We start from the raw sequence: 57671 nt of genomic DNA, 5'->3' as shown, positions 1-57671 counted from the left end.
TTTTCCTGTTACATGACAGTTAATTATTCTTGAACTTGCATATATAAAAGACCTTTGTCCTGGCGTCAATCCAGCCCAATCATGATACGCACTTGTTCCAGAAGCTGTACATTCTAAATCTATATCTTCAAGTGTGATATTCTCTAATTTTCCCGATAAATAACCAAATAATGCAAAGTAATTTTCTGTTCCTACATGTCTAAATCCTGTTATCTTTTTATTGTTTCCTTTATAGATGCCTGTAAAATGTGTACCACTTGCATTTGCAATTGGTTGCCAATTTAGATAACTTGATAAATTAATATCTCGTGTTTGTAAAAAATAGTGGTCTCCTGATTTATTACTTATAGCAATTAAATCTTCAGCATCTTCTACTAAAAAAGGATTGTTTATAGTGCCATTCCCGCCACCGAATAAACCATTAGCCATCTACCTCACTCTCCTCGTCATCAAGACCCATTTGACACACTGCTTGTACACTGATGCTAACCTCTCCAGACAGTAGACCTTTTACATCCACTAGCACTCCTGTAACTCCTTCTTCATTTTCTACAAGTGACCATTCTCCTGTAACAAGCTCTGTTTGTTCAGTTTTACCAACACCTAATGCTACACTAATAACTTTTGTATAGGTTTCTGTAAAATCAAAACGAGCACCCCCTGAGGATGCTTTTACTGTTTCTGATTCTAGAAATAATTGAGGTCCAAGTTGATCGATAACTTCGCTATTTTGCTCTGTAAATTTAATCGCATACCAAGCTTGCCTATGTTTACTTGGGTCAAATACACTTGGTGGTTTCTCCATAATACTAATGACCATATGCATCACGCTTTTTCGAGGAAAAGTCCAGTCAGTAATACTTGTATATTCCCTATCAGTTGCTTTACCTTTACTATCATATGTCCGAATGCCAATATAATAGGATCTATATTCACGTAGCAAAGTTATTCGCAGGCCTTCATATTCATCAAGTTCCTTATAAAAAACTTCAGCTTGTATAGTATTTAATGCTGGTGAAGGTGATACTGCCACGCCATTTAGTTGTAAACAATTAAGTTGTCCTATACGAAACTCATATAACGGCTCAAATGGTACTTTTTCAAACTTTATACCATAGTTCACACTTATTTGACTTGTTACATCACTTATAGACACTAATAAATATTCAGCATCCTCACGTGGTAGCCTCCATGTTGAGAGCTGATCTTTTACAGTAGCGTAATCGTAAATAGTTGGCACTCCATCAGCATCCATAGTAATTATTAACACTTTGTAACGCTCAAACTCGCGACGTAATAACAACAAAGACTTATTGGTTCTATCTTTCCTACCGCAACATTAGATGTTTCTAATGATTTATTAATTATGCACGCTAGGTTGCCACAACAAGTCACACTGGACATTCGCATCGATATTGAAACAATGGAAGTTGTTAAAGAAAGAGAAATGTATGCGGCTGCCAAAGAAAAATATCATGCCATTCAAACATACCTAAACCAAAATAAGGATGCTTCGCTTGAGCATTTGCAGAAACATTTCCACAGTAATTACAGCACACTTATTAAGTATCAAGAATGGTTTGGCCCATTTAAGCATTTAGCGCCTAATAGATTGGGACCCGAAATGCGACAGAAAAGAATAAAAACAATAAAAAAAGCCCTACAATCACATCCAAATGCAACAGGGCGTCAACTCGAAAAAATCACAGAAATAAACAGAAAAATGATATACAAGCTTATACGCGAAGAAAAATTGCGTTGAAGGCGTACCCTCAACGCTCCTTTTCATTATTTAGTTGGGACACTAAATAGCTTAACAATTTTATAACATACCCTTTTGATTCATTCAAGCTGTCTTGAACGCCAATGCAAGATGGGCAACCTGCTTCACATGGACAACTTGATACATGTTGTAGCGTTTTTTCCAAAAGTTGCTCCCATAAATCGTATACTTTTTCACTTAGACCAATACCACCAGGATACTTGTCATAAACAAAAAATGTTGGTAGCTCATTATGCGTTGCCTTTATTTGTGGCACGACAGCAACATCACTACTATCACATCGAATGAAAATCGGAATAAAAGCATTAATGGCATAAGCAGCACCAACCATAGCTCCATCTAACTCTGCCTCTGACCATTTCGATGGTGCTTCAAATGATAGCCAAGATGAGCTAGTATGCATTTCATCAGGTGGTAAATGAATTGTTCCCGACCCGATATTGTCCTGTTTTCCACCGAACTTTATTTTCTTAAAAATTGTTGCTTGTGCGACTAAGCCAACATCGCCAAAGCAAATCGTACCGCCCACATATGAACGGCTGCGATCCTCCTCCAATACTTTCATTTCAACTGCTAGATTGGCATCTGTATAGTAATCTACATCTACTTCCCGTACAAAGGCTTTCTTTTCTTCCCAATCAAGCTTCTCCACTTGGAATTGAATGCCTTGGTGTAAGTAAATGGCTTCTTCATGCAAGAGTGTCATGGCACTATGACGATCCATTTCACCAATGACCTTTGTCTGTGCAGGGATGGACAGATCAATAATAACCACATTTTCCTGTGACGCAGAGCGCAAGCTAATATCATGCGCAGGGAAACGCTCACTCATCCAATGCCATTTATCACTCGTCTTAAAGACAACCCCTTCCTCTGCTAAATATTCCAACAATTCCTGTATGTCATATTCCCCATACGAATCTCCTGTTGAAAAGGGTAGCTCGAAGGCGGCACATTTCAAATGATCCATTAAAATCAGCATATTCTCTGGATAGATACGTGCTTCCTCTGGTGTACTGCCTAGTAAAAATAGTGGATGATTGACCACATATTGATCCAATGCGGAAGATTGCGCAACATAAATAATCAATGCCTCATCCTGACGTCTCCCCGCACGTCCTGCTTGCTGCCAAGCACTCGCAATATTTCCCGGGTAACCTGTCATAATACATGCTTGTAATTGACCGATATCGACACCTAATTCTAATGCATTGGTGCTAACTACTGTTTGAATCGTCCCATCACGCAAGCCTTTTTCGATGACGCGTCGCTCAGATGGCAAATACCCACCGCGATAGCCACGAACAGATTCATCAAGCAGCTTATTACGTGTTAGTTCCTTTAAATAGGTCACAATCATCTCTACTCGTACCCGACTCTTAGCAAAAATAATCGATTGAATGCCAGCTGTGTACAGCCTTTTGGCTAAATCACTAACCTCTAAAACAGCACTTCTACGCACGCCAAATGTTTTATGAATAATCGGCGGATTGTAAAAAAGAAAGGTTTTCTTGCCAACTGGTGCACCCGAATCAGCAATGAGCATATGTGATTCATTCGTTAGCAGCTCAGCAAGCTCTTTAGGATTTTTAATGGTAGCTGATGTACAAATAAACACAGGCTTACTCCCATAAAATTCACAAATTCTTTTTAATCTCCGAATAACATGAGCCACATGGGAACCAAACACACCTTTGTATGTATGCAATTCATCAATAACGATATATTGAAGATTTTCAAAAAGTGAAACCCATTTTGTATGATGCGGTAAAATTCCCGAATGAAGCATATCAGGATTTGTCATCACGATATGCCCAGCCTTACGAACCTTTTGGCGAATGCCTGGAGCCGTATCTCCATCATACGTATAGCTTAAAATCTCCTCACCACTTTGCTCGATTAGTTCATTCAAATCATTTTTTTGGTCCTGTGCCAATGCCTTTGTTGGAAATAAATAAATGGCACGTGCATTTTTATCTTCCATTATTTTTTGTAGCACTGGCAGATGATAGCAATAAGATTTACCTGAAGCAGTTGGCGTAACTGCTGTAAAAGACGTACCACTCTGTGCCAAATCAAAAGCCTCTCGCTGATGTGTATAAAGCTGCTCGATACCTCTTGCCTGCAAGGCTTTCACTAAAGACGGATGTAAATTTCCCGGAAAAGGTGCATAGTTGGCTGGGCGTCCTTCTAATGTTTGCCAATGCAAGATACGCTCTTTTAGTTCTTCATCATATCTCCACTCATGTAAAAGCTCACTAATCGTTCGTTTCTTCGATAGCACCCGCTTCTACCTCCTTTACTAATCGTTCAAAGATTTTCAATGTATAGGAGGTAGAGTGAATCGCATCTAAAAAACGTTTTTTACTTGTTTCTTTATAAAAAGACTGCACAACAAATTGCTCCATCGATTCTGCCGCTGAAGCAATTTGTTGTGTATGCATATATTTCGGTCGATTTTTTTGAATCCATTTATTGGCTTCTTGCTGCCATTCCTTCAACAGTTGATGAATTTCATCTGCATGTGGCTTTACTTCTTGAAAAAAATCGGGTGTTCGATCTTCCTCACGCATTTGCCAAAAACGTGAAACACATCGATCACATTCATCTATTAATTTGGATGTTTGCTGGATAACTAACAATTTTGCACCTCATCTCTCATCAATTACACATAGCAAATATATTTCGTAGTGACTGCATATACATGGTGAATATGTCTTGTCCAGCATGTCCACTATGGAAATATCACTATTCTTGACACCTATTTACCTCACCCTTATGGAAAATATTGTATCAATTTTCATGCTATTGCGTTAGTTCAATTGCTTATGAGATAAGTGTACCAAAGTCTATCATTTTTCACTACTAATAGGCGAACAAGCATTCTTTACTTGCCAGTTCTTTTCTGCTAAGCTTACTTTTTGGCTAACCGCTTTGAGCTGCATAAAAAGATGCAACCCATGAGCATTGTTTTCCAGTGACACTCTCGTGAAAAGTAATTGATTGACCAGATCTAACTGCGCAACTAATTGTTCTAACTTGTTCAAAATAACGCCTCCTTTGCTTTACTTTAGTATTCCTCGCATGTATAGAATTACCTTCATGCGTGACAAAATAAGCGTAAGTTAGCTGAAAGAAGAAGATTTTCGATAAAATTTTAATAATGAACCTTCCATCTGAAAAATCGTCATGAATGAAAGGTCTCGATGTGAGCATATTTTCATCCTAATGGCCTATTTAAATTTATCAGTTATTTTGACGATTCGAGTAATAAGGAAGCTGGCGATTTTTCGACGCAAATTATTCATACTTACCATCGGTTTTCTACTATTCTAGTAACAATTACATGACTGATGGAGGTAGAGAATAGCCACTAAAACATGGTAAACTAGTGGATAGAAAAGCAGTAAGGTAAAGGGTGAGCTTAATGACAATTCGTTATCCAAACGGGAAATTGTATACCCCAAATGCTTCTGTACAGAAAACAGAAAAAAAGAGCAAAAACAAAGATTTATCTTTTAGTAATCGTGGGAAGACGCTAGAAGATGAAATTAATGAAGCAAACGACTATTATATAAAAAGGCGACTTGCTATCATTCATAAGAAACCTGTTCCTGTGCAAATCGTCAAAGTAGAGTACCCTTCACGAAGTGCTGCTGTCATTCGTGAAGCTTATTTTCGAACACCCTCTACAACCGACTACAATGGTGTTTGGAATGGGCAATATATAGATTTTGATGCAAAGGAAACTGCTTCCAAAACAAGTTTCCCTTTAAAAAATATTCATGAACATCAAATGACGCATATGCAGCAAGTGACGGAACAAAATGGTGTGGCTTTTATTATCGTTCGCTTTTCTGCTTTTGAACGATATTTTATTGTGCCATACGAAGTTTTACAAAAGGCCTGGCAAGCAATGGACAATGGCGATCGTAAATCGATACCCTTTTCAACAATCGAAGAAGAGGCATATGAAATTCCCACAAGTTATTATCCACGTATCGATTATTTACCCATCATCCAACAATTGATCGATGCAAAATGCTACGGGTCTGAAAGTGAGGAGAAATAAGAATGACTGAACGTCGTCGAACACGTGGAGAGCATCAAAAAGCTCTCGCTGAAAAAAATAAAAAGAAAAAAACCAAACCAGCCTCATCCACTAAGTCATGGTTTAAACGCATTTTCTTAACAGTCTTAGCTATCGGTGTGGCAGGCTTAATTGGAGGAGCTGCATTATTTGCCTTCTATGCAAGCACGGCTCCAGAGCTCGATGAAGAATTATTGAAAGATCCTGTTTCTTCAGAGTTCTATGATAAAAACGGTGAATTATTTGCAACAATCGGTGCTGAAAACCGTAAATATATAAAATATGAAGATATACCTGAAGATATGATCAATGCTATTCTGGCAACAGAAGATGTACGCTTTTTTGAGCATCATGGTATGGATTTTTATCGTCTTGGTGGTGCCATTCTAGCAAACTTCCGTGATGGCTTTGGTGCACAAGGTGCATCGACTCTCACACAGCAAGTTGTCAAAAACTCATTTTTACAAAACGAGAAGAAATTAAAGCGGAAAGCACAGGAAGCATGGCTTGCCTTCCAGTTAGAACGTAAGTATACAAAAGAAGAAATTTTTGAAATGTACTTCAATAAAATGCTTATGTCAGGTCGCATCTATGGATTCGGCACAGCCGCACAATATTTCTATGGTAAAGAATTAAAAGATTTAACATTAGATGAAGAAGCTCTATTAGCTGGATTAGTGCAACGACCAAATGCGTATAATCCATTAAAAAATCCTGAGCTTGCAAAAAAACGTCGTAATACCGTTCTAGGATTAATGAATCAACATGGAAAAATTTCTAAAGCGGAAATGGAAGAAGCAAAGAAAGCAGAAGTCCAATCAGGTTTAGCGGATGATGCGACACGTCAATCATTTGCAGGTTCCAAATATGATGCCTTCCTGGATATTGTGATCAATGAATTAGAAAATAACGGTGACGGATCGGCAATGGCAGAAGGAATCAAAGTCTATACGACGCTTGATCCAAATGCTCAACAAGTTGTAGAAAACGTGATGAATGATGATAGTAATTTCCCTACTGAAGAGATTCAGTCAGGTGTGGCTGTCATCGATACCAAGACAGGTGCGGTTCAAGCCGTTGGTGGCGGTCGTAAATATGGTGCAGAACGTGGCTGGAATTATGCCGAGGACTTAACAAATAATCAACCAGGTTCCACAATGAAACCGTTAGTCGACTATGGGCCAGCAATTGAATATTTAAAATGGTCTACAGGTCAAACACTTGTCGACGAACCAATGAATTATACAGGTACAAAACAAACAATCACGAACTGGGATGGCAGATATATGGGTGCCATGACGGCTCGTAAAGCATTATATGCTTCACGTAACGTTCCAGCTGTCAAAGCATTACAAGAGGTCGGCACTGAAAAAGCCAAGGAATTTGTTGGACGTTTAGGGATTGAAACAGAAAACCTATACGAGTCAGATGCAATTGGCGGTGGTGCGATTACCATCTCCCCTATTCAAATGGCAGCTTCCTATGCTGCTTTCGGAAATAACGGGGTCTATACAGATCCACATTCGATTACAAAAATTGTTTATCGTGATGGTAAAACGTCTAAAAACTACACACCTGAGTCTAAAGTGGCGATGAACGATTATACGGCTTACATGGTAACAGATATGCTACGTGATGTAGTCGGCAATAAGCCTGATGCTTCTGGTACTGCTGCCAATGTTCCTGGCTTAGATATCGCAGGTAAAACAGGTACAACCAACTACTCAGCAGAAGATTTTAGCAAGTATAATTTACCAAATACGAGTGTGCCAGATTCCTGGTTTGCAGGTTACACAACAAATTATTCCATTGCTATATGGAGTGGCTATGAAAAACACTTTGATCCCATTACAACATGGGAAGAACGTCGATTACCACAAAACCTATTTAAGACCATTATGCAAGAAATTTCAGCGAACGTTGAAACAGCAAGCTTTAAAAAGCCAAGTACAGTTGTAGAAGCAACGGTGGAAGTTGGCTCTAAACCTTTAAGATTGGCAAGTGAGTATACACCTAGCGAACTACGTCAAACAGAGCTATTCGTTCGCGGTACGGAACCAACAGAAGTTTCTGAGGTCTATGAAGCGCCAGAGCTATCTACACCTTATAACGTATCGGCAAGCTTAGATTTAGGAGCACAGTCCATCAATATTTCTTGGGAACATGATGCCATCCTAAATCCTGAAACAGATGAACCATTACCAACTTCATTTGAAGTTTCTGCCACACGACAAGGTGGAGAAACGGTTATCCTAGGTACAGCGGACACCAATGGCTTAACTGTTGCGAACACGCTTGAAGATGGTAATTATACAATCTCTGTCGTAGCCATTGTGGATGGCACACGTAGCGAACCTGGTACAACTACCTTCCAGATCGCAAGTACCCCTGAGGAAGATTTGGAAACCGAAGATCCAGATGAGCCAGAAATTGACTTACCGATTGATCCTGGTCAAGAGGACAATAATAATAATGGTAATAACAATAATGGCAATGGTGACAACGGCAATAACAACAATAATAATGGGAATGGAAATAACGGCAATGGTGGAAACAATGGCAATAACGATGGCAATCAGCAGCCAACACCACCTACCGAACCTACCAACCCAAATGAAGAAGATCAAAGCACAGAGTAGACAAAGAAACACCGAGAAGCATTTCTGCTTCTCGGTGTTTCTTTTAGATAGTGAAGGCTGAGGAGGCTATCCGTCAATATTGACGTTCTATCCATCAGTTTTGATGCTCTATCCGCTACTTTTCAGGGTCTATCCTTCACTTTACCTGTTCTATCCACTTCTCACACTCTATCCTACATTCTGCGCGTTTTATCCGCCACTTTTCACTGTCTATCCTTCACTTTCCCTGTTCTATCCACTTCTCACACTCTATCCTACACTCTACACACGCTAGCTTTTACTAGCTTGAATCCGCAACCGTGATGTACGCTTTTTTGTTTCTTTAAATAGCTCATCTAGTTGACGATAGCATGCATATTGACCTGGCTTGGCTTTGATAAAGGCTAGGCGTTCAACACCATTAATGGGTAGCACTTCATCACCTGCTGCTTGCACAAGTTGTTCAAATAGCTCGATGGCTTCTTCCATAAGCCCTTTTGCCAGACCGTTTCTCGCATCATGGGCTGTATGGATAGCGGCTTGCAGTGTAGTCCATTGGGCAAACCAAGCATCTACTTTGTCTTTTGCAATGGCTTCGCTATTCATGCTTCCTTCACCAGGCCTTTCTTTAAACGCTTTTGACCTTCACGACAATCATCGAATAAAGGGCAAGTATGACACCCAGGATTTTGCGCCTTGCAATGATAACGTCCAAAGAAAATTAGTTGGTGATGTGTTTTTGACCATTTGTCCATTGGCGTTTTCTTCATAATCGTTTCTTCTACTTCAAGCACCGAATCTTTCCATCGACAGAGCCCTAGGCGTTTGGATACTCGCTCCACATGGGTATCCACTGCGAGTGCTGGAATATCGAAGGCAACCGAAAGCACGACATTGGCCGTTTTTCGTCCTACACCCGGTAATGTCACCAAAGCTTCACGGGTTGCAGGGATTTCGCCACCGTACTCATCTAGCAAGCGTTGACATAGAGCCTGAATGTTCTTCGCCTTATTGCGATAAAGGCCAATTGAGCGAATATCTTGTTGCAATTCCTCCAAAGAAACAGCTAAATAATCTTCTGGTGTTTTGTATTTTTGAAATAATGTTTTCGTTACTTTATTGACTAGTACATCTGTACATTGTGCAGATAATAATGTAGCAATCGTTAGCTCAAAGGCATTGTCATGTACGAGCTCACAATGTGCATCGGGAAACATTCGATCCATTTCATGTAGACAATGCTCCCACTGTTTTTTCGTTAACAAACTGGATGCCCCCTATTCTCTTTCTTCCAACCAATTATAAAAAGGTACTTTACCCGTTGATTGCGATTCTGGCTGAGCTGTTCGAGCTGGTGCTCTGTTAAATGTCTGTTTCTCACGGAACTGCTCACTTTGCTTTTGTGCGGCTTGCGGTGTTGTAATATTTTTCTTTTTCCACTCTAATAAAATGCGATCAATATAGCGTATACTCAGTTTCCCAGCAAAGACAGCCTCCTTTAGCGCCTCTTTGATGAGTGCTGGACTATGCTTGTCCTCATCAAGCCAACATCCAATTTTTTCAAGCTCTAAAGGAGATAAAAGGCGCCCCATTTCCTCTTCAAAAAGACGGAATATCTCACCTTCTTCTTGTTGAAGAGTCACTGCCGTTTGTTGTTGCTCTTTCATATCAATCATCTGCAAAATGCGCTCCCAAAGTGGGTATACGGAATACTTTTCATATAGCTTGCCTCCTGCATCAACATCACGTGTAATTTCAAGGAATCCCTTTTGCATTAATCGCTGTAAACGTGATGTGATGTCATTGTCAGCCATTGTGAGACGATTCTTTAGATCATTCGGTGTCGGAAAGTCATTTCCCTCCATATGAAAGGCTAATAAGTGCATGACAATTAGTGCCTCTTCATCCTCCATATTTAACTCCTTATAAAACTGAAAAAAAAGCTGAGGAATGGGAATCATTCTCTGCTCAGTCCATGTACGGAGTCGATGATTATTTACATTCATTATTCTCCAGACCCCTTCTTTAAGTAAGTAGAAAAGCCGCGTAGATAGTTCACTACGCGACTTTTAAATTGATTAGCTTATGGATATAAGCGGTTCAGTAAACGTGGGAATGGAATCGTTTCACGGATATGTTCTGTGCCTGAAATCCATGCGACAGTTCGCTCTAACCCTAGACCAAAGCCTGAATGTGGAACAGAACCATGTTTGCGAAGCTCTAAATACCATGCATAGGCATCTAATGATAGGTTATGTTCTTCCAGACGTGATTTTAATAAATCATAGTCATGGATACGTTCAGAACCACCAATAATTTCCCCGTAGCCCTCTGGTGCAATTAGATCAGCACATAATACAACATCATCACGATCTGGATGTGGTTGCATATAGAACGGTTTAATGCCTACTGGGTAACAAGTAATAAATACTGGTTTGTCAAATGAATTCGCAATCGCTGTTTCATGTGGCGCACCAAAATCATCGCCCCATTCAATATCGTCGAAGCCTTGTTCATGTAAAAGCTTAATCGCATCATCGTACGAAATACGAGGGAATGGCGCTTTAATGTTTTCAAGTGTCGATGTATCACGGCCAAGTCGCTCTAAATCTAATTTGCAGTTTGCAAGTACAGATTGTACGATGTGTGCTACATATTGTTCTTGTACTTCTAAATTTTCTTCAAATTCTACAAACGCCATCTCAGGCTCGATCATCCAAAACTCGATTAAATGACGACGAGTTTTAGATTTTTCAGCACGGAACGTTGGACCGAATGAGAATACTTTTCCTAAAGCCATCGCAGCCGCTTCCATGTAAAGCTGACCAGATTGAGATAGATAAGCATCTTCATCAAAATATTTTGTATGGAACAGCTCTGAAGTACCTTCAGGTGCAGAACCTGTTAAAATTGGTGGGTCCATTTTTGTAAAACCGTTGTTGTTGAAAAATTCGTATGTAGCGCGAATGATTTCATTACGAATTTTCATAGTAGCATGTTGTTTACGAGAACGTAGCCATAAATGACGGTTATCCATTAAAAATTCTGGACCATGTTCTTTTGGTGTGATTGGGAAATCAGTTGCTGCATGTAGTACCTCAATACCAGTTATAGCAAGCTCACAGCCAAAGCTTGAACGTTCGTCAGCTTTAACCTCACCTATAACATACATAGAAGTTTCTTGCGTCATTCCTTTTGCCGTAGCAAAAATTTCTTCGCCCACTTCTTCTTTCACAACAACGCCCTGTACAAAGCCAGAGCCATCACGTAGCTGTAGGAACGCGATTTTTCCGCTTGAACGTTTATTGGCTAACCAAGCGCCAATTTTGACTGTTTCACCGATATGCTGTGGCATATCTTTAATCATAATTTTTTTCATAGAAATCCTCCAAAGTCGACTAGCAGGATTAGTCTTGCCATTTTGATTTTACAAATGAATCAATACGACGGACTGCCTCTTCTAATAAGTCTAAAGATGTAGCATAAGATAATCGCATTGTAGTTGGTGTGCCGAAGCCAGAGCCTGGAATCACTGCTACGTTTGCTTCTGTTAAAATATCCGCAGCAAATGCATCTACTGAATCATAGCCAGTATGAGCCATTGCTTCTGCTACGTCTGGTAATAAGTAGAATGCACCCTGTGGCTTTAATACATGGAAGCCAGGAATAGCACTTACCTGTGGATAAATTTTTTCAAGACGAGATTCAAATGCCTGACGCATTTCCTCTACTGTATCCTGAGATCCATTATAAGCCTCCACAGTTGCATATTGTGCTGTTGTTGTCGCGTTAGATGTTGAGTGTGATGCAAGGTCAGTCATTGCATTAATAATGTCTGCGTCGCCTGCAGCATACCCAATACGCCAGCCTGTCATAGAGTGAGATTTTGCCACACCATTTACAACGATTGTACGTGCTTTCACTGCATCAGAAAGTTGTGCAATTGAAAAATGCTCAATACCATTGTATACAAGCTTCTCATAAATTTCATCTGACACGATTAAAATATCTTTTTCTTCTGCAACAGCAGCAAGTTCTGCTAGCTCTTCACGAGAATAAATCATGCCAGATGGGTTGCTAGGAGAATTGATAATCACTGCTTTTGTTTTGTCTGTCACAGCTGCTCTCAGTTGATCCGCAGTAATTTTATAGCTTTGTTCACGTGTACCTTCAACATATACTGGTACGCCACCAGCTAATTTCACTTGTTCTGGATAAGACACCCAATAAGGAATTGGAATAATAACCTCGTCGCCTTCATTTAAAATCACTTGGAATAGCGTGTATAAAATATGCTTTGCCCCTACACCCACAATGATTTCATTTGGCTGATAGGCAAGGTTATTGTCGCGTTGAAGCTTATCAATAATGGCTTTTTTCAGAACTGGAAGTCCGCCAGCAGGTGTATATTTTGTATACCCTTTTTCCATTGAATCAATGGCTGCATTTAAAATGTTTTGAGGTGTATTAAAGTCTGGTTCACCAGCCCCAAGACCAATAACATCAATACCTTGCTCTTTCAATGCTTTTGCTTTCGCAGTAATCGCTAAAGTTGAAGATGGTGTTAAAGTTTTTACACGTGTTGCTAATAAATTTTTCATTCGGGATCTACTCCTCTTATAAATTCGTAATGCGCTTCCACCAGTCGCCATCCTTAAACATAATATAGACATAGTTGAGCTGGTCATGGTCGTTCAGATACGTAATTTCCCAAACTGCGCCAGGCTCCTCATAGCCTAATTTCATGTGGAGGACTTTTTGTACATTTCCTTCATTTTTAAAAACCGATAATGCTTGCTTTTCCGTAATACCATCTTCTACTAACACTTCCTGAATGGAATCCTCGTCTAGATTCGTCGGAACAAAGACAGCTTTTTTATCACCGTATTCGTCTACCCCGAACACAGTAACATACGAATGTTTGCCATTATATGTGTAGGACTCCGATACAATTGCGAGGGCTTTGGCATCGAGTGCCAACTGTTCAGCCTGCTCTTCAATTGAACGGAACGGAGCCTCGGCTTTCCAGAGTACTAAAATACTAATGACAAGTGACAACGAAACAATAAAGACAGAAATGAAAATTAACCAGTTTTTCATCTATTCACCTTATGTTTCACATCGAGCTGTTTTGGTATAACACATAGCTGATGCATGTGTGTGTCTATAACTGTGTAACCATTCATTTTGCTTTCCATTTTGTCAACCTGCTTTCTTTCCTCATACCACAACATTATACAACAATTTTGTACTGTCGTGTTTCTTAATTTCATATATTGTACGTTGCTAGAACAACGTTTTCAAATGATGACTACAGTGAATTTCATTCCAGATAAAAAACGCTTCTTTTTAGGAATAAATATCATGGCTAAATCAAAATAAAAATTCCTATTTAACCATGTAAATAGGAACGAGTAATTATGATAATTCGTATAGAACACAGCTAGCACGGCCATTCGCTTTCGCTTGGTATAAACAGCTATCTGCTTGCTCAAATAGCTCTTTGTATTGATAGTTTTTCTGATTATTCACACAAGCCCCCATACTCACCCTTAAAGGATAGCTTTGCTGTTCTTGTTCGAGCTTTAATGAGAGCAAATAGGCATGGGTGTTATGGACCAACGCTTTGATATAATCCTTATGCGGATGCCTGAAACAAAGGATGAATTCATCTCCACCATAACGAATAACTTTCACATCTTCATCCTGTAAAAAATCCTTCAAGCCGTTAGCTAAAAGCTGTAAAATCATATCCCCAAACAAATGACCATGCGTGTCATTAAATAATTTAAAATAATCGACATCCAGTACCGTAATACATACATAGGATTGCGTCATTTTCGCTGCATTCAACCATTCCTGTAGCTCATAATCTAAAAAATGACGATTTAATACGCCTGTTAATGGATCATAATGTGCTTTTTCCTCAAGCTTCTCCTTTTGACGCTTAAATTCTAAGTTCATTACTTGTTGCAGTAAATTAGCAACACTCATTTTTTCTGAGAGATCAATATATTCACGCTGTACATCAAAAATCTCATCTCGCCAATCCAATTGATACAATACATTTAACAGTAAGCGCATCACTTTTTTTGTAATCGGCTTATCCCCATAAGATTGAGCAAGTTCTATAGCTTGTTTATAATAGGATACAGCTTCTTCAAGCTTTTGCTGCTTTTCATATAAAAAACCATAACCAAACAGTGCCGCTACTTTTTCGCGTTTATGGTGCTGAATAATGTCCGAAGATAGTGTACTGTCCAGCAATGCCTTCCCCGTCAAAAAATCTCCTTCTAAAATATACACATCTGCTAAATTATTATTAATACGAATATCATGTAATTTTGCTAAATCAGGCATTGTTCTAGATAGGGATTTATTATACGCTTTAGCTAATAGCCCTGCTTGAAGTGCTTCCTTTGTGCAGCCCTTCTCTACCTCTAGATAGCATAAATTATTATGACAACGAACAAGCATGATTGGATCTTGTAGCTCCTGTGCATAGGCGATAGATTTTTTCGTCATCTCCACCGTTTTTTCACGGATACCCACTAAATCATAGATTAAGGACATCACTAAATGATAATGCATTAAATCCTTAGTCGTACCATAATTTTGACAAATGGCTTCATAATCATGAATAAGGCTGACCATGCTTAATGTGTCACCTAAAGAATGATGAACTAATATTTTTTGATAATACAAATCCAATACATATGGATAGTTATTGCTCTCTAATGCGACTAAAAGTCCTTGATCAGCTAGCTTTAGCGCTTCTGTTAAATACCCCTTTGTGCGCATCTCCATAATCGTTTTATTTAATTCTTCTAATGTTAATTCCACCGTTTCACCACTTCTCCATGCCCTATATCATCCAATTTACTTTGTGCTTTCTCAATTATAAGACATATTTATTCACTTCGTCCGCCTTTTTCGTAAGATACCAACTATTACCTATATTACAAAACTCGCTTGTGGTGATTGTTCTAAAATCTTACATCAATTTGCTTTCAAAATGAACCATCTTATTCCAACAATAATCTGTAGCTAAAATTTTTATGTCTTTACACATTTTTCTCCATTTTTGTCCTCGTTACCTATTGTTTTTACCCATATGATGAGATAATTAGCCATTTTAAGTATTGAAAAGGGACGTGATGTTGTGAGTATGCAAATTAACCCCTCTGACCCAGCAACGATTCCAAAATTTGTAGATGAACTCCCAAAACCAATGATCGCTAAACCCAAATACAGTAGAGGGCAACAAAAGAATGATTATTACGAATTGGTTATGATGGAAGGCCAGCATCGTTTTCATAAGCATTTTCCAAACTCATTAATTTGGGGATACAATGGGCTTTATCCAGGACCAACCATTGAAGCTTCTAAAGACAAAACTATCTACGTAAAATATAAAAATCAGCTGCCCTTACAGCACTTTTTGCCAGTAGATTTTACGCTTCATGCCGCCAACGATTCACAAGAAGTGAGGACCGTCACTCACTTACATGGTGCCAATGTGGATTGGCAAAGTGATGGTCATCCAGAAGCATGGTACACAAGAGACTATCGGCATACTGGTCCAAAATTTAATAAGGAAATACATGAATATACGAATCATCAGCCGGGCACTACCATGTGGTATCATGACCATGCCATGGCTTTAACACGTTTAAATGTCTATGCAGGATTAGCAGGCTTTTATTTACTGAGGGATGCACTTGAGGAACGTTCCAATTTACCATGTGGAGACTATGAATATCCGATTTTAATACAAGATAAATCGTTTAACGAGGATGGCTCATTGTTTTATCCTGATGAACCACCATTCCCAGTTCCCGTTCACCCCTCTATCACACCAGGCTTTGTTGGCAATACGATAGTGGTTAACGGAAAACTATGGCCTTATTTAGATGTAGAGCCACGTAAATATAGATTTCGGTTTCTAAATGGCTCCAATCGCAGAGGCTATGTCATCGGCCTGTCAAATGGTCAACCAATGTTTCAAATTGGTACAGATGGGGGTTTTTTAGCAGCTCCACAACTTATCCAATCTGTCGAGTTACTGCCAGCTGAACGCACAGATGTCATTATCGATTTCTCAAGCTGTGCTGGACAGGAGATCACCTTACTTAATACTGATACTGATTTCAGTGATGAACATACAAATGTGATTATGCAGTTTCGAGTAACTCTGCCTTTAAAATGTGAAGATACAAGTGAAATTCCAGAAAGACTTGCCGTTTCTATGGATCTACATCCACACCATGCACATATCGACAGACAACTGCCACTGACAGCGACCACTGATGAGTTTGGGCGACCTATGTTACTATTAAATGATCGTATGTACCATGATCCAGCAACAGAAAAACCATCTTTAGATAGTGTGGAAATCTGGAACTTTATTAATGCGACGCCTTTTATCCATCCTATTCACCTACATCTCATTCAATTTAAAATTCTGGAACGAAGGCCCTTTGATTTAGAGATCTATCAAAATGAAGGCATCGTACAATTTACAGGACCGCCTGAAGAACCGCGAAACTATGAACGAGGTTGGAAGGATACGGTGAAAGCTGATGCTGGAAAGGTTACGAAAATTATTATGCATTGGAAAGATCATATCGGAAATTATATGTGGCATTGTCACTTCTTGGAGCATGAGGATCATGATATGATGCGACCAATTCTCGTCATGAAAGACGTCCATGCTGTCCAGCAACCGCATGCAGAAGTAGAACATTCAGCATCACATCAAGAAACAACCGCTCCCACAAATCCTACGAGCACTACAAGTACTACCCATCATAGCGAATCACCAGCACCACTATTACATGCGGCAGAACACTCAGCACATGAGGAAGAAAAGGAAGCCTCTCCTATTCAAGAGGAATCGATTGCTATCCATATAGGAGATAATACACAACATATGCCACCGCTACTGTTCCCAACCATTCCTACCAATACTCCTACTAGCAGGCATAGGCCTCGTCGTAGAACAAGAAGATTTTAACTAACGATCGCATTACAAAGAAAACTACCAATGAAAAGGTGGTTTTCTTTGTCCTAGCAAATTATTTAGCCTCCAATCGCCATAGTCTTTTCGTTACGAACGCTAATAATAATACACACACAGAGATCATAAGGACTGGTACATAGATGTTGTCTTGAAAGAACTCGAATAGCAATCCATACCCCATTTGCCCAAGCGGTGCCATACATTGTGATACGGCCATCATAATCGCCATAACCTTCCCTAATTGCTCATTCGGCGTATCCTTTTGGACAAGCGTCATCACGTAAATAGAGATGATTGTCATCATCATTGCAATGACAAGAGCACAACCAATAAATAGGATATAGGAGGGATAATAGCCAATTTGAAGTGTGTGAGGAAATACAGCCATAGCCATTGGAATTACTAAAAAGGCTGACACTAACACCCAAATGTATAGGGTGTGAATGCGCAGCTTTTGAGCAAAATAGCCCATCGTTAACGCGCCTAAAATCGTCGCAAAATCAATAATGCCCATTCCTATTCCATATAATGTATCACTACTTTTCATCGTGACACGAAGAATAATAGGTACACCGACGATAAATAGTGGTGTCAATAATAAATTCAATAAAGCAGCAAGTAGCGTACATTTTAAAATAAATGTTTGCTTCACGACATAAGTAAAACCTTCTTTCATGTCTTTGAGTAATGTCGGTACCAAATGACCATCATAGCTACGTTTTACAAATGGGATTGTCATAAACATTTCTACAATAGCCGTAAAGAAAAATAATAAACCACTCACTATGACAAGAGTTTTGAGACCCAGCATTCCATATAAAATACCTCCAAGTACAGGTGCTGTCACCCCCGCTAATGCCTGCACCCCATTGACGATTCCATTGGCCTGCTCAAGCTTCTGGTCGCTAACCAACAGCGGGATACTCGCCATTACAGCTGGCGTGTACATCACACTAATAAATGATAGTAGCACCATGACCAAGCCAATCCATAGCACTGAATGATTGTCTGTTAGTAATCCAATAAAAAACATCCACACAATGCCGCTACTGACAAAATCAAATAGGACCATTAAATTACGCCGATTAAAACGATCTGCTATAGCACCACCAAATGGCGTAAGTAAAATAGGTAGGCTTGAAATAGCAAAAAGCACGGCAAAAAGATCTGCCCGCCCCGTTATGTCTAAAACAAAAAGTGAAAGAGCAAATCTTAAAAGCGCAGAGCCCAAAATAGAAATAATCTGACCAACTACCATAATGATGAAATCTTTCGAAAAGCCCTTTTCTTTGACTAGCATTTCCATATACTGACCACTCCTTTATACAATTAGACCGACTGTCGGTCATCATTTGTGTAAAAAAAATGTAGGCACAAGTTGAGGCTTTACAAGCTTTTTTGACTTGCCCTACAAAAATAGACTGACTGTCGGTTTATAAATAGTATATGTGAACGCTCCAAAAAAAGGAACTTATTTTTATACCTCCCTTATTTTATTCGTATTAGCCTTTGAAATAATCTTTAATTTGCTCAATCATAGCTGTTGTTGCCTGACTGACATAGCGATCTACGCGGTAAATAATCGATAAGCTACGGCTTGGTGCACCATTTGAAATCCGTATACTACACAAAGTAGGATCATTCATTTGTTGGAGTAACGGATAAGGTTGCACCGTCACACCAATATTGGCTCGAACAAGATTCATGATGGACGTGACAGAGCTTGTCTCAAGAATAGAATGGAGTTGAAAACCATGCTTTTTTACAGCCTCTTCTACAACCTCTCTACCAAGAAAACCTTCTGGATACATCACCATAGGAAGGTCTTCTAATTCAGCAATTGAGATCACTGTTTGATTTGACAATGGGTGCTCCTTTGAAACAGTCAATACGTATTCCTCTCTACATAAAGGAATAATAATCAAACGATCATCTGATTCTACATTTGTCCCAATGCCGATATCCACTTCATTTTCAAGCACCTGCCGCATAATATCGATTGAAGCAAGTATCTTTAATTTCACCTTTGGGAATTTTTGATGGAAATCAATAACTAGCTGTGTGATCCGATAGTCAAGATCAGAGGGCATAATGCCAATCCGTATTTGCCCCCCTTCTAGCGCCTGTAAATCTTTAATAGAATCTTTAACATTTTGTAATGTATTCAATACCTCTGAAGTATAGCTAAATAATAGTGAGCCAGCCTCCGTCACAACAATTTTTTTGCCAATCCGATCGAACAATGGCATACCTAGCTCATCCTCAAGCACACGTATTTGCTGACTTAATGTTGGTTGAGCGATGCCTAGTTTCTCAGCAGCTTTTGTAAAATGTAGCTCCTCATAGACTGCCATAAAATAATGTAAATGCCTTATTTCCATAACGATCACACCTATCATAGTTTGTAACTATTATTGTAATAGTAATAATAGTATTGTTCAATCATTCTAGTTAGTATAGACTTCAATTTGGACTTATTATTTATTTGATATGACGGAGTGGAAAGACAATGAATATAAAACGTAAAATCGTACCAATTATCGCTATTATTTTAGCTTCTTTTAATTTACGACCTGTTATTACTTCGGTGTCCCCTTTATTAGGGACTATTCGTGAGGCTTTACATATGAGTGCGGCTACGGCCAGTTTATTCACTTCTTTAGCTGTACTTTGTATGGGCTTATTTGCACCTTTTGCAATCAAACTAGCCAATCGTTGGAGCATTGAGCGAACTATTGCTTATTCTCTTATTCTTATTGGACTAGCAACAGCTGCCAGATATTTTGCTTATACTGCCTGGGTCATGCTATTAACGGCCTTGTTATCAGGCATTGGCATTGCCATCGTGGGACCATTATTATCAGGCTATATTAAGGAGAAATTTGCGAACCCTTCTCGTGTAGTGGGTATTTACTCGCTAGCACTTGTAGTAGGAGCTGCACTTGGTTCAGGGCTTTCTATTCCCTTAAGTAATCTTTTTCATTCATGGCAAGTTTCTGCTGCCTCCTGGGCTATTCTTGCTTTAATCGCTTTATTCTTTTGGTGGAAGCCCCTCGAACAGAAAACAGTTACGGCAACAGTCGCGAAATCACCTAGTACGAGCATAACTGTGAAGCAAATGTTAATGAATCAAAGGGCTTGGCTTTTAACAGGCTTTTTTGGCTTAATGGCCTTTATGTTTTATACCATTATGGCTTGGTTACCCCCAATCGCTGAAAATTTAGGTTATAGCAAACACGAAGCTGGGCTGATGCTGACACTATTAACAGTTGCCCAAATGCCCGCTACGTTTTTAGTGCCTATATTAAATAACCGTTTTCAGCATAGAGCTGTATGGCTAGTAGGCAGTTCATCATTAGAATTAATCGGTTTATTGATGCTTCTGTTTTCTTATAATCCTTGGCTAAGCAGTATTCTGATTGGTATTGGTGCAGGTGGGCTATTCTCATTAGGGCTAACACTACCTATTGATGAGGCCAAAGATATTCACGAGGCCAGCTTCTTAGCTGCCATGACACAATCAGTTGGCTTTGTATTTGCTGCATTTGGTCCCTTCTTTGTCGGTCTTGTTCGAGATTACACAGGCAATTTTACAACTGCCATTATTGGCATGATTGTTATCGTCATCGTGATGATACTGATTCAACTAAAAATTGGGAATCAGAAGCAAATGCATCATGCACATATGAAAAAGACGACTTTCTAACAAGGAAGGTCGTCTTTTTATTATGAAATCGATTTTTGCCTTTATGAATCATTACGCTAGCAATAAACGTAGATCTTCAGATGACTAATGCAAATTAGCTAACTGAAGCATATTTTAGAACAACGGCCTCTAATACATCGATTCCTATTAATACATCTTCAAGCGCTGTATGTTCATCCGGATGGTGACTTAAACCATCCACAGAAGGAATAAAAATAAGGCCAACTGGTCCAAGCCTCGTCATATTCATAGAATCGTGACCTGCTCCACTTTGCATAAATTGATAGGAGAGTTTCTTTTCTACACAAATCGTTTCTAGATCTTGCATTAGATTTGGAGAAAGTAGGACAGGCTCCTCTGAACTAATGACATTATATTCAATCGTAAGCTGTCTCTTTTGTTGAACGTTTGCAATAACAGCATAAAAATGCTGAAGGACACGTTCTCTCGATTCCACAGAGGATGATCGGATATCTACAGTTAACTCCACTTCACCTGGAACTACGTTCATCGAGCCTGCCACAACCTCTAGTATCCCTACTGTTGCCACAGTTCCAAACTCCTGCTCTGCTATCGCTGCTTTTTCCAATTCTAATGCCAATTCGGATGCTCCTAAAAGAGCGTCCTTTCTCATATTCATTGGGGTCGTGCCTGAATGGGATGCTTTTCCGTTTAACTTCATTAATAAGCGGACTGGTGCTGCTACCCCTGTTACAATACCTATTTTCTTCTCATAGTTAATAAGCAATGGTCCCTGTTCAATATGCAATTCAAAAAAGGCATGGAATCCTTCCTCTACTCTTGTTGCTTGATCAACACTACTAAAATCAAGTCCACAATGAGCAAAAGCCTGCTCCATCGTAATACCATCTCGATCAACCAAATGGCGGTATTTTTCTTTATCGATTAGACCTGCCATTGCTTTACTGCCTACTGTCGACACACCAAATCTTGAAGACTCCTCACAGGCAAAGGCGATAATTTCAATTGGATGCTCTGTCACAATAGATCGCTCGTTTAATCGCTTAATGACCTCTAGGGCTGCGGTTACACCAACAACGCCATCATATTTACCGCCTTGATAGACAGTGTCTAAATGGGATCCCATGACAACAGGCTGCAATCCTGGCACACTGCCTTCTCTTCGAGCAATAAGATTTCCACAATGGTCAATATGAATTTGAAGATTTTCATCTTTACATAAACGAATAAAGGCATGTAAACAAGCCTGTTCTTCATTCGTATAGGCAACTCTCGTAATCCCTTTCTCGCCTGAATTATATTGATTCATTTTATCTAGTAATTGTTGATAACGTTCTTTATAGATCATGTAAACAGCTCCTTCTTAAGCATTACGAAGATGAAAATCAGACCAAATGTACTCTTTCATAGCATTTTTTTCATTGTACCAATTATTTTACACCTTTTTGGTTGAAAATTAGAAAAGGGATTCTCTATAACGAGATCCCTGCTCTAATTTGTCGGAAAGACTTAAGCAGTATATGACTGCTGCAATCTATTTACTATTCGCCATTTTGTCATTGAAATGATGGAACAATGCATCACATTCTTCAGTCGTTTCAATTTTTTCATGTTCAGCACACTTTTATCTTTACCTGTTAAGTAATCACGTAAATGCATATCAGAGAAGCCATGTACATGAGCATCTTCTGCTGTATTACAATAATGGACTTCTTTAATACCTGACCAAATGATTGCACCAACACACATTGGACATGGTTCACATGTAGCGTAGATGACACAATCCGATAAATCCATTGTGCCAAGCTTTTTAGAAGCCTCACGAATGGCTACTATTTCTGCATGTGCAGTGATGTCTGTATCACGCATCATTGTATTGCCTACAACAGCGATGATTTCATCTCCTCTTACAATCGTTGCACCAAATGGTCCACCAATATTTTGATCAATACCTTCTTTTGTTTTATCAACAGCTAGTTGAATGTAATCCATACCGTGATTCCTCCTAGTTAATAATATGAGTACCAGCCTGATTATTAATCGCTTCTTTTAGACTTTCAGGGTTTGTAATAATCACTCGATGACCACCATTTTCTAAGAAGCTTAAGCTTGCTTCGATTTTTGGTAGCATACTGCCTGGCGGGAACTGATTATCTTGAACATGCTGCTTTGTTTCTTCGACTGTAATTTCTTTAAGTGCTTGTTGCTCAGGTTTTCCAAAGTTAATAAACACACGAGGAACACCCGTCGTAATAATTAATGAGTCTGCATTTACTTGTGCAGCTAATAGACTTGTTGCAAAGTCTTTGTCAATTACTGCATCTACACCCTCATAGACATTGTTTTCTTTTTTAACAACTGGAATTCCACCACCGCCTACAGCGATCACGACATAATCATTGTCAATTAATGATTTAATTGCGTCTTTTTCCACGATATCAATTGGTTTTGGGGAAGGCACAACACGACGATAGCCACGCCCCGAATCCTCTACCATTTTCCAATCGGGATGCTCGACTAACATCTCCTCGGCTTGCTCCTTAGTAAAGAATGAACCAACTGGCTTTGTGGGGTTAATAAAGTTTGGATCATTTTCATTGATTTCAACTTGTGTAATCACACTGACTACTTTTTTATCAATTTGACGTTTAGCCAGCTCGTTAATTAATGCTTGTTGAATCAAATAGCCAATTCCACCTTGTGTGTCAGCTACACAGTTTACTAATGGAATTGCTGGCATGCCCGATACCTCATTAGCAATTTCACTTCGTTGTAAAGTGAAACCAACTTGTGGGCCATTGCCATGCGTGACAACCACTTTATAACCTTCCTGAATCATATCCGCAATATGTTCGACAGTTTGAGCAACTGCCTCTTGCTGACTTTGAATGGATTCGCTTCCACTATCTTTTACCAACGAGTTACCGCCGATTGCTACAATAACTAATTTATTCACAACTACACCCCTACTTCTTTTTCTACACTATTTTGAACATTTTGCTGATTAAATTTATATAACAACGTATATAAAATGAATGACACGATCAGTCCGCTAAAGAAAGCAAAGTTATTTAGCTGTACTAAGAACGGCACACCTTTTAGGAAAGCACCTGACATCGGTAAAAGGAAGCTGATCAAAAGGACGATACATGCTACGAAATTATAGCCAGATTTATAAGCCCCATTGCTCCCTTCTTCCACATAAATTACGGATAAATCTAAACGTCTTTTACGCTCGATAAAGAAGCTAGACAACATAATACCTGCGATGGGTCCAAACATAGAGCCTATAAAACTATAGAAGAAAAATAACGTTTCTGTACTCGATACGAGTTTCCAAGGCAAAATGATTGTGCCAATAATCGCTGTTAAAATACCTGCTGTTTTGACAGTAAATACTTTAGGGAATAAAGTTGTCATTTGTAATCCCGATGGTAATAAGTTACCGAAAACTACAAAAGCTGTTGCGCCTACATTTAAAGCTAATATTAATACAATTACAGAAAATGGATTTTGAATTTTATCAATAGCGTCTACAATATTAAAAATTGGTTGCCCGAAAGCAATTTCTGTCCCTGCTATTAAACTAATACAAGTAATCGCAAACAAGAGATACGAGCCGATCATACCAATGGATAAGCCATAGATCATTGCTTTTGGCGATTTAGCTCGATGCGTAAAGTCTGCAATATTTACAACTGGACCCGCCCAGTTTGAAACCAATGCGCTCACACAGGCAATAAAGACCAATGGACTTTCCATTGTTGTAGAAGGCTTATATTCTAAAATGGGCCCGATTCCTCCAGCAATATTAATTGCCCAAATAGCTGCGCCAATAATGAAAATATAAACAATCGGTGATGAATATTTACCGAAGACTGTTAGCATATCCATGCCGCCTAAAAATAGTAAAACTGTAATGACCCATAAAATAATATAAGAAATCATTGTCGGAACATCTAAGCCAAAAATAGTGAAGTCTCCACCAATAGACATATAGTTCGGAATGAATCTTGCAAATAATACATTAAGGGATTGAGCGCCCACAACTGTTGTCGTACCAAAGAATACAACCCCAGCAATCAATCCTCGACATAATGCTGGAATAATAGAGCCTTTCACTCCAAATGAATCTCTTAGTAATATGGCAAATGGAATACCATATTTAGAGGCAGAATATCCATTTAAGCAATAGCCTGCTGAGACGATCACTGCTGAAAGCATAATGGCTAAGAAAACTTGATTAACTGATAATCCTAAGACAAAAAATCCTGCAACCGTCATATAAGACATAATATTGTGAACTGCGCCCATCCACACGGTAATGTAGTTAAAGATTCCCCAGTCTCTTTCCTGAGGACCTTTTGGTAAAAGTTCTTCCGAATAGCCAAGTGCTCTATAGTCTTGATTGGACTGTTCAATTTTAGCGTGTTCCATATAAAGCTCCTCCTACTTATAGGAAGTGGGCTTAAGCCCACTTCTCACTAATTGTGATTAATGCTTTTTCAAAAGCTTCCATTGGAGGATTCGTAATACCAGCACCAATCATACCAATTCCAGCCTCTTTATGTGCGATAGCTGTATTAATAATTGGAAGAATACCTGATTGGATGACTTTACGAATATCAATACCTGTAGGAATTCCCATGAAGTTTAATAATGGAATGGTAATATTTTGGTTTTCTGTCGTTGTAATTTCTTTCATTTTACGAGAATAACCAATTGCTTCATCTACTGTTCCACCTACTAAAGCAACGATTGCTGGTGCAGTAGCCATTGCGAAACCACCGATACCGTATGTTTCTGTAATAGCACTATCCCCAATATCAAGACCTGAATCCTCTGGTTTGTAGCCAGCAAACATCGGTCCGATTACTTTTTGTGCAGGGCCAGTAAACCATGTATTACCTGCCATGCCACTAATACGAACACCAAATTCTACACCGTTACGTGCCATTGTTGTCACGACTGTACTATATTCGATCCCATGTGCAGCATCTAATGCACATTTACAGCAGGCCATCCATGTAGGACCTGAGAAATAATCACTACTTGCCACGAAATCGAATACTGCTCGCTTCTGTTCAACAGGGTAATCTGTTTCTAAGATATATGGTGTCAGTGCTTGAATTAATAAGCTTGTACCTGCATTATTACGGTTATGACATTCGTCGCCCATGTGAAGTGCTTGTGCAAGCATTAATCGTAGATCGATGCCGTCTTGATTTAATTTCATTGCATCACGTAAAATTGGCCCTAACACATCACGCATCCATATTAATCGTTCAACAACGCTGTCATCGTTGGCACCCATACGTAAGATTTTTGCCATTTGCTCACTTAAGTTTGTATAGGCGATATTGCCATACGTTTTATTTTCAACGATGTGCATGAACATCGAAGCAGATGTTACGCCAGCCATTGAACCAACGGCATTATGCTCATGACAAGGTGAGAATGTGATTTCTCCCGAAGCCGCTACCACTGCTGCTTCTTCTAAGTCTTTCGCTAATCCTTCGAATACAAGTGCACCCATAACAGCGCCCTGCATTGGGCCATTCATGTTTTCCCACGTAATCGGTGGTCCTGCGTGTAAAATTGTTTTTTTCGTCATGCCAGGCACAACATTGATGGCTTGATCAAAACCAATCAGCACGGGTTGAGAGTTCACAATTTTTTCAACTGCAAGACGGTTTGCTGCTTCAATTTTTTCAGCAAGTTCTGCTTTATCGATTCTGTTTAATGCTGCAATAATTTCTGGCTTACCTCCACCTGGTGGTGACCACTCTAGGTGTGTAGCACTTGCATTTTGTGCTAAAATATCATCTTTAAAAAGTTCAATACCTACGTTAATTACGTTAATTTTACTTGTAAAAAGTTCATTAATCTTACTCATGATTTTCTCCTTTCAGCACCATTTCTCTAGCAAGTAATCCAGCATTTGTACTACTACTTGCATGTGTAACACCGGCATCGATTAATTTTTTCACTTGCTCATCTATGTTTGGCGTATCTAAATCAGTTCCAAGGACATACCCAATGATTTCTAAATGTCTGCCTTCTTTTTCAGCTAATTGTTTTGCTTCAATCATGGCAGGAAGCATAACGCCAACTGGGTCTTCATGAGAGCCAAAGCCTAATACGAAGTCCATCACAATGACACCAACTGACGGATCTTTTGCTTCTTGTAAGAAACGCTCAATACGAGAAGATGGATCGATCATTGGATGTGGTTTACCATTTGTAAAATCATCATCACCGAAGTCAATGAAAGTATGTTCTTGACTCACATTGATATCTTTCAATAAGAAATCAGGATTTTTCTGAATGTTACTGTAAACGTTATCGAATTTTTCCATCGCTAGATACATAGATTCATCACAAAGCGTACCGCCACAGAATAACCCACGAATGTATTTTTGTTCTGGTGCTAATTTTGCACGAACCTCTTCAACTAATGGAATGTTAAGTGCACGTTTGTTAATGCCTGCTTCATCAATACCTGCTAGTAAGACTGCTTTTAATGCTGCTTCTTTCGATGTTTTAGCAAATTGTCCACCAGCTGCCACTACCGCCTCTTCATTACCACCGATAAAGTAAACCACTACTGGTTTGCTGCATTCTTTGATTTGTGCGAGCACCTTTTTCTCAACACTTGCTTCAGGTGGCTTCGATACTAGAACGATCACTTTTGTCGCTTCATCCGCATCAAGGGCTTTAATACCATCAAGCATCATAATGCCGCCAACTTCTTTACTTAAATCTCTTCCGCCAGTACCGATCAGTTGTGTGATTCCACCACCGAAGTCATGAATACGAACACTTACCTCTTGGCTACCTGTACCAGATGCTGCTACAATACCGATATTGCCTTTTCTCACAGCGTTGGCAAAGCAAAGACCTGTATTACCAATAATGGCCGTACCACAGTCTGGCCCCATCATTAATAGACCTTTTTCATGTGCTAAAGTTTTTAATTCTACTTCGTCTTCAACGCTTACATTATCACTGAACAGCATCACGTGTAGATCATTTTCAAGTGCTTTGCGTGCTTCACGAACGGCAAATGCACCATTGACAGAAATGACCGCAAAGTTTGCATCAGGGATACCTTGTGCAGCAGAATCTATCGTTGCATATTTAATATCGCTTTTTGCTTGTGCTTTATTTTTATTTGTTAGTAATTCTTCGACTGCTAGGTAAGCGCTTTCTGTTTGATCCGCACTAGTAGTTTTGACAATAATCATTAAGTCCCCTGCTGTTGCTTCTTCCACTTCTGGCGTCATCAAACCAACATTGCGAATGACCCCTTTGTTCATTTCTGTACCCATACCAATAATTGCTTGCTCAACGCCTTCAATTTGATTCGCTTTTGTAGATAGTGACATCAATGACACTGAATCAAAATATGTGTTGCGCTTAATTACGACTTTAATACTCATCTTTATCCTCCTAATTTTATATTGGCTTCTAAGCCACTTATTAGCCCTAAGGCAATATCTGTTCCTGAGGAGGAGCCAATAGCAAGCACCTTTCTCAGAGCCTCAATCGATTCCGCTTCTGTGCCATATAAAATGGCGTGTATGAATGAACAGATGGACTCCCTTACTTGTCCATATGCTGCCTCCTTCAATGTTGTATAACTAATCTCATTGGTTAAAGGCTGAATCATTTTGATGACGCTTTCACACAATGGTTTATAAATAGAACACGGACTATTTTCTATGTGAATGACAGCAAATAAGCCTACTATAAAATCATCCCCTGATGGTGTAAGTCCTGGCCCCAAGCCGACTAAATCAGCTGCATATGCCTGAAAGCGATCCAAACGCTGATTCAATATTTCCTCATAAAGCAAAGTGGTACGCTGCTGTAGCAATCTCGATGTCTCCGCTTCAAATTCACTGACGGGTGAATCATTACGTTTTATGCCGCCGCCTTTGCCTTGTAAATCAATGAATTGTTTCACACTGCTCATATTCATTCTTAAACTTGTACGATTTAATGGATAAATAGGTAGCTGACATTGCCAACGAGTGGCTGTGTGAATCGCTATTTGTAATTTTTCTTCTATTAAAAGTTGATTATGGCGAACCAATACTCTGTCATATTGATGAATGTCCAGGTGATCGAACGTATCGAGATCAATGACAAGTGTATTGGGTGCACGATCCATTGCTTTCGTAGCAAGTGTGAAAATTTCACCATTACCATCTCTCTGAATATTTAAGGCATGTTGAAACACACTATGGACCGTTCCAGTAAACGCCGTTGCCACCATTTGTTGAAGAAAATAATCATCACCAGATTTGGCATGTATCATATGTACACCTCTTTATGTCGTAGGAGTACTACTATTTTGCCCCTGCTTCTAGTAGAATTTTTTCAATTTCAGTGAATCCCTTTTCTCTAGCCATCGCTAATGGCGTCACTCCGTATTGATCCACTAATTGTGTATCTGCACCATGTTCAACTAATAGACGAACAATTTCCTGTTGCTTTTCTCCACCATCATTTAGAAGGATGGCTTCAATCAACGGTGTCCAGCCACAAATATTTGTATGGTTGACATTGATATCTGTAGTCGTTGCAAGTTCACGAACTACTTCTACAAAGCCCTTCTCACTTGCTGGATGAATACCGACACCGCCAAAGCGTGTTAAACGCTCTAAATCTGTGTTTGCTTGTAGCATCATTTTCACAAGCTCTAACTTTCCGTTAATACATCCATACAAAAATGGGTTTAAACAAATTTGATCTTGAAGGTCGATATCTGCTCCTTCCTGAATTAGAAATTTTACTGTTTCTAATTGATCATTCATCGCAGCAAGTAAAATTGCTGTACGCTTACGCTTATTTCGAGAATTAATATCCACACCTTGTTGTAAATAACCTTTCAGAGCGTTAATATCCCCTGCTTCAGCTGCAGTTAAAAATTCTGAGACTACATTCATATCTACCAATTTCATACCTCCATTTTTCCGACCTATTGTTCATTTCAACTAAATGGAAATGAACCGCGAGAATGTTATTATCTTCACATTTCCGTCTTACAAGCTTTATTTTATTCTCTTATGCCGTAGATATCATTGTTTAGCAAAACCAAAAAGAATGTAGATGATTTAGGCAATATGTACAATGTTTTGTGATAAGATTATGGCAAAGGAGTGAAATCATTTGCTAACAATCAAAGATATATTAGACATAAAGGCGCTTGAAGGAATTAAAATTGTTGCTGGCGAACAAGGCATTCACAATGAAATCGCACTTGTAAACATTATCGAAAATCCCGATGCATTTGATTGGCTGACACCGAATGAATTATTATTAACAACCGGCTACATCTTCCAGGACGATGAAGCATTACAAAATAAAATCATCCAAGAAATCTCTAAAATCAATTGCGCTGGCCTCGTCATCAAAATGAGGCGCTATTTACAAAAAACACCTCAAAACATGATCGATATTGCCAATCAACATGGATTGCCGTTATTAGAGTTGCCTTATAATTACACCCTGTCCAAGGTCATCTCGATCATCAATGAAAAGGCATCAGGAGGTTATGATCTATTAAATAGAAAATCTTTAGATATGCACAATACGCTATTTAAGGTTGCACTTGAAGGAGGAGGCATTGAATCCATTTCCTCAAAATTAGCCGAAACAATTAATAACCCAATTATCTTTTTAGATAATGACTGGAATTTACTGCATTATACAGATCTTGATACCAATCCAGTGCCACTTGCCTATGGGATCAACCTAAAGAAGAATCGTCCAACGTTTTCAAAGGATTTTATTGATACTATCCCGATTGATCTCAATGAAATGCAAAAATCCATTACACGAATCTATCAATTAGAAGATATCGCAGTGAAATGTAGAATACTCCCTGTCGCAGTTGCCAATTATATTTATGGCTATATTGTCATTTGGCAAACTGTACGTGATCTGAATGAGTTTGATTACATCGTTTTAGAGCAAGCCTCCACGATCGTGGCATTAGAAAGGATTAAACAGAAGGAAATTGAGGGTGTACGTTTAAAAATTAAACAGGAGTTTTTTGATGATTTATTGACTGGAAAAATCACTTCGATTGAAACGCTACAAACACTTTGTGATCTCCACGGCTTAAAGATCAACCATAAATATTATTGCATCGTCATCTCTATTAGCCATGAAAACCTTCAAAACCAGCATGATTTAATTTCTCGAAAATACGAGTCCGATAATATTGCAAAAAAATGTATGAACTTAATTTATGAGCATTCTAGTACGATCAATGGAGAAATTACGTGCCTATATCGCAACAACCAAATCATCCTATTAGTTGGACAGCAGGACGGCAAACAAGATTTCACAATCAATGAAACAAAGCACTACGCAGAAAACATTCTCCAACTATTAGTACAGCAACATACCCAAACCTCCTTCTTAATTGGAATTGGCAAAGAATATAAACATATTCGATTTGTTCATAAAAGCTTTGCAGAGGCACATGAAGCACTACGTCTTATGCATCGCTTCGAAGAACGTGGAGCTGTAGCTCATTTTGCGGATCACTCCATCTATCATTTTTTAGATTCGAATATTAACGAAGTGCAGCTCAAGGACTTTTTCTTAGAAAGCTTGGGCACTGTCTTTGAGCACGATCTTTTACATGGGACAAGCTACCTAATTACATTAGAAAATTACTTTATTAATCATATGAATATAAGTGAAACAGCCAAGGAAATGTTTATCCATCGCAACACATTAATTTATCGAATCGAAAAGATTAAAGAAATTTTAAAAACCGATTTAAAAAGCTATGAGGAACTCTTACAAATCCAACTAGCCTTGAGAATCTATCGCTTGCTTGGTAAGTCTTTATACCACGATGAATTCGCAGACTAGCATCAAAAGGTGGTGATCGCATCACCTTTTTTGATGACCATTCATTTCATATTCAGTTCATAAACGCATGCTATAGTAAAGCCATAGAAACGAAATACATTGTTTTCGGACAATGAAGGAGGCTTATTTCTTTGCAAGAGACATCAAAAGATACAACAAAACAAAAAGATTGGCGCCGTTTTATACAATTAGTAAAACGAGCTGAACCACCGATTTGGCTACTTGTCATCGCTTTAGTGATGAGTTTAGCAACGACGGGTGTAGGATTTATTGTTCCATTATTTACAAAACAATTAGTGGATGGCTTTTCGTTAGAATCACTTAATTATTGGCAAATCATTGTATTGGGGATTGCCTTTATCGCACAAGCTATTGCTAGTGGATTATCCATCTATTATTTAAATCGCGTTGGGCATCATGTTGTGGCAAAATTACGCGATCAATTATGGCGAAAGCTGTTGCATTTACCAATCCCCTATTATGATGAACATGATACAGGCGAAACATTAAGCCGTGTTACGAATGACACAGGGGTTGTGAAAGAGCTTATAACAGAGCATTTAGCAAACTGTTTATCTGGCGTTATTTCCATTATAGGTTCTATCATCATTCTTCTATTTTTAGATTGGAAAATGACGTTAGTGATGCTGATTGCCGTACCACTGGCAATGGTGATTTTAATGCTGCTAGGTAGACGCATGTTTGTGATTTCAAAAGGGATGCAAGATGAAACAGCGAAGTTTACGTCTGTATTAAATCAAGTATTACCTGAAACACGCCTAGTAAAGGCTTCGAATGCTGAGCAAATTGAATATGAGCGTGGAAAAAAAGGCATTACAAATCTCTTTACATTCGGCTTAAAAGAAGCGAAAATCCACGCACTGATTTCACCGCTTATTTCATTTGTTTTAATGTCAGTGCTTGTAGCTATTATTGGCTATGGTGGTGTCCGTGTTTCCTCTGGAGAGCTGACGGCTGGCGATATGGTAGCATTTATTTTATATTTAATCCAAATCATTATGCCGATGACACAATTGACGATGTTCTTTACCCAACTGCAAAAAGCAATGGGGGCTACAGAACGAATTAGTGCATTACTTGAATATGAGGAAGAACATATTGAAGAAGGCTTAACTGTAGAAAAAGTAGACCAACCCATTAATGTTAAAAATGTTGATTTTTCTTATGGTGAAGAGCCTATTTTATCCGATATTAACTTCACAATTGAGCCAGGCAAAGTAACAGCCATCGTAGGACCAAGTGGTGGCGGTAAAACAACCACATTTTCTTTGCTAGAACGATACTATCAGCCTACGAACGGCAGTATCACACTAGGAGATACACCAATCGAAACTTTCTCACTCCACTCTTGGCGTAGTCAAATCGGCTATGTGGCGCAGGAAAGTGCCCTGCTATCAGGTACGATTCGAGAAAATATTTGCTATGGTATTGACCGTGAAGTGCAAGATGATGAACTAGAAAAAGTGGCTAAAATGGCCTATGCAGATCAATTTATTAATGAGCTTCCAGACAAGTTTGACACTGAAGTTGGAGAACGAGGCATCAAGCTTTCAGGTGGACAACGTCAGCGTATCTCTATTGCAAGGGCGCTGTTACGTAATCCGCAAATATTAATGCTGGATGAAGCCACATCGAGCTTAGATAGTAAATCAGAAATTTATGTACAAAAAGCATTAGACAACTTAATGCAAGGGCGCACAACATTAGTCATTGCGCACCGTTTATCGACAGTGGTAGATGCCGATCAAATTTTATTTATTGAGAAAGGGCATATTACTGGCTGTGGCACACACGAAACACTCTTTGAAACACATGCTATGTATCGTGAGTTTGCCATACAGCAATTACGCATTAAAGACGTTGAATAAAGGGGTTTGTTGAAATGACAAAACTATTAGTGGTGGATGATGATGCACATATTCGAGAATTGGTAAAAGTGTTTCTGCAAAATGAGGGCTTAGAGGTGATTGAGGCTATCGATGGTGTTGATGCACTGTCCAAATTAGACACTGAAAAAGTCGATATGGTCGTGATGGACATTATGATGCCCAACATGGATGGCTGGGCATTATGTGAGGAAATACGTTCATTCAATACAGATCTACCAATCCTTATGCTCACAGCTAAAGGAGAAACCTCCCAAAAAATCAAAGGCTTTCATTTAGGGACGGATGATTATCTCGTGAAGCCATTTGAGCCTGCCGAGCTAATTGTACGTGTTAAGTCAATCTTAAAAAGATACCGTATCTCCCTTTCTCAAGTTGTAGAGGCTGGTAACGTCAAACTGAATCGCCACACACATGAAGTGGAGATGAACGGCGAGGCGATTCTACTTCGTTTAAAGGAATTCGAGCTATTATTTACATTTGCAAGCTATGTTGGCAAAACCTTTTCCCGCGAACAGTTAATCGAAGAAATTTGGGGCTACGACTATGAGGGAGATGAACGAACAGTTGATGTCCATATCAAAAGAATTCGCGAGCGCTTCCCACAGGAGACGAGTGGCTTTGTCATTCGTACCATTCGTGGGCTCGGCTACCGCTTGGAACTAGCTTCATGAGAAAACGAAGATTCCTTTTAAGATTAGCCATGGTCTTTTGTTTGTTTCTTATTGCCAATACTGTTTTTGCTTTTATTTCCTATCACGTAACGACATGGCTGTATGGTCGATTAGGGACAGAACCTCATGGATTTTGGCTACAATTAGCAACAGTAATTGGCGTGTTTGTGCTCTTCGCCTGTTCAGCGGCTATTATCTTTTTAATTGGACTAAATCGACAACGCAACTACTGGGATACCATTGTCGATGCATTAAGCCGCATGGCAAAAGGTGATTTTGATGTCCAGTTGGATTTGAAAGCAGATGAAGAAGATCAATTTGGGCAATTGATTCATGGTATTAATCATATGGCCGTTGAATTAGGTGAACTGGAAAGAATGCGTCAAGAATTCATTTCCAATGTCTCTCATGAAATTCAGTCACCGTTAACGTCTATTAATGGCTTTGCAAAGGCACTGAAAAATATCAATCTACCTGAAGAAAAGCGTCAGCATTATTTAGATATAATTGAATTGGAAAGTAATCGTTTATCCAAGATTAGCGACAATTTACTCAAGCTAACATCCTTAGAATCGCAGCATCATCCATTTGAGCCTATAAATTATCGACTCGATAAACAATTACGCAATGTTGTACTGGCACTTGAACCGAATTGGATAGCCAAACAGATCGACTTTGATCTCGATCTTGATGGCATGAGCATCACAGCAGATGAGGATTTAATGAATCAAGTATGGATGAACTTGCTGACAAATAGCATTAAGTTTACGCCCGCCAAAGGAACCATCACCCTGACTATGAAGAAGCAATTAGATACGATAACGGTGATGGTTCAGGATACTGGTATTGGCTTAACGGAAGAACAACAAAAGCATATTTTTGAAAGATTTTATAAGGCTGATCAATCACGAACCGTTGGAAATGGCGGTAGCGGATTAGGGCTAGCCATTGTCAAAAAAATTATCGATATGCATCACGGAACTATTGCTGTAGAAAGCAAGCTAGCTGAATTTACAAGATTTTTGATTACGGTGCCTATCGACAGTACGCCAACTCGTGCAAACGACTAAAAATCGTCTGCACGAGTTATTTTTTCTAGTAAGCTACTTTTCTAAAATATTGATAGACTTTATTTAGTTTTTGCTGTTGTTTCCCTTTTTTGCTTTCCATATTACCAAACTCAAAAAACTTCACTTTTTTCATTCCAACAAACTTAAACAACGCTCTCTTCATCAAAATTTTATGTGCATTGTTCAACCATAGGAATGGATAATTGGTTGGCCCCTTCATCGTAGACACACAGACAACAGATTTCCCTTTTAAAAGACCCTCTGGAAATAACCCCTTTGTATCGCGATAAGCAAAGTTTGCCGCAAATAATTGGTCAATATACCCTAACAGCATGGCTGGCGGTCTCCCCCACCAGATCGGATAAACAAATACAATTTGATCTGCCCAAGAGAGCTGTTGGCGGTATTTTTCCATTTTCGGATCCTGATACATATCACGACGTCGCTTATGCTCATGAAAAATTAAGCGAGGATCGAACTCTTCTTCATATAAATCTAGTATTTGAATCTCCTCGATGTCAGGATTTTCACGACACCCCTTTATCACCTCTTGTAAAAAAGCATAATTTAAACTTTTATGGTTTGGGTATGTATAAACAATTAACGTTTTCATTGTGTGCCTCCTCATTACTTATCATTTGACAACAAAATAATAATTCATCTAAATTTAGTTGTCAAATGATAATTGTTTTAAGACAAGTTATTTGTTATCTTGACAGTAAGAGGTGATCCCATTGAATAAAAGCGCTTTATTTCATCAGTTTGTATCATTTACAGCCACCATCCATCAAGTGACACATGATCTCACACAAAATGTTACCGCTGCGAATATCACACCGCTACAATATAAAATTCTTGAATATATTAAAGTAAGCCAACCTGTCACACCAACCGAAATCAGTGATTGTCAACACATGTCCTTACCTAATACAAGCCGTGAATTACGGAAATTGCAGGAACGACAGCTAATCGAAAAATTTAGCGACACAGCCGACCGAAGAAAGCAGTATGTCCGCTTGTCCAAAGAAGGCGAAAAAATGATGGAGGAGGCATTCACCTGTATCGAAGAACGCTTTTTACAGCTTATTCAACACGCAACACAGGATGATCTAAAGGACATCCAGCATGCTCTAACCATTCTAGAGGAAAAGGTTTTTCAACAAAAAGGCTGAGACCATGCTGCTTTGGGAGTGTGGTGATGGCTTTTTATTCAAAGCCGCTCTTTCCTTGGCTTGAAGTGATCTCATTTGATTCAAAGCCGCTCTTTCCTTGGCTCGAAGTGATCACTTTTGAACCGCTACCGCTCTTTCTTTGGCCAGAAGTGATCATTATTACTTCTAAACCGATCATTCTTTGGTTCGAAGGCCTCACTTCTGATTCAAAGCCGCTCTTTCCTTGGTTCGAAGCGCTCTCTTTTGGTTCACAGCCGCTCTTTTCCTGGCTCAAAGCGCTCTCTTTTACTTCTAAGCCGCTCTCTCCCTAGTTCGAAGCGCTCTCTTTTACTTCTAACCGCTCTCTCCCTAGTTCGAAGCCGCTCTCTTTTGGTTCACAACCGCTCTTGCCTTGGTTCGAAGCGCTCTCTTTTGGTTCACAGCCGCTCTTTTCCTGGCTCGAAGCGCTCTCTTTTGGTTCACAACTGCTCTTTCTTTGGTTCGAAGCGCTCTCTTTGGTTCACAACCGCTCTTTTCTTGGCTCGAAGCGCTCTCTTTGGTTCACAACCGCTCTTTCTTTGGTTTGAAGTGCTCGCTTCTGATTCAAAGCCGCTCTTGCCTTGGTTCGAAGCGCTTTCTTTTGGTTCGCAACCGATCTTTTCCTGGCTTGAAGCGCTCTCTTTTACTTCTAAGCCGCTCTCTCCCTAGTTCGAAGTGATCATTCTAGCCTTCAAAGCGCTCTTGCCTTATTTCAAAGCGCTCACTCTTGATTCAAAACCGCTCATCTTCTGGCTTAAAGTGATCACTTCTTAACTTAAACCGCTTATTCTCTTTAATCGAGTTATTTATCTTTTGGTTATCCATAACGTGAAATGAAGCATAAAAAACTTTATCAGAATACCCGTGTCACTCACCTTAGATTCGTAACCACTTTGTCTTTTCTTTAATAGTATAAAGGTGAGTAGAAGGAGGAGTCTCAAGTGGAAGTAGTAGTGTTTGATAGGGAGTGGATCGAGGAACAGTTTGAAACACTTCCATTATGGCAACAGTCAGCTTATACTGACTTTGCTGCCACGATTGCAGACGAAGCGAATACATTTCCGTGTATACCAGCAAGAATGGGCTTTTTATCAAACCATTTGCGCTATAGTTTTGTCGGGGATCCACGGGAGGAGCAATCGATTAAGATGTTGGCACAATGCTTAAAGGACTATACGAAAGCGTCACGAACTTTCGGGAAGTATACAACACTCACTGTGTTCTTTCATACCCCTCATGATATGCGAGATAGCTTTGAGGTGGCAGATTATCAGCAGTTATTTTGGTCCATCTTAAACAATTTAACCAATATGGATGAGATGGATTGGCCTGAGGGAATACCAATGGAACCAACCCACCATGAGTGGGAGTTTTGCTTTCATGGAGAGCCCTATTTTATTTCTTGTGCAACACCAGCCCATAAATTGCGAAAGAGTCGTCATTTTTCAACTTTATTGATGGCTATTCAACCACGTTGGATATTTGATGATATTAACGACTCGACCGCCTTTGGACGAAAAATCAAAAAGCTGATCCGCCAGCGTATTGCAGACTATGACACGGTTCCAGGGCATCCAGATTTAAAATGGTACGGGCAAGAGGATAGCTATGAATGGAAGCAATATTTTTTAAGTGATGATAACCATAGTCCATCCAAGTGTCCTTTTTTACGGATGTCACAGGAAAATGGTTCATTACACAATGTTTTTTTGCCTTTTCACAACGATCCAGGTCGCCACACCGATTAAGACAATAAAGAGCAGGCTCACGCAAAAACCGAGTCTGCTTGTTTTTTCGCCTAAAGTCCCAGATACCGTCACAGCAATGAGCAACATCCCTATACCATTCTTTACATGCCCCCACTTCGTTAACTCCATAAGCTTCCAATATGTTACTAAAATAAAAAGCCAATTATAGATCAACATTAAACCCGCTGCCGTGATCAAATATTCAAAGATTTTTTCTGGCATCAAAAAACCAATCACAATCGTGATCACTAACCCACCCGTTAAAAATAACAAGGCTGGAAAAGGAACTTTCATTTTTCCTTTCTTTGCGAGTATTGCCGGTGCATCATGGTCCTCAGCAAGTGTAGTAAGAATGGTAATGACTGCATAGAGCGAAGCCACCATTGTTGAAAAACCAGCAATGATTAACACACCATTAAAAATATCTGCCACAAAGGGTATATGATAATTTTGAAGCGCTGTAATAAAAGGACTTTCATCGATTGAAAAGTCTTTCCACGAAACGAGTAACAATGCAAGGGCTATAGCCATGATAAAAATAATCGTAATCACAAACAGCATCATTCTCCCTGCTTTTGGCGCTTCCTTTGGATTTTTCAAATCGATGACCATTAAACCCATCACTTCAATTCCTCCGTATGCATAAAAGGCATAAAGCAAGCCAAGCCAAATGCCTTTTATTCCTTGCGAGAAAAATGCTTCATAATTAGCTTGAAGTGAAGCCAATGTAGCGGATTGTGTGCCTTTCATGATGATGATCACCGCTACGATAATGAACATAATGATGGCCGCTGCCTTTAGGGCGCCGAAGATATTTTGAAAATTTTCAAACCCCTTCATACCCGTGAGGATAACGACTAATCCGATTGCAGCATAAATTGATGCAGCAATCCAGAGTGGCAGCGCTGGAAACCAAAACTTCGTAAAAATACCGAGTGCCATCAGCTGGCTCCCCATAATCAATAACTCAGAAATCAAGTAAACCCAGCCATTACTAAAGCCTGCCCAGCGTCCAAAGGCTTGCTTGGCATAGGTACGAAATGAGCCTTTATCTGGGTTTTCCACAGACATTTTAACAAGTGCATCATACACTATATACGTACAAATGGCCGCTAATAAAAAAGGAATTAATACCGCAGGCCCACTTTTATGAATGGCCATACTTGTCCCAAGAAAAAAGCCAGTTCCCAGTGTACAACCGATACCAAGAAGCGAAAGCTGCCACCATGCCATACTTCCTTTAGTTGATTTTGAAGTCATTTTTATCAGCCCTTCGTTACGTTCTTACCAATGGCAATGTCATACAGCGAATGCCACCGCCGCCTTTTTCAAGCTCTGTGACATCGACTTCAAGCAAGTTCTTTTTCTTTAGCAGTGGATGCGCCAATAATTGTTGTTGCGTTGCCTGCTTGCTTATCAACAGTGTTTCTGGATTCAGGTTAATGAAGTTAATGTCTGGAATGGTCTTATATGTGTCTAGCCAGTAAACATCAAAACCATGGCGCTGTAAAAATGGCTCTACCATGTCAAAACGACTGCTTTGTGCTGTCAACACCTGCACAGGAAAATGGCGTACAAAGCTTTTAGCTACTACCAGATTAGCGTTCACTACATTACAATTCATATCTAAATGCAGCGTATCATTACTTTTAGGTAAATCAATCACAGCAATTTCTGAAAAGCCCTCTTGAAAAATGCTTTCCTTCAAACTTTCGATAGCCTCTAATGTTGTTCTCATCCCAAGATTAATGAGCACAGCATCTTTATTTAAAATTAACAAATCTCCGCACTCGAATGAATGAAGTGGTTGTGATGTAACTATCCATTGCTGCGGAAACCATCTCTCTAAAAGTGAATGAGCAAAAGGATACTCTGGTCTTCTAAGTGAACTGCCTGCCTTTCCAAGTAAAAGTCGATTACCAATGACACAGGCGAGGTCACGTACAAAATAACGATTGAGTAACTGTTCACTTAATAGCTGCTGATCATGGGCTAGTTCCTTTGCATAATCAAGTACATGTACCCCAGCGTTTTCTAATGTTGTCTTGAATGCCATGAAGTTCTCCATTGCTTTCTGATGGTTGACCGTATCACTCCAACCAACCTGCTCTGCTATTGTTAAATCTGTTACATCTACGATTGATGGTGCACAAAGCATCACCACTTTTAATTCCCCATGTTCTGACCAACAATTTAGTTGAAATGAATCCATCCATGTATTCTCCCCTTCTTCACGACGATCTCTGTTAGCGTTACCATTGACTTTCGGATTATACAAAGCCAATAGTTTCGAACATGATGGAATACTATAAATTTCTAAAACAGTATGTAGGACAGCAGCCAATCATTTTACCTGGTTAGGTGGTCATCATGCTTAATCCATCAAACGAACTATTACTACAAAAAAGATATGAGGGACTTCCTAAATTAGACGAGAGCTTTGAGGATACACAGTTACTAGGTGTTTTTTCTGGTCCAGATTGTTACCTTAAAGTATCAAATGGGGACGAATTATACGCAGTGACAGCAGTCCAAGAAATGAGCTCGGTAATATAGTGATTGATTACACTGAATCAGAAACAATGCAATATTTTTCACTGTCAGATTTGCCAAACGATTTAATAGATCACCCTATATTTTTAGAGAGAAAACAAGCTGTTCTCTCTCTACTTGTCATGTGAAATATTCTAATTTCGCTTGAGGAAAAAATTTTTGCATATAGCCATACAGGTGCTCCTTAATGTCTTCCTCTTCTTCTTTTTGATAAATATATTTACCAATCCCATATTTGCCCCATTTATATCGTCTCACCGTCTCATCGAGCTCTAGCTTCGTCATCGGGTAATTTTTTTCTATCACACGTTTGGCTGGCTTTGTAAAGCGATGCTGAATAAACTCAAAGGTGATGTCATCTCGCACATCCTTTGGTAATTCAGCATCCAATCGCTCAAACATATGGTAATAGCCCTCCTGCCAGCCATCATGAAGATAGATTGGGGCCACAATAAAGCCAAGTGGATAGCCAGCTCTTGCCACTTTCCCCGCTGCTTCAATACGCTTCGCTAACGGAGAGGTACCTGGCTCAAAATGTTTAATCACATAATCAGCATTGACACTAAAACGAAACCTTGTCCGCCCATTATGCCTGGCATCCAATAGATGATCCACATGATGGAATTTCGTCACAAATCGTAATTGGCCTAGCTCACTTTGGCCAAAATGCTCAATGGCTCGCTTTAAAGTATGTGTTAGATGATCAATTCCTACAATATCAGAGGTACAGGATGCCTCAAAGCGTGTGATGTCAGGAGCTCGTTCAGCCATATAGTGATCAGCTTGTTCTAGAATTTCATCGACATTGACATACGTCCGAATATAAGGTTTACTGCCCATTGTTGTTTGTAAATAGCAATAATGACAATGCCCCATACAGCCTGTGGCAAATGGAATGGCATATTCAGCTGAGGGCTTAGATGTATCAAACTTTAATGTTTTTCGAATGCCCACTACTAATGTCGATTTGGCTACCCGATACTTTTGAAAATCATTGTCACCAGGAAGATTTCTCACTTGATTGTGCGAAGTTGTATAGCGAATTTCAATCCCCATCTGCTCAAACTTCGCTTTTAGCTCCTGACCTAGTGGATAATGAAGAGCATCAGGCTCAAAATAAACAAGCTGAGGGGTAAATGGCTTCATCATGTGAGTCCTCCCTTAATGAAAATACTGATGATAAGCTTGTTCAGCCGCCATCTCACTTGCAAAAATTAACATGTCATTTGTGATTGGATAATATGTTTCAAATAAAAATAGCGCTAGCTCCTCTGGTTGCTCTGGATGATGTACCACTGCCGCTTCCTGTATATTCGTTACATCTTGAATATGTGGATTGCGGTAAAAAATATAAACAATATCTCCCACATCAAATGGTTGTTGCATCTCTTCACCTTCCTCTACCTTTCCATTAGTTTGGTGAAAATGTACAAAAAATATGTCATAAAAAATTTTATTAGCAATATACATACATTTGTGTGGTTATTTTCATCAGTTATTTAGGAAAATAGCATAATACAGAATTTTTTAATAATTTGGTATAATCAAGAAAAGGAGGAAGATACATGCTTAAACAATCGATTATAGAAAATGTGCTTGAAGCGGCTCTTGTAACAGGCGGTGATTTTTCTGAAATCTTCATTGAAGATAAGTACACCAATGAATTCCTATTACAAAGTGGAAAAATTGAACAAAGTATAGCTGGCCGTGATTTCGGTATCGGCATCCGGATTTTTTCAGGATTTCAAAGTATTTATACCTATACCAATGACTTTTCAGAGGAAGGTTTACTTGCAGCAGCCAAAAGAGCAGCATTAGCGATTAAAGGTGACGCATCGGGTACCATTCACCCACTTCATAAGGAAATCATCCCACCTATTCATCAAATCCTCCGTATGCCCAATACAGTGGAGCACGCAAGTAAAATAGCTATTATGCGTCAAGCAGACTCCATAGCACGAAATTATGATTCTCGTATTAGCCAAGCAAGGGTTCGCTATTTAGACGAACAACAAAACATACTAATTGCTAATTCTGAAGGCAAATTTGTAGAGGATACACGTGTTCACAGTAGACTCAGCATACAAGCGACTGCCACAGAAGGCAACGAAATCCAAACAGGCTTTTATGGACCTGGTGCACATGCAGGCTTTGAATTTATTGAGCAACTAGATCTAAACCACTATGCAGGAGAGGCTGCACGTATTGCTGTGACGATGCTTCATGCAGATGAATGTCCAAGTGGTAAATTCCCTGTCATTATTGATAACGAATTTGGTGGTGTCATTTTCCATGAAGCTTGCGGTCATGGCTTAGAAGCTACGGCTGTTGCTAAAAACAATTCTGTCTTTGCCAATCGTATTGGTGAAAGAGTGGCTCCTGAAATCGTTACATATATTGATGATGGCACACTTCCGAATGAATGGGGTTCGCTAAACATTGATGATGAAGGAGAAAAAACAAGAAGAAATATTTTAATTGAAAATGGCATATTAAAGGGCTACTTAATTGATAAGTTTAATGCTCGACGCATGAATGCTCAGCCAACAGGCTCTTCACGTCGCCAATCTTATCGATTTAATCCGACCTCACGTATGACCAATACTTACATCGCACCGGGAACATCTACCCCAGCAGATATAATTGCCTCTACGGAGTATGGCATTTATGCAAAATATATGGGTGGAGGACAAGTTTCCCCTACCACTGGTGATTATAATTTTGCGGTGATGGAAGCCTATATCGTCAAAGATGGCAAAATAGATCGTCCTGTGCGTGGCGCCACGCTCATTGGCAACGGAGCCAAGACATTGCAGTTAGTGGATCAAGTTGGGAATAATCTCGCTCATGGAGCAGGCATGTGTGGATCACTTAGTGGTAGCCTTCCTGTCAATGTCGGACAGCCGATGATTCGCGTAAGTGAAATAACTGTTGGTGGAACAAAGGGGGAATAAACTATGAGTATCACACAGTTCCAAAATAAACTTTTACAACAAGCAGCACTGGCTGGACTAACGGAAGCAGAAGTCTATTATGAACAGAAAACTTCTTTCCAATGTACACTGTATGAGGGTGAATTAGATAGCTACGAAACATCTGAGGATGGAGGTCTTAGTCTTCGAGGTCTCTATAAAGGCAAGATGGGCTATGCTTATACGGAAAAAGTAGATGATGATTCCATCTCTTTTTTAATTGACCATGTAAAAGCCAACGCAGAGGTACTAGATGAATATGAAGACCTCTCCATTTTTGAAGGCAGCCCGGAATATGCTGAGCACTCTTTTTACAATGAATCGTTAGCAGCTGTTAGTATTCCTGAAAAAATCGATATCCTACGTGCCATAGAACAGAAGATACGAGCATATGATCCTCGCATTGTTACGCTCGATTATTGTATACTCCAATACTATTCAACGGAGCGGACTTTAGCGAATAGTAAAAATTTATCTTTATCACATAAGGAAAATGGCTTAATCCTCTATCTTTCAACTGTGGTCAAAGAAGGAGACGAGTTAAAATCAGGTGAATATTTAATAACAACGAGAGATTTCCATGCACTTGATGTAAATGCTATTGCCAAGAAAGTTGCTGAGGAGGCACTTGCCAACTTAGGTGAACAGTCCATCCCTTCTAGCAAATACCCTATCCTTCTTCGTCATGATGCGGCAGCTGCACTACTTAGTACCTTTATGCCTATTTTTTCTGCCGAAAATGCACAAAAGAATCAGTCATTGTTAAAAGGAAAGGTGGGGCAGCGAGTCGCCTCTGAAGGGGTCACACTTCTCAATGCTCCTTATCATCCAGATGCGCTATCTGGTGGGAACTTTGATGGTGAAGGCGTTGCGACAAAACATCAAGCCATTATTGCTGATGGGACATTACAAACCCTTTTGCATAATCGGAAAACAGCTACTAAAGATGGCTGTGAAACAACAGGCCATGCAAAAAGAGAATCCTATAAAGAGACGCTGTCCATTGCTCCTCAAAACATATATATTGCACCTAGCCAAGATACACAGGACACATTAATCGCCTCTTTATCAGAAGGAGTACTTGTAACCAATTTATCAGGGCTTCATTCTGGTACGAATAGTATTTCAGGTGACTTCTCTGTTGCTGCACAAGGATTCCATATTCAAGACGGCAAAATTGCCTCACCCGTGAAGCAAATGACCATTGCGGGTAATTTCTTTAGCTTACTTAAAGATATAGAAGCCATTAGCTCCGATCTTTATTTTTTACCAAGCGGTCATGGTTCACCATCATTCATTGTTAAAGAACTAGCTGTAACCGTTGATTAATAGTAGAAAAGCGAGCCTCTCTTTAATCGGAAGCTCGCTCATTTTATTTGGATAAATCAATTTTTTATTTAATAAGTATATCGTCAATCCACCTGCAGTCATAAACAATAATTTTAAGTAGCTGGACAGCGTCAAAGCTAATACCTGATAATAAAACCGTTACAGCAAAGTAAAGTACAACCCACTTAAAATCGCTTTAACATCTGTACCTGCTCTGTCGTCACCTTAAGCCCATGCTTTAATAAATAGTTCGTTGCTGGGTTGCTTGCTAAGAAGTTCACTGTCGTCAAATGGACTTTATCTGTTGTAATACTTGCTAAAAACTGTGGAAGTAAATCTACATTACTTTCTTCAAGTATTACCAATTGGTAAAGTAGAATACGCTCCACCTCACCATGTTTATTCCACACGGTTTTGTATAGCATATAGCCCAGTGCTTCCTTGTTATCGTTATAAAACACCTTGGCTTCTCCCTGCTTCACACTCTGCCAGCTACACTGCCAAGGAACATCTTCCTGATAAAAAGATAGATGTGCTAGCTGTTCAGGACGAATGGTTGCTATATGAAGAGTGGCTGTAGATTCTGCTTTTGCTTCATACTCGCCACTTAAAAATAGTAAGTGATGAGTAATTACATAGCCATATTTTTCATATAAAGCAATGGCTATCTGGTTTTCCTTAATCGCTTCCAGCGTACCCATTTCTACGTTTTCCCGTTTATAGATGGCTAAGGTTTCCTCCATTAATAGGCGCGAGACTCCCTTACCACGATACGCTGGGGAAATACCTGTCCCCCCATTCCAAGCAATTTTTTTGCCATCGATGGTACGAAAGCCATTCATAACAATGGCAATCGGTTCATTTTGGTCGAAAACGACGATGGAATGCTCAGGAGATAGCCCCTCCCCCACTAGTCGCTGTAAAAACATTTCTGCTGTCATATTGATTTCAACAAAATAGCCTTCGAAGCCTTTGTTCCATGCTTTCAATATTTCCTCTAATGTACATTGCGCAACTGTTTTAATCTTCATATTTCCCCTCTTTTCAAATGGAATCTAATGTTGCTAAATGTTCTAAGGTTAGTTTTCTGACAATCTCATAACCTTGTCCTAGACCCCTCGGTTTTATGACAACCGTCCCCATATTCGAAATGACACCAAGTCCCACATCTCTTGGAAAGCTATGACCAATGATTACGCTATTCATGCCCTGTGGTGGTATGATTTCCAACATTGATGTAAGAGTCGTTAATATGCGAGTTTGCTCAACACTAGCAAGATTGCCACCTAACATAAAAATTTCAAACAAAAAGGGGTCGATTTGCACATTGTCAGTTGGAAATGCCAGGCGAGCTGTTTCAATCGTCCGACAGAAAGGGCTAGTAGTAATGGTGGAAAGGATGGGAATTTGCCAATAGCGTAGCATGTGACCATAATACATAGCCTCTCTATGACCATGATCGGACAAATTCCGTTGATTTCGACAACTGTGAAATGTTCCATAGGCTTGATCGACACCGACAGTTGCAGTCCCATGCCTTGCATATAAAGTGAGCCCACCCTTTCTCAATAACGCCAGGAGAGCCTTTTCCATTTTCTTCATCTCCTTCATCATATCACTTTCTACTTTGTAATGTATGTCCTATACATAGAAAAAAGCTCCCTACAATTTCTTGTAGAAAGCTTTTTCTATTATTTTATTGGAAGATGGACAATGGCAGTCGTTTCTAAATGTTTTGATGAATCAATTGAAATATGACCATTATATTTAGCAACAATTTCTTTCACAATAAATAAGCCTTGGCCTCTTAATCTACCATTCTCATGTTTTTTCGTTGAAAATCCTTGCTTAAATATTTGATCAGAATTCGCAATATTTGGCCCTGTATTAGTAATTTTAAATTCATACTGTGCCTCATCTGCTGAACAGCAAATTTTAATTTTACGTTGTTCCTCAGGTAATTCAACAGCAGCATCAATTGCGTTATCAATTAAATTAGATAGAATCTTGATTAAATCTGTCGTTTTAATCTTATTAAAGTCATCTTGAGAAATAGTAAAATCCATATCGATATTATGATTTTGAGCCGTTAATTTCTTCGTTTGCAATAATATGGATAAACCTGGATGATCAATATTTAATTTTAATGATTTAATCGCTTGCACTTCTTTGGATAGTGAAGATAAATATTGTTTAGCCTGATCTGTTTTTTCTAATTGTAATAAACCATGTAACACTTGAATATGATTCGTAAAATCATGACGAAGGGACGACACCGAGGTAATCAATGTTTTGATTTCTGCTAGGTACGTGTCCTCTGTAGCTCCAACTTCCTTCGCTACCTCTTTTTGATACCATCTTTGTAAAAATAAAAAAGAACCGATGACAATTAAAATAAGCACACCATTAAAAATAAAATTAAATAGGTTGTCTTCAATGACTTTACCCTTAATACCATTTAGCGTATCTGCACTGATGTCAATGCCTAAATACCCGATAATTTTCCCATTGTCATCTTTGATGGGTGCACCAACCGACAAATAAGACCCATGTACAGAATCATGAATTACCTCTGTGACATAGGTTTCACCGTTATAGGCCTTTTTAACTTGCTTTGCAGGAACAGTACAAACCACACCAATACCGAAGCCCTCTTTCATTTCTTTTGGCATCCCCGTAATCATGGCTATTGATACTTCTGGATTGTCCACCTTTAAGGTATAAACAAATAGTGCCCCTAGTTTTATTCTTGCATCGTTTAAATAATTTCTTACTTTCCAATAATAATCATTTTCCTGTGGATTATTTAAAAATTGCTGGTATGCATCCGTATCAATGGATGCAGCAATAGAATGAGCTGCCTCTAAACTTTGATTGGCAATCGACTCTTCAACGGTCTTTTTTATTTTTACATAGGATGTAAAGATGTTTAAACTTGTAAACAAACATAATAAAATCGTTGATAGAATTAATATTAGTTTTATTTTTCTATTTTTCATAAAAAGCGGTACTTCCTCATCTATAATATTCTAGAATATTATTATATTATAATTAACTCTATTTTTTGTTTGTAAAGCAAACATTGCTTGTCTATCCTACATAAATTAAAACACAAAATCAATTTTTATTTTATTCATACAAAAAATTTACACACCGTAACAAATAGTTTAATAATCCTTGACAAGAAAGTAAACTAAAAAGGTATGTAATCACATTTTATGTCTCATTTCCTATTTAAATGGAAAATAGAAAAGACCACTAAAGCAAAGGTCACAAAAAAGATCAGGTACCGACAATACCTGATCTTCTCTGGAATTTGCTTATTTTTTATCTGAAGTACGCGTTTGATCCTGTGGCTTTAAAAATGAAGGTCGCTTCGTATAGCTCTTTGGAGAGGGGCGCAATAATGATTTTCGAAGACTGCCCTTTTCGAAGTCTGCACTAAAGTTTATATAGGGCACACCCAGGACTTGCATATTAGCCGTATATAGCAGTATGAAAAAGACTGAAATAAAGAAACCAAATAAACCAAAAAACGCAGAAGCCATAATAATGATTAATCGAAAAATACTCATAGCCGTCACAAAGGATTGATTGACCAGTGTAAAAGCAGCAATACTTGAAATGGCAATCACAACAATCATGGAAGGACTTGTAACACCTGCTTTAATGGCAGCATCACCAATAATTAATCCTCCCACAACACTGATTGAGCCACTGATTGCACTTGGTAGACGCAAGTTGGCCTCCCGAAACAATTCAAACATAAATAGCATCATTAATATTTCAAGAATTGTTGGAAAAGGTAGCCCTGTTCTCGACTCAACAACCGTTGCAAGAAGAATAAAAGGAAGCTGCTCTTGATGATAAGTCGTCAACGCAAGCCACAAACCTGGTAATAGCATACTAATTAAGATCCCTACAATTCGAAGTAATCGCTCCAGTGAACTGACAATGATTGGATATTCATTATCCTCTGCCGATTTAAAGAGTAGCATAATATTTGTAGGCGTAATTAAAGCATAGGATACGCCATCAATCATTATTAATATTCGCCCATTAATTAATGACTGCAAAGCAAAATCAGGTCTTCCTGTATAATCATGTCTTGGAAGGATGGTTGCTGTCTTTTCGATTGTTTCCATTAACAAGTCACCATTGATAACAATATCCGTATCAATTTTTTGTAATTGAAGTCGAATTTGTTCCAGCATATTTAAATTCACAATGTCTTCCATATAAAGGATGGCTACTGTTGTTTTAGAGCGCTTGCCAATTTCTAATGTCTCAACACTAAAAGAATTAGTGGGTAATCGTTTTCTTAATAAAGCAATATTAATAAAAACATCTTCAATAAAGTCATCTCTAGGTCCTTTGACCACTAGTTCTAGTGTTGTTTCCCCAGGCTCTCGATTTGGTCTTTTTGAAATATCGCTAGAATAAAGTAACTGATTTTCTTCAAAATACAATAAGACATGGCCTTTATAGACTCTTGTCACTGCATCCTCTTTCGATAAAATCTTTTGTAAATAGGGTATGTGTAAATGCTGTTCGATTTCTTCCTCTAACATGTCCTCAGAGACTTTGCTTAACAAAGATTGAACACGTTGAACAACCACAGTTTGAAGTATTTGCTCATTGACCATTGCATCACAAGTTATCAAATGTACTGTATATTGCTGAAAATTATATTGTTGGAAAATCACATCAGCAGAGCGTTGAAATAGTGATTTCAACATATTCAAATTGATCATTTGTTCCATTGATGAAATACTTCTCATCTCCTACTGAGCCAGCTCAAGATTAGTACATTTATGAAAACAATCACCTTCAATAAATACACTTAAGCATATTTTTCCCACGGTTGTTCAAAATATTCAAAGAAACAAATGTTGTGACGAGTTATTCAAATTATCCTCAGCCAATCATTTTCTTTAGATTCGCCATCTCGATTGCAGACATTGCAGCATCATAGCCTTTATTACCAGATTTCGTGCCTGCTCTTTCAATCGCCTGTTCAATATTTTCAGTCGTGACAATACCGAAAATAACAGGTACATTCGTTGTTAACGATACATTGGCAATGCCTTTTGCTGATTCATTACAAACATAGTCATAATGAGTTGTAGAGCCACGAATAACGGTACCTAAACCAATAATGGCATCATATTTCTTTGTTTCTGCCAGTTGTTTCGCAATAAAAGGAACTTCAAAAGCCCCTGGAACCCATGCGACATCAATAGATGCGGGATCAACCCCATGGCGTGTTAAACCATCCATTGCTCCACCCAATAATTTGCTTGTAATGAACTCATTAAAACGACCTACAACTACTGCAATTTTTAAATCCGTTCCAATTAATTGTGCTTCAAATGTTTGACCCATTGTTCTTGCTCCTTTTTAAATAGAAATTTTATTTTTATTTGTGGATAACTGATTACGATAAACAACCAATGCTTCTATTGATATCATTTTTAAGCCATGATGTGCCGCGAACTTTGTCAGTTCCTCAAAACGAAGCATTTGCCCATCATCACCCATAATTTCACAAATAACACCTGCTGGTATACTATGACAAAGCTTCGCCAAATCAACTGTCGCTTCTGTATGCCCTCTCCGTTCTAACACACCATGCTCCTTCGCAATCAGCGGAAAAATATGACCTGGTCGACGAAAATCAGTCGGCTTAGCTTGCTTTTCTATCATTTTCTGTATTGTCAATGCACGCTCAAAGGCGCTAATCCCTGTCGTTGTATCTTCATGGTCAATACTCACCGTAAATGCGGTTTGATGGTTATCCGTATTGCGCTGAACCATCGGATGTAAATCTAGCTTTTGTGCGATCTGTTGCGAAATCGGTGTACAGATTAAACCTCTACCATAGGTTGCCATAAAGTTGATCGTTGCTGGTGTGATGAATTCAGCGAGTGCCAACAGATCTCCTTCATTTTCCCGATCCTCATCATCGACCACCACAATCATGTTGCCTTGCTTTAAATCCTCAATGGCTTCTTCAATTGTATGTAGCACGATTATCATCTCCTCATTCTGTTATTTTAAAAACCATGTTGTGCTAAATAATCTCTCGTAATTGTTGGCGCTACTTGCCCTTTTTTTAGTTGCTGTAAAATATATTTACCGACTAAATCTGTTTCGATATTAACGATTGCTCCAACCCTCTTCATACCTAAAACGGTTTCTTTGTAAGTATGAGGAATGAGTGAAATCGTGACACGATTCGCTTCAACATGAAAAAGGGTTAAGCTTGTGCCATCAATTGTTATGGAACCCTTCGGAATACAAAAGCTTGTTAGTTCTTCTGACATTTCAATATCCATATAAACGGCATTTGCTACTGGACGTATGCGCAAAATTTTACCGACGCCATCGACATGACCAGCAACAAAATGACCGCCAAATCGTCCATTAGCAGGCATGGCACGCTCCAAATTAACTGAATCACCTAGTGCCAGCTGCTGTAAATTTGTTGCTTTGACTGTTTCAGGCATAACATCCATTGTAAGCTGCTGATTAGTAAAATGTGTCACCGTTAAACAAACACCATTGACTGCTATACTGTCGCCAAGCTTGACATCCTCCGCTATCATGGCTGAATGAACCGTAATTTTCATACTGTCCCGATCGCTTTGCATAGCTTTTACGACACCAATATCCTCTACAAGCCCTGTAAACATTCCATCACCTACTCTTCTTATTAGCTCTTCTATCCTTCACTTTTGAAGTTTTATCCGTCATTTTTGAAAGTCTATCCACCTGTTTTTGTGTTTTATCCTTCTCCCTTCACTAATTAACAATAAATAAAAACCCCTTTCATCAAAGGGGTTTTGGGAGTATAAGACATCAACAAATAAGCCTACTTGAAAACGATTTTTTCCATAGACTGTCATCTCATTTGTTCTTCTCCCATCCAGACTATCACTGTCGGTTTTGGATTTGCACCAAATCAGCTTGCGCTCACGGACTTTGAATTGCTTCATCACCGCCGATTGGGAATTTCACCCTACCCCGAAGAACATCTTCTATTCGATTGTACTAAATAAAAAAACTTCCCAAAAGATGATTGGGAAGTGGCGTAATAAATGCATAGTCAAATAAACCTTCTAAATTAGAATCAATTTAAAAAGCTCGCATTTTTACCCTTCTCCCATCCAGACTGTCACTGTCGGTTTTGGATTTGCACCAAATCAGCTTGCGCTCACGGACTTTGAATTGCTTCATCACCGCCGATCGGGAATTTCACCCTACCCCGAAGGATACTTTTATTTAGCTAGTCTTACGATAACACTATTTTATTATATTATCCATCCTTCTTTTTAATTTTTTTTCGTCATATAAATTTTAAGCAGCTCTGACGTGACTTGATAAATGTAAAAGAAATTATTAAAATGATGACATTTAACCTGTTTGTGAAACTTCTCAATCAAAAAAACGTTCCTTTACAGGTGACTATTCAGTCTAGCAGTTTGGAGGTCATTTCCTTGACATTTTTAAAAAATATACCGTTTAAGCAATGTGTTTTCTATGCCTTATTAGCACTCTGTTGTGGAATTTCAATTGTTTTCGTCCATCATAATGAACAATTTTATGATCGACCGATAGCGGAAGTAATACAGGTGAACGTCACAGAATCGGAACCGATGACAGATATGTATGAGAATGAGGATGAATTGTTTACACAGGAAATTACGGCCATGATCAAAAATGGACAGTATAAGGGGCAATCCATTCATTTGATGAATGACTATTCTTCTTCTGGTGCTTTTGATCAAAAATACCATGTAGGTAATGAAATCTTTGTCACCATAGATAATCACGCAACACAATCAGGGTTAACAGGTACCATCCTCGATTTAAAACGTGATCAAACCATGATCATGATTGCGTGGATTTTTATTTTCGCCTTACTTATTATAGGCAAAAGACAGGGCTTGTTTTCTATCATTAGTTTGGTTGTCAATGCCTTAATCTTATCATTTGCATTAGATCTTTATGTTACACATGGGGGCGTAAGTCTGTTATTCGTTAGCGGTATTTGTGCCCTGCTATTTACCATTATTTCGCTCCTACTCATTAGCGGATTGAATACAAAAACGTATGTAGCCATTGTGTCCACACTTTTAGGAACTGTTATAGCGCTTATCATTAGCTCAATTGTAATGTGGTTGACAGGTGAAAATGGTCTTCGTTATGAAGAAATGCAATTTTTAACACGGCCCTATCGCACAGTCTTTATGGCCGGTTTATTTATTGGCTCACTTGGGGCTGTCATGGACGTCTCTATTACGATGGCTTCCTCCATATTTGCTTTATATGAACAAGACCCTTCTATTTCTGTGAAGGCACTTAAAACTTCAGGGCATGAAATTGGTAAAGATATCATGGGTACGATTACAAGTATTTTATTCTTTGCCTACCTTTGCGGCTCCATACCTATGATTATTCTCTATTTGAAAAATTCTTCCACATTAGGGCTCACATTGTCCTTGAATCTTTCTTTAGAATTAGCCCGTGCCTTAGCAGGGGGTATTGGTGTTGTCCTCACGATTCCTATTAGTCAGTATACTGCTATATTTTTCATTAATCGAAAGAGGGTTCAAGAATGAATGTTATCGTCTTATTAGCAATTATTTTATTTGCGTTGATGGTGATAGTAGGTGGTAAGCAGGGTGTCCGCTCATTTCTTTCTTTATTTCTAAACTTTGGTGTACTCTTTATCACCATCTTTTTAATGACAAACCCTAAAAATAGTCCCATTATCTTGACGTTTATAGCCTGTACGGTCATTAGTTGTATTAGCCTTTTCTATATCAATAAAACAAACAGTAAAACCATTACAGCCTTTATCGCAACGATGGTGACGATTGTTGTGTTACTGCTATTTATTACCTTTATTACAGAAAAATCGATGATCCAAGGGTTTGGTGAAGAATCGACTGAAGAAATTAGTATCTTTTCCCTCTACATTGGCGTTAATTTTGTGCAGATTGGTGCATCAGTCATTATTATGAGTACGATAGGTGCCATTATGGATGTGGCTATTTCTATCGCCACTTCCATGCATGAGATTTTTTATCGCAATCCCACGATTAGTAGAAAGAAACTATTTACATCTGGGTTAAGTATCGGGAGAGATATTTTAGGAACCGATACCAATACATTATTTTTTGCTTTCTTTGGTGGCTATTTAAGCTTGTTAATCTGGTTCAAGGATCTCTCCTATTCGATTGGCGAGATTGTTAACTCCAAAGTTTTTAGTGCTGAAATGACAACCATTCTTTGTGCAGGCATCGGCATTGCACTGATTATTCCGATTGCCTCCTCCATCAATGCCTATTATTTAATTCGAACACGAGAAAAAACAGAAAAACTGTTGTAAAAAGATACTAGCACCTAGCACTTATATGTGATAGGTGCTACATGTTGTTGAAAAAAGATGATGTCAACGGCAGAAAAAGCAACTTTGCAAGGCGAGGGGTTGATTTCCGTTCCGCCAGCGTCCTTTCCAGGGGGCGTCCGATGAGCCGCTTCACTCACTGCGTTCGCTCCAGGGTCTCCTCTGTGACGCTCAATCCCCTAGGAGTGACGCTGGCTCCACTCCAATCAACCATTCTGCGAAGTGGCTTTACTTTTTTCATAGCAGCATAGCGATTAATCGCCCATTATCTATATTCTTAGAGGGGATGAGCTCTTATTTTCAATGTGGAGAAGTGAAGCGTGATAACACCTCTTCATAAAGAGTAATGAACACCTTCACTTTATCTGAAAACCTTTGCTAAAAAGGTAACACGTTTGTGGATTGTAGTGGAAGGCTACTTGACTCCCGTGGGATAGCGAGACAGGCAAAATCCTAAACGGAGCGGTAGCGGAGGAAGTGATTCGGCGCTCGCCCACAGGAAAGCAAGTAGCCTGCATTGGAAATCCATTTCTACCTTTCAATTGACTGTTTTGTTTTTCAACACTAAGTAGCACCTATCACGTAAAAGTGATAGGTGCTAGACATTTCTCCTCGTACCTCTCAAAAAATGAATGCTATGTCAAAAAAGTTTGTCCAAATTGTGAAATCGTATAGTAGAGGCTAAAATTAATGCTTACATTTGAGAATTTTTTTTTGCTATAGTAAAAAACAGAAGAGTTAGTATCGCGGAGGTGTACTAGCTAATAGGAAACACGATCGCTGATAATCCACATCACGATAACTTTATCATGCAGAAGAATGAAATAAGACTAGAATTCCATCTATAAATTTCAGAATGTTCTGTATTTTATTCTTCTATGATAGTCAAACATTTTTTGAAGGAGTTTTTACAGTGAATAAGGAAATAAAAACAGGTCCGATCATGGTGGCTCTCTTAGTAGCCGGCTTTGTAGGACTGTTTAGTGAGACCGCATTAAATATTGCACTAGGAGAGCTAAGCCAGCTCTTCGATGTGGACGCTACAACCATCCAATGGCTGGCAACAGGCTATTTTCTCACATTAGGCATTTTAGTACCTGTGACAGGCATTTTAATGCAAAAGTTTACTACTCGCCAAATGTTTATGGCGTCTTTACTCTTTTCGATAATCGGTACCATGCTTGCCGCTGTCGCACCAGTCTTTGCTGCCTTACTTTTAGCACGTATTATTCAAGCAGCTGGCCTAGCGATTATATTACCATTAACACAAAATGTGATTTTCACGATTTTCCCAGTCAATAAACGTGGTGGTGCTATGGGCGTTATGGGTCTCGTCATTTTGGCAGGACCCGCTTTCGGCCCTACATTGGCAGGGATGATTTTAGATACGCTATCCTGGCACTGGATATTCTGGGTTACCATCCCCTTCCTGTTATTCTCCATCGTTTTTGGTTTTATCTTTATTCCCAATGTGAATGAAACAAAGCAGCTTGCTATTGATGTCTGGTCTATCATCTTATCTACCATTGGCTTTGGTGGCATCGTCTATGGTGTCAGTGCTGGCGGAGATTTAGGCTGGACAAGCATTACCGTTCTTAGCGTCATTTTGCTCGGTATTATCGCCTTATTTTTATTCGTATTGCGACAATTGAAAATGGAACAGCCAATGTTAAATTTGACAGCATTTCAGAATCCCATGTTCGTGTTAGGTCTTCTCATGAATATGATTACCTTCTTCAATATGCTGTCTATGCTAGTGGTGCTCCCTATGTATATGCAAATGGCCCTTTTCGTATCGGCCTTTGTGACAGGTTTAATATTGCTTCCTGGTAGTCTATTAAACTGTCTATTAGCACCTACAATCGGCAAGTTCTTCGATAAATATGGGCCTCGTGCAGTCATTACCCCCGGCACAATACTTGTTGTGGTCGGCTATGGACTTTATGCTCTATCTGGTACCGAAACAGCTACTTGGGCATTAGTCATAACACATATCATTATGATGCTTGGAGTTGGGATGGTATTAGCCTCTGTCCAAACGAATACGCTGAATGCCTTACCAAGACGATACTTTCCAGATGGTATTGCGATTACACAAACCTCTCAACAAGTGTCTGGTGCAATTGGTATTGCTGTGATGGTGTCGTTGTTCTCAACAAAACAACTGCAGCTCCTAAGTGACATGACAACTAATACCCAAGAAGCAGCGGCTTCAGGTTCAACATTTGTCTTTACTATCAGCTTTGTCTTGGCAATTATTAATGTCGTTCTCTCGTTTTTCTTGAAAAAAACACAATAATTTCTTGATAAAAATGAGGTGTCTCAATGGGCTTTGGAGACACCTCATTTTGTTGTAGCATTTCCGTTGCAATCGCCGCATTATCTGATAATATTTACCATAAGATGTTTACGTACGCTCAAAATGGTTGCTGTTTCACGATGCATTAAATCGCCCATTCCATGTAACATTTTTTAGCATAAGACGTCAATACAACGAGATGAAAAAGGAGAAAGTTTGCAATGAAGCATATTATCTTTGATTTTGATGGGACACTGGCAGATTCAACTGCTGTGTTTGCATCAGCATGGAATACATTAGCCCAAAAATATAAATTTAAAGGCATTGAATTGAAGGAAATTGATGCATTAAAAAAATTATCAATTTCAGAACGCAGTAAATTATTTGACTTTCCGATGTATAAATTGCCCATGATTT

Annotated in this window: 52 protein-coding genes, 1 pseudogene and 2 riboswitches (2 of these 55 running past the window's edge); of the genes and pseudogenes, 19 read left to right on the top strand and 34 right to left on the bottom strand. The window is 39.0% G+C overall.

Annotation, left to right across the window (positions count from 1 at the left end; translation table 11 throughout):
* Positions 1–429, bottom strand: the start of a protein-coding gene (locus MHB40_RS08165) for a hypothetical protein (protein ID WP_342443100.1). Its footprint begins 2013 nt before the window's first position; 429 of the gene's 2442 nt are visible here — the first part of the coding sequence; the start codon lies at positions 427–429; its stop codon lies beyond the left edge, outside the window.
* A complete protein-coding gene (locus tag MHB40_RS08160; protein ID WP_342534280.1) occupies positions 422–1306 on the bottom strand; it encodes a hypothetical protein in 885 nt (294 codons plus the stop codon). The genes MHB40_RS08165 and MHB40_RS08160 overlap by 8 nt, the downstream gene beginning before the upstream one ends.
* A 117-nt stretch (positions 1307–1423) precedes the next feature.
* Between MHB40_RS08160 and MHB40_RS08155 the strand changes: the two genes are divergently transcribed.
* Positions 1424–1762, top strand: coding sequence for a hypothetical protein (locus tag MHB40_RS08155; RefSeq protein ID WP_342534279.1), 339 nt, complete (start codon positions 1424–1426; stop codon positions 1760–1762).
* A gap of 10 nt (positions 1763–1772) precedes the next feature.
* On the opposite strand, the gene MHB40_RS08150 is transcribed toward MHB40_RS08155, so the two are convergent.
* The 3 genes from MHB40_RS08150 to MHB40_RS08140 all read right to left on the bottom strand — a co-directional run bounded on the left by MHB40_RS08150 (position 1773) and on the right by MHB40_RS08140 (position 4830).
* Positions 1773–4067, bottom strand: a complete 2295-nt coding sequence (locus MHB40_RS08150; RefSeq protein WP_342534278.1) for a DEAD/DEAH box helicase — start codon at positions 4065–4067, stop codon at positions 1773–1775.
* Positions 4042–4425: a YppE family protein gene (locus tag MHB40_RS08145; RefSeq protein ID WP_342534277.1), complete on the bottom strand. Its 384-nt coding sequence runs from the start codon at positions 4423–4425 to the stop codon at positions 4042–4044. Before MHB40_RS08145 ends, MHB40_RS08150 begins: the two co-directional genes overlap by 26 nt.
* A gap of 210 nt (positions 4426–4635) precedes the next feature.
* Entirely contained in the window at positions 4636–4830 is a 195-nt protein-coding gene (locus MHB40_RS08140) for an endonuclease (protein WP_205442478.1), read from the bottom strand.
* 380 nt (positions 4831–5210) lie between these two features.
* Between MHB40_RS08140 and recU the strand changes: the two genes are divergently transcribed.
* Together recU and MHB40_RS08130 are read left to right on the top strand one after the other, a co-directional pair.
* A complete protein-coding gene (gene recU, locus MHB40_RS08135; RefSeq protein ID WP_205442477.1) occupies positions 5211–5855 on the top strand; it encodes a Holliday junction resolvase RecU in 645 nt (214 codons plus the stop codon).
* A 2-nt stretch (positions 5856–5857) separates the two neighbouring features.
* On the top strand, positions 5858–8512 hold the full coding sequence (locus MHB40_RS08130) for a PBP1A family penicillin-binding protein (protein WP_342534276.1): 2655 nt from the start codon (positions 5858–5860) through the stop codon (positions 8510–8512).
* 270 nt (positions 8513–8782) lie between these two features.
* On the opposite strand, the gene MHB40_RS08125 is transcribed toward MHB40_RS08130, so the two are convergent.
* The 7 genes from MHB40_RS08125 to MHB40_RS08095 form a co-directional block, all read right to left on the bottom strand.
* Positions 8783–9097, bottom strand: coding sequence for a YpoC family protein (locus tag MHB40_RS08125; protein WP_342534275.1), 315 nt, complete (start codon positions 9095–9097; stop codon positions 8783–8785).
* Positions 9094–9756: an endonuclease III gene (gene nth / locus MHB40_RS08120; protein WP_342443094.1), complete on the bottom strand. Its 663-nt coding sequence runs from the start codon at positions 9754–9756 to the stop codon at positions 9094–9096. The genes MHB40_RS08125 and nth overlap by 4 nt, the downstream gene beginning before the upstream one ends.
* A 12-nt stretch (positions 9757–9768) precedes the next feature.
* Positions 9769–10497 (bottom strand): DnaD domain-containing protein, encoded by a 729-nt coding sequence (locus MHB40_RS08115; RefSeq protein ID WP_342534274.1) that lies wholly within the window; start codon positions 10495–10497, stop codon positions 9769–9771.
* A 77-nt stretch (positions 10498–10574) separates the two neighbouring features.
* On the bottom strand, positions 10575–11870 hold the full coding sequence (asnS, locus tag MHB40_RS08110) for an asparagine--tRNA ligase (protein WP_205442471.1): 1296 nt from the start codon (positions 11868–11870) through the stop codon (positions 10575–10577).
* Between the two features lie 28 nt (positions 11871–11898).
* Positions 11899–13092 (bottom strand): pyridoxal phosphate-dependent aminotransferase, encoded by a 1194-nt coding sequence (locus MHB40_RS08105; RefSeq protein WP_205442470.1) that lies wholly within the window; start codon positions 13090–13092, stop codon positions 11899–11901.
* Between the two features lie 16 nt (positions 13093–13108).
* On the bottom strand, positions 13109–13591 hold the full coding sequence (locus MHB40_RS08100) for a DUF5590 domain-containing protein (protein WP_205442469.1): 483 nt from the start codon (positions 13589–13591) through the stop codon (positions 13109–13111).
* A 318-nt stretch (positions 13592–13909) separates the two neighbouring features.
* Positions 13910–15334, bottom strand: coding sequence for a tetratricopeptide repeat-containing diguanylate cyclase (locus MHB40_RS08095; RefSeq protein WP_342534273.1), 1425 nt, complete (start codon positions 15332–15334; stop codon positions 13910–13912).
* Positions 15335–15659: 325 nt separating this feature from the next.
* Here MHB40_RS08095 and MHB40_RS08090 point away from each other — a divergent pair, with 325 nt between their 5' ends.
* Positions 15660–17507, top strand: coding sequence for a multicopper oxidase (locus MHB40_RS08090; protein WP_342534755.1), 1848 nt, complete (start codon positions 15660–15662; stop codon positions 17505–17507).
* Between the two features lie 61 nt (positions 17508–17568).
* On the opposite strand, the gene MHB40_RS08085 is transcribed toward MHB40_RS08090, so the two are convergent.
* Positions 17569–18819 carry an MFS transporter gene (locus MHB40_RS08085; RefSeq protein ID WP_342534272.1) on the bottom strand — a complete coding sequence of 417 codons (1251 nt, stop codon included), beginning with the start codon at positions 18817–18819 and terminating at the stop codon, positions 17569–17571.
* Between the two features lie 196 nt (positions 18820–19015).
* Complete coding sequence (locus tag MHB40_RS08080) at positions 19016–19894, bottom strand: LysR family transcriptional regulator (RefSeq protein ID WP_342534271.1); 879 nt, start codon at positions 19892–19894, stop codon at positions 19016–19018.
* Positions 19895–20022: 128 nt separating this feature from the next.
* Here MHB40_RS08080 and MHB40_RS08075 point away from each other — a divergent pair, with 128 nt between their 5' ends.
* Positions 20023–21219, top strand: coding sequence for an MFS transporter (locus MHB40_RS08075; protein WP_342534270.1), 1197 nt, complete (start codon positions 20023–20025; stop codon positions 21217–21219).
* 94 nt (positions 21220–21313) lie between these two features.
* Here the strand turns inward: MHB40_RS08075 and MHB40_RS08070 are convergent, their stop codons facing one another.
* The 8 genes and pseudogenes from MHB40_RS08070 to MHB40_RS08035 all read right to left on the bottom strand — a co-directional run bounded on the left by MHB40_RS08070 (position 21314) and on the right by MHB40_RS08035 (position 30164).
* Positions 21314–22549 carry a Zn-dependent hydrolase gene (locus tag MHB40_RS08070; protein ID WP_342534269.1) on the bottom strand — a complete coding sequence of 412 codons (1236 nt, stop codon included), beginning with the start codon at positions 22547–22549 and terminating at the stop codon, positions 21314–21316.
* Positions 22550–22735: 186 nt separating this feature from the next.
* Positions 22736–23193: pseudogene (locus MHB40_RS08065) on the bottom strand (nucleoside deaminase).
* A gap of 13 nt (positions 23194–23206) precedes the next feature.
* Positions 23207–24157 carry a carbamate kinase gene (gene arcC / locus MHB40_RS08060; protein WP_205442460.1) on the bottom strand — a complete coding sequence of 317 codons (951 nt, stop codon included), beginning with the start codon at positions 24155–24157 and terminating at the stop codon, positions 23207–23209.
* Between the two features lie 2 nt (positions 24158–24159).
* Positions 24160–25638 (bottom strand): cytosine permease, encoded by a 1479-nt coding sequence (locus MHB40_RS08055; RefSeq protein WP_342534268.1) that lies wholly within the window; start codon positions 25636–25638, stop codon positions 24160–24162.
* Positions 25639–25669: 31 nt separating this feature from the next.
* Positions 25670–27097 carry a DUF1116 domain-containing protein gene (locus tag MHB40_RS08050; protein WP_342443085.1) on the bottom strand — a complete coding sequence of 476 codons (1428 nt, stop codon included), beginning with the start codon at positions 27095–27097 and terminating at the stop codon, positions 25670–25672.
* Positions 27090–28643 (bottom strand): acyl-CoA synthetase FdrA, encoded by a 1554-nt coding sequence (gene fdrA, locus MHB40_RS08045; protein WP_342534267.1) that lies wholly within the window; start codon positions 28641–28643, stop codon positions 27090–27092. Before fdrA ends, MHB40_RS08050 begins: the two co-directional genes overlap by 8 nt.
* Positions 28644–28645: 2 nt before the next feature.
* Positions 28646–29524, bottom strand: coding sequence for a DUF2877 domain-containing protein (locus tag MHB40_RS08040; RefSeq protein ID WP_342534266.1), 879 nt, complete (start codon positions 29522–29524; stop codon positions 28646–28648).
* Positions 29525–29555: 31 nt separating this feature from the next.
* On the bottom strand, positions 29556–30164 hold the full coding sequence (locus MHB40_RS08035; protein ID WP_205442454.1) for an ankyrin repeat domain-containing protein: 609 nt from the start codon (positions 30162–30164) through the stop codon (positions 29556–29558).
* Between the two features lie 214 nt (positions 30165–30378).
* Between MHB40_RS08035 and MHB40_RS08030 the strand changes: the two genes are divergently transcribed.
* The 4 genes from MHB40_RS08030 (at position 30379) to MHB40_RS08015 (ending at position 35748) form a co-directional block, all read left to right on the top strand.
* Positions 30379–32097: a PucR family transcriptional regulator gene (locus tag MHB40_RS08030; protein ID WP_205442453.1), complete on the top strand. Its 1719-nt coding sequence runs from the start codon at positions 30379–30381 to the stop codon at positions 32095–32097.
* A 131-nt stretch (positions 32098–32228) separates the two neighbouring features.
* Positions 32229–33986 carry an ABC transporter ATP-binding protein gene (locus tag MHB40_RS08025; protein ID WP_342443081.1) on the top strand — a complete coding sequence of 586 codons (1758 nt, stop codon included), beginning with the start codon at positions 32229–32231 and terminating at the stop codon, positions 33984–33986.
* A 14-nt stretch (positions 33987–34000) separates the two neighbouring features.
* Positions 34001–34678, top strand: a complete 678-nt coding sequence (locus MHB40_RS08020; RefSeq protein WP_342443080.1) for a response regulator transcription factor — start codon at positions 34001–34003, stop codon at positions 34676–34678.
* Positions 34675–35748: a HAMP domain-containing sensor histidine kinase gene (locus MHB40_RS08015; RefSeq protein WP_342443079.1), complete on the top strand. Its 1074-nt coding sequence runs from the start codon at positions 34675–34677 to the stop codon at positions 35746–35748. The genes MHB40_RS08020 and MHB40_RS08015 overlap by 4 nt, the downstream gene beginning before the upstream one ends.
* 25 nt (positions 35749–35773) lie before the next feature.
* On the opposite strand, the gene MHB40_RS08010 is transcribed toward MHB40_RS08015, so the two are convergent.
* Positions 35774–36361, bottom strand: coding sequence for an NAD(P)H-dependent oxidoreductase (locus MHB40_RS08010; protein WP_342443078.1), 588 nt, complete (start codon positions 36359–36361; stop codon positions 35774–35776).
* Positions 36362–36482: 121 nt separating this feature from the next.
* Here MHB40_RS08010 and MHB40_RS08005 point away from each other — a divergent pair, with 121 nt between their 5' ends.
* The 3 genes from MHB40_RS08005 (at position 36483) to MHB40_RS07995 (ending at position 38686) form a co-directional block, all read left to right on the top strand.
* Positions 36483–36920 carry a MarR family transcriptional regulator gene (locus MHB40_RS08005; protein WP_342443077.1) on the top strand — a complete coding sequence of 146 codons (438 nt, stop codon included), beginning with the start codon at positions 36483–36485 and terminating at the stop codon, positions 36918–36920.
* A 26-nt stretch (positions 36921–36946) separates the two neighbouring features.
* Positions 36947–37231 carry a hypothetical protein gene (locus tag MHB40_RS08000; RefSeq protein ID WP_342443076.1) on the top strand — a complete coding sequence of 95 codons (285 nt, stop codon included), beginning with the start codon at positions 36947–36949 and terminating at the stop codon, positions 37229–37231.
* Between the two features lie 648 nt (positions 37232–37879).
* Positions 37880–38686 (top strand): YqcI/YcgG family protein, encoded by an 807-nt coding sequence (locus MHB40_RS07995; protein ID WP_342534265.1) that lies wholly within the window; start codon positions 37880–37882, stop codon positions 38684–38686.
* Here the strand turns inward: MHB40_RS07995 and MHB40_RS07990 are convergent.
* Together MHB40_RS07990 and MHB40_RS07985 are read right to left on the bottom strand one after the other, a co-directional pair.
* Positions 38633–39946, bottom strand: a complete 1314-nt coding sequence (locus tag MHB40_RS07990) for an amino acid permease (RefSeq protein WP_342534264.1) — start codon at positions 39944–39946, stop codon at positions 38633–38635. The two genes, MHB40_RS07995 and MHB40_RS07990, sit on opposite strands and share 54 nt — an antisense overlap.
* A 16-nt stretch (positions 39947–39962) precedes the next feature.
* On the bottom strand, positions 39963–41030 hold the full coding sequence (locus tag MHB40_RS07985) for an arginine deiminase family protein (protein ID WP_342534263.1): 1068 nt from the start codon (positions 41028–41030) through the stop codon (positions 39963–39965).
* A 26-nt stretch (positions 41031–41056) separates the two neighbouring features.
* Between MHB40_RS07985 and MHB40_RS07980 the strand changes: the two genes are divergently transcribed.
* On the top strand, positions 41057–41242 hold the full coding sequence (locus MHB40_RS07980) for a hypothetical protein (RefSeq protein ID WP_342443072.1): 186 nt from the start codon (positions 41057–41059) through the stop codon (positions 41240–41242).
* Positions 41243–41359: 117 nt separating this feature from the next.
* On the opposite strand, the gene splB is transcribed toward MHB40_RS07980, so the two are convergent.
* Positions 41360–42388, bottom strand: coding sequence for a spore photoproduct lyase (splB, locus tag MHB40_RS07975; RefSeq protein ID WP_342534262.1), 1029 nt, complete (start codon positions 42386–42388; stop codon positions 41360–41362).
* Between the two features lie 12 nt (positions 42389–42400).
* Positions 42401–42625 (bottom strand): transcriptional regulator SplA domain-containing protein, encoded by a 225-nt coding sequence (locus MHB40_RS07970; protein WP_205442441.1) that lies wholly within the window; start codon positions 42623–42625, stop codon positions 42401–42403.
* 179 nt (positions 42626–42804) lie between these two features.
* Between MHB40_RS07970 and MHB40_RS07965 the strand changes: the two genes are divergently transcribed.
* Positions 42805–44193, top strand: a complete 1389-nt coding sequence (locus MHB40_RS07965; RefSeq protein ID WP_342443070.1) for a TldD/PmbA family protein — start codon at positions 42805–42807, stop codon at positions 44191–44193.
* A 3-nt stretch (positions 44194–44196) separates the two neighbouring features.
* Positions 44197–45540 (top strand): TldD/PmbA family protein, encoded by a 1344-nt coding sequence (locus MHB40_RS07960; protein ID WP_342534261.1) that lies wholly within the window; start codon positions 44197–44199, stop codon positions 45538–45540.
* A 185-nt stretch (positions 45541–45725) separates the two neighbouring features.
* Here MHB40_RS07960 and MHB40_RS07955 read toward each other — a convergent pair whose 3' ends face one another.
* The 7 genes from MHB40_RS07955 to ribE (MHB40_RS07925) all read right to left on the bottom strand — a co-directional run bounded on the left by MHB40_RS07955 (position 45726) and on the right by ribE (MHB40_RS07925) (position 52235).
* Positions 45726–46571, bottom strand: coding sequence for a GNAT family N-acetyltransferase (locus MHB40_RS07955; RefSeq protein WP_342534260.1), 846 nt, complete (start codon positions 46569–46571; stop codon positions 45726–45728).
* 13 nt (positions 46572–46584) lie between these two features.
* Positions 46585–47133 (bottom strand): histidine phosphatase family protein, encoded by a 549-nt coding sequence (locus tag MHB40_RS07950; protein ID WP_342534259.1) that lies wholly within the window; start codon positions 47131–47133, stop codon positions 46585–46587.
* A 98-nt stretch (positions 47134–47231) separates the two neighbouring features.
* Positions 47232–48539, bottom strand: coding sequence for an ATP-binding protein (locus MHB40_RS07945; protein WP_342534258.1), 1308 nt, complete (start codon positions 48537–48539; stop codon positions 47232–47234).
* Positions 48540–48860: 321 nt separating this feature from the next.
* Entirely contained in the window at positions 48861–50303 is a 1443-nt protein-coding gene (locus MHB40_RS07940; RefSeq protein ID WP_342534257.1) for a spore germination protein, read from the bottom strand.
* 154 nt (positions 50304–50457) lie between these two features.
* Complete coding sequence (gene ribE / locus MHB40_RS07935) at positions 50458–50925, bottom strand: 6,7-dimethyl-8-ribityllumazine synthase (protein WP_342534256.1); 468 nt, start codon at positions 50923–50925, stop codon at positions 50458–50460.
* A 15-nt stretch (positions 50926–50940) separates the two neighbouring features.
* Complete coding sequence (gene ribB / locus MHB40_RS07930) at positions 50941–51570, bottom strand: 3,4-dihydroxy-2-butanone-4-phosphate synthase (protein ID WP_342534255.1); 630 nt, start codon at positions 51568–51570, stop codon at positions 50941–50943.
* 26 nt (positions 51571–51596) lie between these two features.
* Positions 51597–52235, bottom strand: coding sequence for a riboflavin synthase (gene ribE, locus MHB40_RS07925; protein ID WP_342534254.1), 639 nt, complete (start codon positions 52233–52235; stop codon positions 51597–51599).
* A gap of 217 nt (positions 52236–52452) precedes the next feature.
* Positions 52453–52578: riboswitch (FMN riboswitch) on the bottom strand.
* 115 nt (positions 52579–52693) lie between these two features.
* Positions 52694–52819, bottom strand: a riboswitch (FMN riboswitch).
* Positions 52820–53039: 220 nt separating this feature from the next.
* On the opposite strand from ribE (MHB40_RS07925), the gene MHB40_RS07920 reads away from it, so the two are divergent.
* The 4 genes from MHB40_RS07920 to MHB40_RS07905 all read left to right on the top strand — a co-directional run.
* On the top strand, positions 53040–54164 hold the full coding sequence (locus MHB40_RS07920; protein WP_342534253.1) for a YibE/F family protein: 1125 nt from the start codon (positions 53040–53042) through the stop codon (positions 54162–54164).
* Complete coding sequence (locus MHB40_RS07915; RefSeq protein WP_342534252.1) at positions 54161–54937, top strand: YibE/F family protein; 777 nt, start codon at positions 54161–54163, stop codon at positions 54935–54937. The genes MHB40_RS07920 and MHB40_RS07915 overlap by 4 nt, the downstream gene beginning before the upstream one ends.
* Before the next feature lie 931 nt (positions 54938–55868).
* Positions 55869–57254, top strand: a complete 1386-nt coding sequence (locus MHB40_RS07910; protein ID WP_342534251.1) for a DHA2 family efflux MFS transporter permease subunit — start codon at positions 55869–55871, stop codon at positions 57252–57254.
* Between the two features lie 221 nt (positions 57255–57475).
* Positions 57476–57671 carry the 5' end (the start) of an HAD-IA family hydrolase gene (locus tag MHB40_RS07905; RefSeq protein WP_342534250.1) on the top strand. 422 nt of this gene lie beyond the right edge of the window, so 196 of the gene's 618 nt are visible here — the first part of the coding sequence; it begins with the start codon at positions 57476–57478; the stop codon falls past the right edge of the window.

The organism is Lysinibacillus sp. FSL K6-0057, from assembly GCF_038630885.1.
Lineage (GTDB): Bacteria > Bacillota > Bacilli > Bacillales_A > Planococcaceae > Lysinibacillus > Lysinibacillus fusiformis_F.
Note: the sequence above shows the minus strand (reverse complement) of the source record. Positions and strands in the feature narration are given on the sequence as shown.

Coding starts and splice junctions, on each gene's coding strand:
- MHB40_RS08155 (WP_342534279.1), top strand. CDS start 1,424: ATGGAAGTTGTTAAAGAAAGAGAAATGTATGCGGCTGCCAAAGAAAAA.
- recU (WP_205442477.1), top strand. CDS start 5,211: ATGACAATTCGTTATCCAAACGGGAAATTGTATACCCCAAATGCTTCT.
- MHB40_RS08130 (WP_342534276.1), top strand. CDS start 5,858: ATGACTGAACGTCGTCGAACACGTGGAGAGCATCAAAAAGCTCTCGCT.
- MHB40_RS08125 (WP_342534275.1), bottom strand. CDS start 9,097: ATGAATAGCGAAGCCATTGCAAAAGACAAAGTAGATGCTTGGTTTGCC.
- MHB40_RS08115 (WP_342534274.1), bottom strand. CDS start 10,497: ATGAATGTAAATAATCATCGACTCCGTACATGGACTGAGCAGAGAATG.
- asnS (WP_205442471.1), bottom strand. CDS start 11,870: ATGAAAAAAATTATGATTAAAGATATGCCACAGCATATCGGTGAAACA.
- MHB40_RS08105 (WP_205442470.1), bottom strand. CDS start 13,092: ATGAAAAATTTATTAGCAACACGTGTAAAAACTTTAACACCATCTTCA.
- MHB40_RS08100 (WP_205442469.1), bottom strand. CDS start 13,591: ATGAAAAACTGGTTAATTTTCATTTCTGTCTTTATTGTTTCGTTGTCA.
- MHB40_RS08090 (WP_342534755.1), top strand. CDS start 15,660: ATGCAAATTAACCCCTCTGACCCAGCAACGATTCCAAAATTTGTAGAT.
- MHB40_RS08085 (WP_342534272.1), bottom strand. CDS start 18,819: ATGGAAATGCTAGTCAAAGAAAAGGGCTTTTCGAAAGATTTCATCATT.
- MHB40_RS08080 (WP_342534271.1), bottom strand. CDS start 19,894: ATGGAAATAAGGCATTTACATTATTTTATGGCAGTCTATGAGGAGCTA.
- MHB40_RS08075 (WP_342534270.1), top strand. CDS start 20,023: ATGAATATAAAACGTAAAATCGTACCAATTATCGCTATTATTTTAGCT.
- MHB40_RS08070 (WP_342534269.1), bottom strand. CDS start 22,549: ATGATCTATAAAGAACGTTATCAACAATTACTAGATAAAATGAATCAA.
- MHB40_RS08055 (WP_342534268.1), bottom strand. CDS start 25,638: ATGGAACACGCTAAAATTGAACAGTCCAATCAAGACTATAGAGCACTT.
- MHB40_RS08050 (WP_342443085.1), bottom strand. CDS start 27,097: ATGAGTAAGATTAATGAACTTTTTACAAGTAAAATTAACGTAATTAAC.
- fdrA (WP_342534267.1), bottom strand. CDS start 28,643: ATGAGTATTAAAGTCGTAATTAAGCGCAACACATATTTTGATTCAGTG.
- MHB40_RS08040 (WP_342534266.1), bottom strand. CDS start 29,524: ATGATACATGCCAAATCTGGTGATGATTATTTTCTTCAACAAATGGTG.
- MHB40_RS08020 (WP_342443080.1), top strand. CDS start 34,001: ATGACAAAACTATTAGTGGTGGATGATGATGCACATATTCGAGAATTG.
- MHB40_RS08015 (WP_342443079.1), top strand. CDS start 34,675: ATGAGAAAACGAAGATTCCTTTTAAGATTAGCCATGGTCTTTTGTTTG.
- MHB40_RS08010 (WP_342443078.1), bottom strand. CDS start 36,361: ATGAAAACGTTAATTGTTTATACATACCCAAACCATAAAAGTTTAAAT.
- MHB40_RS08000 (WP_342443076.1), top strand. CDS start 36,947: ATGGCTTTTTATTCAAAGCCGCTCTTTCCTTGGCTTGAAGTGATCTCA.
- MHB40_RS07990 (WP_342534264.1), bottom strand. CDS start 39,946: ATGACTTCAAAATCAACTAAAGGAAGTATGGCATGGTGGCAGCTTTCG.
- MHB40_RS07980 (WP_342443072.1), top strand. CDS start 41,057: ATGCTTAATCCATCAAACGAACTATTACTACAAAAAAGATATGAGGGA.
- splB (WP_342534262.1), bottom strand. CDS start 42,388: ATGATGAAGCCATTTACCCCTCAGCTTGTTTATTTTGAGCCTGATGCT.
- MHB40_RS07970 (WP_205442441.1), bottom strand. CDS start 42,625: ATGCAACAACCATTTGATGTGGGAGATATTGTTTATATTTTTTACCGC.
- MHB40_RS07965 (WP_342443070.1), top strand. CDS start 42,805: ATGCTTAAACAATCGATTATAGAAAATGTGCTTGAAGCGGCTCTTGTA.
- MHB40_RS07960 (WP_342534261.1), top strand. CDS start 44,197: ATGAGTATCACACAGTTCCAAAATAAACTTTTACAACAAGCAGCACTG.
- MHB40_RS07955 (WP_342534260.1), bottom strand. CDS start 46,571: ATGAAGATTAAAACAGTTGCGCAATGTACATTAGAGGAAATATTGAAA.
- MHB40_RS07950 (WP_342534259.1), bottom strand. CDS start 47,133: ATGGAAAAGGCTCTCCTGGCGTTATTGAGAAAGGGTGGGCTCACTTTA.
- MHB40_RS07945 (WP_342534258.1), bottom strand. CDS start 48,539: ATGAAAAATAGAAAAATAAAACTAATATTAATTCTATCAACGATTTTA.
- MHB40_RS07940 (WP_342534257.1), bottom strand. CDS start 50,303: ATGGAACAAATGATCAATTTGAATATGTTGAAATCACTATTTCAACGC.
- ribE (WP_342534256.1), bottom strand. CDS start 50,925: ATGGGTCAAACATTTGAAGCACAATTAATTGGAACGGATTTAAAAATT.
- ribE (WP_342534254.1), bottom strand. CDS start 52,235: ATGTTTACAGGGCTTGTAGAGGATATTGGTGTCGTAAAAGCTATGCAA.
- MHB40_RS07915 (WP_342534252.1), top strand. CDS start 54,161: ATGAATGTTATCGTCTTATTAGCAATTATTTTATTTGCGTTGATGGTG.